The following is a 57,671-nucleotide window of genomic DNA, read 5'->3' as shown; positions in this document are numbered from 1 at the left end:
CGTGGCACGAGCGGGGCTGGCTGCGCAACGTCGTGGCCAACAGCAACTACTCCCCCATGACCCCGCCGTGGAACCTCACCGGCTGGCCCGCGATGTCGGTCCCGTTCGGCACCCTGCCCTCCGGCGCCCCCGGGGCGGTGCAACTGGTGGCGCGGCCGGGGTCGGAGGCGGAACTGCTGGCGCTGGCGGAGCAGTTGGAGAAGGCCCACCCGTGGCAGCGGACGGCACCCCTGGACTGAGCGCGGACCGGGGACTCGGAGGTCCGGTACATGAGGGGGTCCAGCCGCAGGGGCCGGGCCGCCTCCGCGGAGGGGGTCCGGCCCCAGGTGCGGGTCTCGCCGGCGGTGACGATCCGGTGCCGGAAAGGCCGGATCCGAGGCCGGTCGGCGGCCTCGGCTTCTGTGATCGGCACGGGCGTGAGTCCGGCACGCCCATGCGGTCGGCGATCGCGAAGGGTTCTGCCGGTGGGTCAGTCCACGCTGGGCAGGATGTGGGGCTCGGCGAGGTCCTCCTCGTAGCCCGCCAGGCGGATGGGGGCGGACCGGGCCCACACGTCCAGGCTGCCGAGCTCGCCGGGCCGGCGGCCTGCGCGCTCCGTGCGTTCCTTGGGGCGCTGATCGCGATTCGTCTTCTCCGGTGTCACCGCGCACTCCTTATGTGTCGGGTCACCCTCGGGGCACGCCGCCAGTCTGCGATCCGGCTCCCGGCGCCCGCTCGGGTCTCAGTGGAAACAGTTCGGACGCGGTGGCGCCGGTACCTCGTACGAGAGCAGGCCGCTGTGAACCGGCTGTCCCATGACGGACCGTGGGTGTGGGTAGAACCCGTTGCTGCTGTCCGTCGGCTACAGGTTAACCAAATGAGCGGGGGTCCGCTCGATGGGGCTGAAAACAAAGGGTAACCATCGCAAGTCGCCCCGCATACAGCGCTACTGAGTCTGCACCTGTTTGTAACTCGATGTGCGATTTAACTCACTCGTTCGGCCTACATCGCCGACGGCACCTCCGAGCCGGGGACCGGCGGGGCCGCGCAGTTCAGTTCCCGTTGGCCGGATCGCAAGGAGCGAATGGTCTGCTGTCGCACGGCAAGGGCTCGTCCGGCGGGAGGACTGACGCATGGAGCTGCGCAGTGTCGAGGAGCTGATGGATCTGCTGTACGCCTGCCGGGTCCCACCGGCCGGGCCGGCTCCCGGGCGCGACCGGGCCGATCCGCACCAGCACGCGCTGCGGACCGCCGCGCTGCTGCGCCGCGCCCGCCCCGCCGACAAGGAGCTCCAGCTGGCGGGCCTGGTGCGGGCCGTCGGCCCCCTCCTGCACCCCGGCGACGAGCGCGCCCACCGCGACCACGCGGCCGACGCGGTACGCCCCCTGCTCGGCGAACGGGTCGCCGGACTCGTCCGCGGGTACGCCCGCCCGGCCGCGGGCCCGGCCGACGACGATCTGCTGCGTTTGCGCCTGGCCGACGAGGAAGCCCGCACCGCCGCGTTCGACGCCGGCGTCCTGGAGGACTGGCGCACGGTACTGGAACTGGTCGCGGCACGGAAATCGCCCCTGGGGGCTGTCGACTGACGGACCGTCATGAGACGGTACGGCGATGACCGCGACGACCTCGCACCATCCGCTGCAGGGCAGGGCCGCCGTCGTCACCGGCGCCACCCGGGGCATCGGACTGGCCGTGGCGCGGGAGTTGACGGCGGCCGGCGCACTGGTGTGCGTGACCGCGCGGGATGCCGGGGACGTACGGCGCACCGCCGGGGAACTGGGCGGCATCGGGCTCGCGGGCAGCGTCGCCGACCCGGCCCACCTGTCGGCGGTGACCCGGCTGGCGCTGCGCGAGTTCGGCCGGATCGACGTGGTCGTCAACAACGCGGCGACGAACCGGCCCTACGGACCGCTCATGGACGCCGACCCGGACGCCTGGCGCGAGGCGTTCACCGTCAACGTCGAGGCCGCGCTGCGGCTCGTGCAGTGCGCGTGGCGGGCGTGGATGGCCCGGCACGGCGGCACGGTGGTCAACGTCTGCACCGAGGGCGCCGGACACGTCGGGCCGCACGTCGGCGCGTACGGCACCAGCAAGGCGGCGCTGCTGCACCTGACCCGACAGCTCGCGGGCGAGCTCGCGCCCACGGTGCGGGTCAACTCCGTCTCCCCCGGCCTGGTCCGCACCGAGATGGCGCGGTTCGTGTGGGAGCGGGACGAGAAGGGAGTGGCGGCCGGACTGCCGCTCGGGCGGATCGGCGAACCCGAGGACGTGGCCCGTGCCGTGACCTGGCTGGCGTCCGACGCCGCCGGGTGGATCACCGGCGCGGACCTGCTGGTGGACGGCGGCACCCGGGTGCGGGCGGCGAGCACCAGCGGCGCGTACGCGGTGCACGAGCGACTGCGCGCTGCGCGGCCACCGGGCACCGGCACAACAGCACCGGGCGGACCGGGGTGAACGCGGACGGGCGGGCGGCTGGTTCAACCGGCGGCGCGCGGGGTGCCCGAGATCGAGGTGGTCGCGCGACCGCCCTCCCGAAGGGCGACGGGCCCAGGGGTGGACCCGCTTGGAGTCGAACCAGGAAGTAAGCGTGACCGGCGCACCGGGCACCCCGGCGTTCCGGTCCCACCGTAGGCCGCGCGGGCCCGGGCGGGCCACCGGATTTACGCCCGCCCCGGCCCGCGTGCGGCGGCTACCACTTGCCGGGCGCGTAGTCCTTCAGGAAGACGCCGAACAGGTCCTCGCCCTGCTCGCCGCGCACGATCGGGTCGTAGACGCGGGCCGCGCCGTCCACCAGGTCGAGCGGGGCGTGGAAGCCGGCCTCGGCGAGGCGGAGCTTGTCGGGGTGCGGGCGCTCGTCGGTGATCCAGCCGGTGTCGACCGCCGTCATCAGGATGCCGTCCTTCTCGAACATCTCCTGCGCGCTGGTGCGGGTCAGCATGTTCAGGGCGGCCTTGGCCATGTTGGTGTGCGGGTGGCCGGCCCCCTTGTAGCCGCGGTTGAAGACGCCCTCCATCGCGGAGACGTTCACGATGTACGTCCGCCGGGCCTCGGCCGCCGCCATCGACGCCCGCAGCCGGCTGATGAGGATGAAGGGGGCCGTGGAGTTGCAGAGCTGGACCTCCAGCAGTTCGACCGGCGTGACCTCCTCCACCGCCTGGATCCAGCTGTTGGTGTCGTGCAGGTCGGGCACGAGCCCGCCGGCGTCGATCGCCGTACCGGCCGCGATCCGCTCCAGGGAGGCGGACCCCGACACCAGGGCCAGGTCCGTCACGTCCTGCGCGGTGAGCGCCCCGCCGCCCGCCACCGGCAGGGCGGCGACCGCGCCCGAGCCGAAGGTGCCGATCACCTCGGCGGCGGGCAGTTCACCGGCCGGCAGCGGCGCGGACTCGGCGGTCAGGAGCTCGCCGTAGGCCTGCGGGGAGCGCCGTACCGTCTGCGCCGCGTTGTTGACCAGGATGTCCAGCGGGCCCGCGGCGGCGACCGAGTCGGCGAGCGCGACGACCTGCGCCGGGTCCCGCAGGTCGATGCCGACGATCTTCAGGCGGTGGATCCAGTCGGCGCTGTCGGGCTGCGCCTTGAAGCGGCGGATCGCGTCGTTGGGGAAGCGGGTGGTGATGGTGGTGTGGGCGCCGTCGCGCAGCAGCCGCAGCGCGATGTACATGCCGATCTTGGCGCGGCCGCCGGTGAGCAGCGCGCGCTTGCCGGTGAGGTCGGTGCGGGCGTCGCGGCGGGCGCGGTTCTCGGCGGCGCAGTTCTGGCAGAGCTGGTGGTAGAAGTAGTCGACCTCGACGTAGCGGGCCTTGCAGGTGTAGCAGGAGCGGGGGCGCTGGAGTATCCCCGCGATCTGGCCCTGCTCGGTGACCGACGAGGGCAGGATGCCCTCGGTCTCGTCGTCGATGCGCTGCGCGGAGCCGGTCGCGGTGGACTCCGTGACGGCCTTGTCGTGCGCGGTCTTCGCGGCCCTGCGCTCCTGGCGGCGGCGCTGCTTGACGGTGCGGTAGATGCCCGCGGTGGCACGGCGCACGGCGACGGCGTCGGGGTGGTCGACGTCGAGCTCGTCGAGTTCCGCGAGCACGTCGAGGCACAGGGCGAGCCGCTCCGGGTCGATGCCGGGCCCGTAGACGATCTCGTCCGTGGTCGCCGAGCCGTTGTCTGTCACCGTCATGGCCGCTGCCGTTTCCTGGGTCTCCCGCCGCGGTGCTCCGAGCGAGCCCGCTTTCGAACAGGGCATTCTACGGAGCGCCGGGCCCGACCGCCAAAACCGCGACGATCAAGGGCCGCAGGCGGTGATCAGCGCCGCGACCTCCTCGGACACCGCGCGGGCGAACCGGTCGAGATCGGGAACGGCCTCGGCGTCGGCGACCAGCCCGTAGTGGACGCTCCCGCGGTACGTCGAGATCGCGACGGCCAGGGACTGGCCGCGGGCCAGCGGGGCGAAGGGATAGACCTCGGTGACCGGGTTGCCGCCGAGTTTCAGGCCGAGGCTGGGCAGCGGCACGCTGGTGACCAGGATGTCGAACCACAGCCGGGCGGCCTGTCCGACCAGGGGGCCGCCGAGCCGGTGGCCGAGGGCCGGCACGTGGTCGGCGAGCAGCGCGACGGCGCCCGCGCCCCGGTTGGGGCCGGCGTCCTTCTTGCGGTCCATGGCGCTGCGGACCGTACGCAGCCGGCTGAGCGGGTCGGGGTCGTGGACGGGCAGCCTCATCAGGTAGCCGGAGAGCCGGTTGCCCTGCGGGTGCGCGCTGCGCGGGCGGCGCCTGGAGACGGGGATCAGGGCGCGGGGCGCCACGCCCTCGCTGCCGTCGCCGCGTTCGTCGAGCCAGCGGCGCAGCGCGCCCGCGACGACGGCGATCAGCACGTCGTTGACGGTGCCGCCGACGGTCTTGCGGACCAGGTGCACGTCGTCGAGGTCGACGACCACGCCGGCGGTACGGCGGGTGCCCGTGGACTCGGCGGTCAGCGCGGGCGAGGAGCGCACGGCCACCCCGGACAGCGCGACGGAGGCGCCGATGTCGAGGGCGCGGCCCACGTCGGACAGGGCGCCGCGCAGCAGCCCGGGCAGTCTGCGGACGTCGGGCACCACAGCGCGCGGCGGCTCCTGGGGCCGGGGGCGCGGCCCGGGCATGTCGATCGGGTCCATCACGGCGGCGGCGAGGGCCAGCGCCCGCAGTCCGTCGGCCAGCGCGTGGTGGAACTTGAAGAGCACGGCGAAGGAGTCGCCGTCCTCGCCGGGCAGGACATGGGCCTCCCACGGCGGCCGGTCGCGTTCCAGCGGGCGTTCCATGAGCCGGCCGGCGGCCTCGTGGAAGTCGGCGGTGGGCGCGTGCAGCCGGACGTGGTTCAGGGGGTCGAAGCCGGCGTCGGGCTCACGGGTGGCGCTGCCGAAGGACAACGGCTGCCAGACGTCCCGGATGCGCATCCGCAGTCCGGGCACGGCGGCGGCACGGCCGGCGAGCAGGTCGGCCGCGTGGGCACCCGCGGTCGGCGAGTGCGCGGTGAAGACGCCGAGGGCGGCCAGGTGCATCGGGTGCAGGTCGGACTCGATGTTCCAGAACGCCAGGTCGAGGGGAGCGAGCAGGTCGGAAGTCAATGGCGTGCCTCGCGTCGACGACGGGTGGGCAAGCAGTCAAGCGCCCCCAGGCGATTACGGTCAAGTACGATCAGGCTACGCTCAGTTAACAGCAGATTAAGTGGCGGCTTCCGAGCCCCTTCCGCCACACCGGCGTCAGGAGCCTCGGACACCCGTCGGAACGCCGTGATCAGGGCACTCGCTGGCCCTTGCCGAGCGCGATGACCCCGCCCTTGGACACCGTGTACAGCTCGGCGTCCCGGTCCGGATTCACCCCGATCGTCGCACCCGGAGGGACCTCGACGTTCTTGTCGAGGACGGCTCCGCGCACCACCGCGCCCCGCCCGATGTGGACGTTGTCGTGCAGCACCGAGCCCTGGACGACCGCGCCCGGGTCGACCAGGACGCCCGGGGAGAGCACCGAACGGCTGACCTGCCCGCGGATCAGACAGCCCGCGCTGATGATCGACTCGCTGGCGATGCCACCGGCGTTGAAACGGGCCGGGGACAGCTGGCCCGAGTGGGTGTAGATGGGCCACTGGCGGTTGTAGAGGTTGAACGCGGGGCGCTCGGCGATCAGGTCCATGTGGGCGTCGTAGTACGCGTCGAGCGTGCCGACGTCACGCCAGTAGCCCTGGTCCCGGGTGGTCTCACCGGGCACGTGGTTGGCGCTGAAGTCGTAGAGCTGGGCCTCGCCGCGGTCGGTCAGCTGGGGCAGGATCGAGCCGCCCATGTCGTGCACGGAGTCCGGGTCCTCGGCGTCTCGCTGGAGGGCCTCGATCAGGGCCTTGGTGGTGAAGATGTAGTTGCCCATCGAGGCGAACACGCACTCCGGGTCGCCCACGAGGCCGGGCGGGTCGGCCGGCTTCTCCAGGAAGCGTTCGACCGTCTGGCCGTCCGAGCCGGGACTGATCACCCCGAAGGACGACGACTCCGAGCGGGGCACCCGGATGCCCGCCACCGTCACCCCGGCGCCGCTCTCGATGTGCTGGGTGAGCATCTGGCGCGGGTCCATGCGGTAGACGTGGTCGGCACCGAAGACCGCGACGTACTCGGGCCGCTCGTCGTAGATGAGGTTCAGGGACTGCAGGATGGCGTCCGCGCTGCCCAGGTACCAGCGCGGGCCGAGCCGCTGCTGGGCGGGAACGGGGGTGATGTAGTTGCCGAGCAGACTGGACATCCGCCAGGTCGTGGTGATGTGCCGGTCCAGCGAGTGCGACTTGTACTGCGTGAGCACGCACAGCCGCAGGACGTCGGCGTTGACCAGGTTGGACAGGACGAAGTCGACGAGCCGGTACGTGCCGCCGAAGGTGACCGCCGGTTTGGCGCGGTCAGCCGTCAGTGGCATCAGACGTTTGCCCTCTCCACCCGCCAGCACGATTCCGAGCACCGACGGTCCACCGCGACGCATGGCCGCTCCCCTCATCCTCGTTGCTGCATGACTGCCCCTGAGCAGGGGGGTCTACGCCTGTCCGGGGCACACCTCGTCGTACTCACGCCGATTTGAGGGTGTCCTCGTAGAGCCGGACCGTGCGCCGGGCGACCGCGTCCCAGCCGAACTCGCCCACCGCGCGCTCCCGGCCGGCCTCACCCATCCGGCGGGCACCCTCGGGATCACCGATGACGGAGTCCAGCGCCCGCGCCAGCCCGGCCTCGAAGTCCTCGTCCACCGGCACGAGCAGACCGGTCCTGCCGTCGTCGACGACCTCCGGGATGCCGCCGACCCGGGACGCCACGACGGGTGTCCCGCAGGCCATCGCCTCCAGGTTCACGATGCCGAGCGGCTCGTACACCGAGGGGCAGACGAACGCGGCGGCGTGCGTGAGGAGCTGGATCACCTCGGGGCGGGGAAGCATCTGAGGGATCCAGTGCACCCCCGCGCGGTGCCGGCCCAGCTCCTCGAACAGCTCGCGGAACTCCCGGTCGATCTCGGGCGTGTCGGGCGCGCCCGCGCACAGCACCACCTGCGCCGCCGGATCGATGTCCCGCACGGCGCGCAGCAGATGGGGCACGCCCTTCTGGCGGGTGATGCGGCCGACGAACAGGATGTACGGGCGGTCGGTGTCGAGGCCGATCCGGCGCAGCACGTCGGTCCCGTGGTCGGGCTGGTACAGGCTGGTGTCGATGCCGTTGTGCACCACGTGGACCCGGGCCGGATCGAGCACCGGGTAGCAGGTCAGGATGTCCTCGCGCATCGCCCCCGACACGGCCACCACCGCGTCCGCGGTCTCGATCGCGGTGCGCTCGGCCCAGCTCGACAGCGCGTACCCGCCGCCGAGCTGCTCGGCCTTCCAGGGGCGCAGCGGCTCCAGGGAGTGGGCGGTCATCACGTGCGGAATGCCGTACAGGAGTTTGCCGAGGTGGCCGGCGAGGTTGGCGTACCAGGTGTGGGAGTGCACGAGCTCGCGGCCCTCCAGGGCGGCGGTCATCGCGAGGTCCACGGAGAAGGTGCGCAGCGCGTCGTTGGCGGTGTCGAGGGCCGGCCAGGGCCGGTGCCGCCGCACCCCGTCCGCGCGGCCCTCGCCCCAGCAGTGCACGTCCAGGTCGACGAGGGAGCGGAGTTCCCTGGCGAGGAACTCGACATGGACACCCGCGCCGCCGTAGACGTCCGGCGGATACTCCCGGGTCAGCAGGCCCACTCGCACCCAATACCCCCTGTTGCAGCGGCTTGTTCTTCCATGGTCACCCAGATGCGGCGTGCGGGGAAGGGCCCGGGGGCCGTGTGAAGCAACAGTCCCCGCACACGCCATTACCGGGTACCCGGTAATAGAGGCAGCAACTGCGCCGTTGGAAGGACGTGCCGGTGAGGGTACCGGTGCCGGCCAGCAGGGGGTGGGCGAGGAGCCGCGCGGTCACCTCGCGGGTGCGGGCGGCCGTGTCGTCGCGTCCCTCCGTACGCGCCCAGCGCTCCAGCTGCCCGGCGGCGCCCGCCAGCGCGGAGGCCGCGTTGCCCCGCAGCAGACCCGGCGCGATCCGGTACCGGTCCCGCAGCGCGGCCGCCAGCGGCTCCAGGTGGCCGTGCAGGACGGCGTCGGCCACGCCCGCCGCGTCCCCGGGCCGCCAGGTCACCTCCGGCAGCCACAGGTCGTCGGGCGCGGCGGCGTCAGGGTTCCAGCGCAGCGACTCGGGGTCGAGGTCGGGGAGCCGCCCGTACAGAACGGAGCAGCCGAGCGCGACCGACCACAGGCGCGCCGCCAGCCCCAGCTGGGCCACCGAGGCCGCGATCCGCACCTCTGGCGCCCCGAGGGCCACCTCGACCTTCCTGACCCGGAAAATCAGGGAATTTCCGTAACCATCCGGCGAGCGATCCGCGTAGGTCTCCGCGAGGGACGGCAGCGGTGAACGCGGGGCTCCTGCCGTGCGTAGGAGAAAGAAGTCACCGAGCGGCCGCAGCGCCGCGAGTCGGGGGTCGAGGTCCACGAGGGGCAGTAGTACCAGGCCGAGTAGGGGTCTCCCCCAGGGGGTGCCCACCCTGTGTCACCCACCCTGGGGAGGACGACGGCCCCGGCCTACTCCATCGGCAGTAGGACCCATTGCCTGCTCAGGTACGACGACGGGAAGACTTTTAAGCGGCATCGTGTTGGTTATGAAAGCCGACCGTTCGCCGCGCCGGGTCCCGTACCCGCGCCTGACGCAGAGGAGCACCTCATGAATGCCCTCGCGTTGTCCGTGCTGCTGTCGCTCGTGTCCGCGGTCGCCTATGCCGGCGGAGCGATCGTGCAGGAGCAGGTCGCGGTGTCCTCCCCCGGCGAGCAGTACGCGCCGCTGCGCCGACCCGTGTGGTGGGCGGCGGTCGCGCTGAACGGCCTCGGCGGTCTGCTGCACGTCGTGGCGCTGGCCTACGGCCCGCTGAGCCTGGTCCAGCCACTCGGCGCGCTGACCATCGTCTTCGCGCTCCCCATGGCGGCCCTCTTCGTGGGCCGCAGGGCGGGTGCGACCGCCTGGCGCGGCGCGATCATGGCGACGGTCGGTCTGGCCGGTCTGCTCTCCCTCGTCGGCACGTCCGACGCGCAGTCGCTCAGCACCGCCCAGCGGCTGTTCGCCGGTCTGGTCACCGGCGGCGCGGTGGTCGCCCTGATGCTCGCGGGCCGGGCCGCGCACCGGCACCCGGCGGTGCGCAGTGTGCTGCTCGCCACCGCGTCCGGCATAGCGTTCGGCATGTCGTCGGTGTTCACCAAGACGGTCGCCGTCGACTGGACCGGCGGGGTGACGGTGGCCGACGTGCCGTCCCTGGCCGTCATCGGCGTGCTGGCCACGGCCGGCCTGCTGCTGTCGCAGGCGTCCTACCGGGGCGCCGGACTCGCCGCGCCGCTGGCCACGCTCACGGTCGTGAACCCGGTGGTGGCGGCCGCGGTCGGCATCACGATGTTCGGAGAAACCTTCCGCTACGGCACCACGGGTACCGCGTTGGCCCTGAGCTGCGGCGTGGTGGCGGCGGGCGGCCTGATCCTGCTCACCACGGAGCGGCTGGCCCGGACACCCCACGAGGTGTCATCCGAGCCGGTCACCGCTACGGCCGAACCGGTCGCGGCCCCGCGGACCACGCCGACGCCGGTCGCGGTCGCACCGGTGGCATCCGCACCGGTCGCACCGGTCGTGGTCGGTTCCGCCGGGGATCCGTTGGCCGCGCCCGCCGGGGCTCGGCCGCTGCCCGCGCAGTCGTCGGCACCGCTGTCGGGGGCGGCCCGGGAGGTGCCATCCGTCAGGGACGTCCTGGTGCCGGCCCCGGCCGCCGCCGCGGAGTCGGCCTCCGAGGACCTGGAGCCCGCCGGTTCCGGCGAGTCCCCGATCCTGTCGTACGGGCCGCTCTACGGCGCGTTCGTGCCCATGCCGGTGCTCGACCGGCACCGTATGCGTGTCAAATCCTGACGCCGCCGGCCCGGAGGTAGGCGACCGGGTCGATGTCCGAGCCGAAGCCGGGCCCCGTCCGCACCTCGAAGTGCAGATGCGGGCCCGAGCTGTTCCCCGTCGTCCCCGAGCGCCCCAGGCGCTGGCCGCCGCCCACGGACTGGCCGGACTTCACCGATATCGCCGACAGGTGGGCGTACTGGGTGTAGCGGCCGTCGGCGTGCCGGATCACGACCTCGTAGCCGAAGGAACCGGCCCAGCCCGCGCTGACCACCCGGCCGTCGGCCACCGCCCTCACGGAGGTGCCGGTGGGGACGGGGAAGTCGACGCCGGTGTGGTAGCCCTTCGACCAGGAGGAGCCGGTCGCGTGGTAGGGCGTCCCCATCGCGGCGTCGACCGGGGCGACCATGGTGTGGCCGGTCGAGGCCGGCCGGGCGCTGTCCGAGGACTCCTTCCTCCGGGCCTTCCTCGCCGGTTCCCGCTTCGGCGTCTCGTGCCTGGCCGTCTGGTGCCTCGCGGTCTCGTGCCTCGCCGGCGCACCGCCCGCGGCGGCCTTCGCCCGCAGGTCCAGCCGCTGGCCCGGCAGGATCAGGTCGGGGTCCGTCCCGATGGTCCGGCGGTTGGCCGCGTACAGCCCCTGCCAGCCGCCGCGGACCTGTTCCTGCCCGGCGATGCCGGAGAGGGTGTCGCCACGGACCACCGTGTACATCTCGGCCGTGCCCGCCCGGGACTGGGGCGTGCTGTGCGGCCGTACGTCCTCGACGGAGGTGGCGGCCTTCTTGGCGGTCGCCTGCTTCGCGGTCGTCCTCTCGGCGGCATGCTTCCGCGCTCCCGCGGACCGGCCGGTGCCGCCGTCGGGGTGGATGCCGGGGGTGTCGCCGCCCCGGGTCAGTCCGGCCCGTACCGAGCACACCGGCCAGGCGCCGGGGCCCTGGCCGTCGAGCACCTTCTCCGCCACGGCGATCTGCTGGTCCCTGGTGGCCAGGTCGGCGCGGGCGGCGTACCGCGCGCCGCCGTATGCCTCCCAGGTCGATCTGGTGAACTGCAGGCCGCCGTAGTAACCGTTGCCGGTGTTGATGCTCCAGTTGGCGCTGGACTCGCACGCGGCGACCTTGTTCCAGGTGTCCACGTCGGCCGCGTGGGCGGCTCCGGCACCGATGAGCGGGATCGCCATCCCGGCGCCGCCCGCCGTGACGGTGAGTGAGGCGCGGTTGATCCTGTTCGGCTGATACCGGCGGTGCCGGCCGCGTACGGCCATGGGAAGCCCCCTCGACTGCGTCAGGAGGGCCAAAAGTAAACGCCCCGAACAGGCCATGACAAGGCGGCAATCAGCCGCCCCGCGAGTCAACTGACCGGGAATCAACCCCGGTTGTGCGACGGCTGAGGCAGGTGGGGCCTTCCGCGCGTATCTGCGTAGGCAACGTACGCACTCTCGAACACCCCGGACGTGCGGCCGGCCTACCGGCAAGCCAGGATGGTCGCAACGGCGATACCGACCATACTGACGAGACCGACAGCCCGACCGGCAGCACGATCCAGGATCCTTAGGAGCCAAACCGTATGAGCACTTCAGCCCAGATCGGCGTCACGGGACTCGCGGTCATGGGCCGCAACCTCGCCCGCAACTTCGCGCGCAACGGCTACGCGGTCGCTCTGCACAACCGGACAGCGGCGCGTACGCACGCCCTGGTGGAGGAGTTCGGGCACGAGGGCGACTTCGTGGCGGCCGAGACCGCCAAGGAGTTCGTGGCGGCCCTCGAGCGCCCCCGCCGCCTGGTGATCATGGTGAAGGCCGGCGAGCCGACCGACGCGGTGATCCAGGAGTTCGCCCCCCTCCTCGAACCCGGCGACATGATCATCGACGGCGGCAACGCGCACTTCGCGGACACCCGGCGCCGGGAGCGCGAACTGCGGGAGCAGGGCATCCACTTCGTCGGCATGGGCGTCTCCGGCGGCGAGGAGGGCGCGCTGCACGGGCCGAGCATCATGCCGGGCGGCCCCCGCGAGTCGTACGACTCGCTCGGCCCCATGCTGGAGAAGATCTCCGCGAAGGCGGCGGACGGCGCCCCCTGTGTGACGCACGTGGGTCCGGACGGCGCCGGGCACTTCGTGAAGATGGTCCACAACGGCATCGAGTACGCCGACATGCAGCTGATCGGCGAGGCGTACCAGCTGCTGCGTGACGTGGCCGGCTACTCGCCCGCGCAGATCGCGGACATCTTCCGCACCTGGAACACGGGCCGGCTCGACTCGTACCTGATCGAGATCACCGCCGAGGTGCTGTCCCACGTGGACGAGGCCACCGGCAAGCCCTTCGTGGACGTGGTGGTGGACCAGGCGGAGCAGAAGGGCACCGGTCGCTGGACCGTGCAGATCGCCCTCGACCTCGGCGTGCCGGTCTCGGGCATCGCGGAGGCGGTGTTCGCCCGCTCGCTGTCCGGACACGCCTCGCTGCGCGAGGCCTCGCGGGAGCTGGCCGGCCCCAGGGCCACGCCGCTCAGCGAGTCGGAGGCCGGCGCGTTCGCCGACCGGGTCGAGCAGGCGCTGTACGCCTCGAAGATCGTGTCCTACACGCAGGGCTTCCACGAGATCGCGGCGGGCAGCGCGGAGTACGACTGGGACATCGACCTGGGCGCGGTCTCCGCGCTGTGGCGCGGCGGCTGCATCATCCGGGCGGCGTTCCTGGACCGCATCCGCGCCGCCTACGGCACCCGCCCGGACCTGCCGAGCCTGCTGTCGGACGACACGTTCGCCCAGGAGATCGGCGCGGCCCAGGACGACTGGCGCGAGGTCCTCGTCGCCGCCACCCGCCAGGGCGTCGCCACCCCGGGCTTCGCCGCCGCCCTCGCCTACTACGACGCCCTGCGCGCCGACCGCCTGCCCGCCGCGCTCACCCAGGGCCAGCGGGACTTCTTCGGTGCGCACACCTACCGGCGCACGGACCGGGACGGCTCGTTCCACACGCTGTGGGGCGGGGACCGCTCGGAGGTGTCGGCATAGGGATCGTCGGGGCTCGGTGGTCTGAGGTCTGACGTCTGGGGTCTGAGGTCTGAGCAGACGACGAAGCGGGGGGGGGGGGGGGGGGGGGGGGGAGAGGTGGGGGGGGGGGGGGGGGGGGGGGGGGGGGGGGGGGGGGGGGGGGGGGGGGGGAAGGGGGGGGGGGGGGGGGGGGGGGGGCGGCCCCCCCCCCCCCGCTTCGTCGTACGGGGCCGGGTGGGGGTGGGCGCTCGCCGCGTGCGGCCGCGCCGGCTCAGGACAGCGGGGGCCCAGGCTCGGGGGCCGGTACCGGTTCCGGGCCCGGCGGGATCGGCGACGGGGACGGCTCGGGCCCCGGGACCGGGCCGGGAGCGGGCGGCGCCGGGTCCGGGGTGGGGATCGGACCGGGGGCCGGCGGCGCCGGATCCGGAGTCGGCGTGGGTCCGGGGGCCGGGGGTGACGGGGCCGGAGCGGGGTCGGGGTACGGCTGCGGGAGGTCGGGGTCCGGGCCCGGCGTGGGTACCGGCCCGGGTCCCGGGGTCGGGCCGGGATGCACGGGGTCGGAATACGGGTTCGTCATGGCGTCCTCCAGCCAGTCGGTCCACAAACGGCTCTGGACTACTCCCCCGCGTACCCGACGACAGGCCCCGCAGTCACCCTCGGGCGTGAAGGCGGGGGCCCAGGTGGGCCTACCGACGTGCGCTCGGCCTCCGGAACAACCCCTGCCTCGGAACGGTTCGGCCTCGCGCGGCCCCCGCGCCAACGGGCCGGCACCGCGCGCGGCCTCGCCTCAGAACCGGCCCGGGTGATCGGCCAGCCACGCCTTCGCCGCGCGCCGCAGTTCCGGGTCGGCTGCCGGAGCCTCCTCCGGATGGCGCTCGGCCCACTTCACGACGTACGGGCACAGCGGGGCGACGACGATCCCCTCGCGCCGCGCGATGCCGTACAGCTCGCGTGCCAGCGAACCGGCGATGCCCTTGCCCTCGTGGGCCGGCTCGACGATCGTGTGGACGGGGACGAGCGCGCGCTCGGGCGCTTCGAGGACGAAGTACTCGACACGGCCGACCACTTCGCCCCCGGCGACCGCCTCCAGGCGGCCCGCCGCCCGGTCGTCGCGGATCTCGATGTCGCTCATGGGCACGCTCCTGGTCCGAAAGCCGTCCGCCGGTCCGTGGGTCCGGCGGGTGGTGGGCGCGCGGCTCAGGCCGGTACGGCCTGCGGGCTGCGCTCCTGGTCCGAGCCCGGCACCGGCTCGGACGGGTCGGCCCCGAGGGCCACGACACGGTTGTCGCGGTCCACGTGCACGACCCGGGGTTCCAGCGCCCGCGCCTCGGCGTCGGTCACCTGAGCGTAACTGATGATGATCACCAGATCGCCTGGGTGCACGAGGTGGGCGGCGGCACCGTTGATGCCGACGACACCCGAGCCCCGCTCGCCCTCGATGACGTACGTCTCCAGGCGGGCCCCGTTGGTGATGTCGACGATGTGCACGAGCTCGCCCGGCAGCAGATCGGCGGCGTCGAGCAGATCGGCGTCGATGGTGACGGACCCGACGTAGTGCAGGTCGGCCTGGGTGACGGTGGCTCGGTGGATCTTGGACTTGAACATGGTGCGCAGCATGGAACGACTCCTGGACCTCGGCTCCCTGCCCGCGTCCGCGGGTCAAGGGCTGTTTCCCGACTTCTTGCGGCCACGGGCGGGGGGAGCGTCCGTTCCTCCCGGGCCGGTGGCCACGACGACGGCAACCAGCGTACGCACCGGCTGTCTCCGGGCTCAGTGAGCTTCGCCACTGCGGGGAGCCGGATTCCGCGTCCGCGTCATCGGGCGGCGGCGGTCCCGGCCGTACCCCTAGAGCAGGTGCGACGGGTCCGACACCCGGCCGGCACCGTCCGCGGCCGCCATGCGCCGTACCGACGGCAGGGGGATGCGGAGTACGACCGGACGGCCGAGCACGAGGTCGCGCGTCGCGGTGTTGGTGTCCCGGCCGCGCAGGGCCTGGGTGAGCCGGTTGTGGATGTCGGCGACGATGCGGAACTCGGCCGTGAACTGGACCAGGACGGACTCCGTCTTGGGCTTGTGCAGCGGCACCGTGCCCGAGGCGTTGCCGGCCACGGCCGAACCGTCCGCGGTCCACGCGCCGTTGGCGACGGCCTCGCTCATGCGGCCGGGGTCGGTCAGCAGCGGGCCGGCGCCGAAGTGGCCGCGGGCACCTCGTCCGTGGTCGGCGCCGGTGTGGAGATCGGTGGCGCCCGCGCGTCCCTGTTCGGGGTCGCTCTGGGCCACCGTCTCGAAGATCGCGGTGTCGCCGCGTCCCAGTACCCGGCCGTCGCGCAGCCGTGCGTGCAGGGAGCAGTCGAGGTCCTGGCCCTCCAGGCCCGAGTGGTGGTTGACGGGCAGCTCGCTGCCGCCCGACACCAGCAGGGGCAGCGCGGCGATCAGCCATTCCGTGGAGACGGCCTCCGACTGCGCGTAGGCGGCGTGGCTCAGTGCCCTGGGGTCGAACCGTGCGCTGCCGCCCGCGTCCCGGACGGTGGCGGCGATGGCCGTACGCAGCTGCTCGGCGCCCCGGAAGCCGTTCACCTGCACCTGCGGAGGCAGTGCCGTGCCACGGGCGCGCCAGGTGCGCAGGTCGGCGGGTGAGGCCGTACGGCGCCGGAGGCTGCGGCCCGCGCCCAAAGCGGAGACCGGCTGGACGCGGGCCAGGGCGCGCACGTCCTTCTCCAGTGCCCGGTACACCAGGCTTGTGCCGGTGATCTCGGCCTTCGCCACCGGCCCGTTTGAGGACAGCAGTTCCAGTGAGGCCGTGACCGGCACCCGCATCCGCACGGACGGGGAGCTGCCGTCGACGATGGTGCGGATGCCGACCTGGGTGCGCGAGGTCTCGCCCGACTTCGTCGCCGCGGTCGACGTGGCCGCGCTGCCGAAGGTGGCGGCGCTGCTGTCGACCGCGCCGCTCTCGGGCTCGCCCGTGCCCGCGAGGCTCGCGCCCACTCCGGTGGCCGTGCCCCGTTCCGTGCTGCCGGCGCGGTCCGTGACGGCCATGGTGGCGAACTCCATGTCCCGGTCGCCGTCGGCGTGTTCGTAGGGCTGGGCGTCGCCGGTCCGCTCGACGCGCAGGACGGCCCGGTAGCGGCTCAGGCGGTTGCGGAAGAGTTCCACGGGCACGCCGCCGTCCATGGCGCCCGCCAGCAGGCCGACGGCACCGTCTCGGTCGAGGACCCGCAGCAGCCGCTGCACGTTGCGGTAGGGGTCGTCCAACTGGCGTTCCGGCAGCAGGGCCTTGGCGAGACCGGCGTCGCGGACCCGACCGCGGAGGTCCCGCAGCAGCGGTACGAGGTCGGGCATGTCCTCGATCAGTCCGAAGCCCAGCGGCAGGTCCCGGGCCAGGGCGGGCGGCAGCCCGGGCCCCGCGGGGAGGGCCGGTCCCGTCTCGCCGGTGCCGTCCGTATCGGCCTGACGGTCGCCGCCGGCACGCTCCGGTCCGGCCGTCGTACCGTCCGTCCCGGCCTGACGGTCACCACCGGCGCGCTCCGGTCCGGCCGTCCTACCGTCCGTCCCGGCCTGACGGTCACCACCGGCGCGCTCCGGTCCGGCCGTCCTACCGTCCATCCCGGCCTGACGGTCACCACCGGCGCGCTCCGGTCCGGCCGTCCTACCGTCCATCCCGGCCTGACGGTCACCACCGGCACGCTCCGGTCCGGCCGTCCTACCGTTCGTCCCGGCGGCACGCTCCGTGTCCGGTTGGCGGGACGGCGTGTCCGTGGTGGCCTCGGGCCGGGCGGGGGTCTCGGCGCCCGGTGCTCGCAGTCCCGCCGCGGCGAGCTGGTCCTCGCTGAGCCACAGGCCGACCGCGCCCGGTACGGTCTGCTCCGCGGCGGCGACCCCGGTGCCGCCGAGTCCGGACGACACCTCCGCCGCCATGCGCACCAGCAGGTCGCACTGCACGAGATACAGGGCGCGGCCGCGCGGGAGCACGGAGTTGCGTTCCACGGTGCCCGTCGTGGACATGCCCTTGGCGGTACGGCGATGCGTGCCGCGGCTTCCCGACACGCCTTCGCCCAGTTGCCAGTGGTCGCCCTTCTCGCGGCCCGCCAGGCCGTAGCTGAGGGTGTGGGAGGTGGCGCGCGACGTCTGGCCGGCCGCCTGGTGTCCGCCGAGGGCCATGTTCTCCGTGCCGGGCCCCTTGGCGGTGGTGACGATCCGGGGGCGGGTGAGGGCGAAACGGGTGCCGACGGCGCCGGTCAACGCCGTGAGCCTGCGCGGGTGATGGAGGTTGTCGACGACCCAGCCGGTCCCCACGGCCTGCCGCAGCGCGGCCGTGACGGACCGTGGGCTGAGCCGGTCCTCGATGGCCTGCCGGGGGGCGAGGCCCTCCGTCGCGAGGGCGTTGTCCGCCTGGCCGGGCGCGTTGCGCACCGCGGCCTGGGACAGCAGTCTGTACGCCAGGGCACGCACGGCCAGCGCGTCCCCGACGGTCTCCACGAACGACCAGTCCCGCACCTGCGGGCCGCTCGCGGGCGGGGCCTGGCCGGTCAGCGCGCCGATGCCGGCGACGTCGACGGACTTCGGCAGCCGGCGGGTCGCGGCGGCCCTGGCACGCAGTCGCCCGCCCTCCGCGGTGCCCACCGTGAATCCCGTGGGCGTGGTCAGGCGGACGTCCTGGGCTGCCAGGTGCAGCGGGTCGCCCTCAGCCGCCCCGGCCGACGAGGCGATCACCTCGACCTCGGGCTCGTGCCGGCCCGGCCGGCCGGGGGTGAGGGAGCGCATCGCCTTGCGTTCCCGGGTGACCATGGTCACCGCGACCCCGAGGCTCAGCTGCGCACCGAACGAACTGCGTTCCGGCTGACCGCTGTTGAGGGAGTCGCCGCGGACGGCCGGACCGGCCTGGCCGGAGCGCCCGGAGTGCAGGGCACTCTCGGCGCTCAGGCCGCCGGACAGTTTCCCGGGCACGAGTTGCAGCTGCAGGTTGACGCGGGTGCCGATGTCACGCGAACTGGCCTGTCCCGTCTGCGAACCGCTGCCCACGCCGGAGCTGCTGCGCACCAGCCAGTCGTCGGTCTCGCCCAGATGACCGACCGGGCCGAGGCGTCCCGTCACCAGGACCTGGACGTCGTGGGCGTGGCCCACCGTCTTGCGGCGCAGCCTCACCGGGATGCCGGTCGACAACAACTGGTCCTTGTTGGCACGGATGTTGGTCTGGGACAGCAGTGCGACCAGGTTCCGGTAGTTCGTCCGCCGCTGTTCGCCGTCCTCCGGGGACGGCTTGGCCGGTGACCGCCCGTCGGTGGGCGCGGGGCGCTGTCCTGCCGGTGCGGGGCCGGTGAACTCGGCGGGCAGGTAACCGGCGAGCCGCGGGGTGGAGGCGAACAGCCGCTCCACGGCGGCGATCAGCGGCGCGGAGTCGAACCTGCCGAGGGCCACGCTGGAGCCCATACCGCCGAACGGCAGTTCCCGCGCGGGCAGTCGTCCGCCGTCCTTGTCCACGGTCTTGACCAGGTCGCCGGCCGTGACGCCGTCGGGCAGCGGCAGTCCGAGCGATCGCGCCTCCTCAGCCCGCAGGCTCACCATGACGTCGATGTCGTGGACGGCGGTCCGGGCGCGCCGGCCGCCGGGCGCCGTGACCGCGTCGCCTGTGCCCTCGGCCGTCAGCCGGACACTGCTGCGGTACAGGACCTTCTCACCGCGTACCTCGGCACCCTGCCGGGTGGAGGCCGCATGGTCGGCCTTCACCGTGCGGGAGCGGGCCGCCCCGGGCAGGGTCACCTGTGACAGGCGCAGGACCGGGCCGAGTTCGGGGACTCCGAGGGCCAGCGCCGGCCCCGCGCCCAGCCGGAGGCTGCCGCCCTCGCGGGAACTGTCGGACACGGTGTGCGCGGTCTGCTGGTGGGTGCGCAGCTGGGTTCTGCCGATGCTCCAGGCGGGCGCCATGGACAGGATGTCGGCCCGCATCCGGTAGGCGCCCTTGACGGTGCCGTCCAGGGAGGTGAGGTCCTCGCCCATGACCCACCCGGCCAGCAGGCGGGGCAGGTCCTCCGTGACGGTCGCAGCCGAGGTGGCCTCGTACAGGTGCGGGCGGCCGGGCGCGCCGAGGTCGGTGAGCCGGGGGTGGAGCACCGAGGCGACGGTGTCGAACAGGCCGCCGCCCCCGCCGTGCGGGGCGCCCGTGTCGGTGACGGCCAGCGGGGCCAGTGAGTCGGCGAGGGCGACCTCGCGGGCCGTGTCGGGCGTCAGGGGTGCCGCGTGGTCCGGCGTGCCGGTGCCGGCGGGGACGAGGTGTTCGCGTGGGACGCGCTGGGTGAGGGTGCCCGGCGCGCTCGCCGTGTGCGCGACACTGCGGGCGCTCTCGCCGCGGGTGACCCGCACCTGGTACCGCACGTGCCGCAGGACCTCGACCGAGCCGCCGTCACTGCGCAGCGTCCGGGGTTCCGACACGGTCTTCGACGTGTGCGTGTCCGTGGCGGAGGTGAGGCCGGCGTCGCCGGCGAAGGCCGCGCCGGCCCAGACGCCCGGGTGGACGGGCGCGACGACCGCGCCGGAGCCGCGCAGGCCCACACGACTGGTACGGCTGGTGCCGCTGTTGCCGCTGCCCGCGGAGTTGCGCAGGCTGTCGACCTTGATGTCGGCGCCCTCGGTCTCCGCCTCCCGCGCGGCGGTGTCCAGGCCCGCGGCACGCGCGTCGCTCACCGTCTTCGGGGCCGCGGCCGACAGGAAGGTGCCCGGAGCGTCGTCCCGGTCGCGGGTGACCGAGACCGTGACGTCGAAGTGGCCGCGCCCGGTCTTCACGGCGAAGGAGCGGCCCCGCCCGAAGAACGACTCCGGCCGCCGGGTCAGTTCGCCGCGGATCCGGTCGGCCTCCTCGGCGGGCCCGGCGATCCGGGTCACCTCCGCGTGCACGAACTCGTGCCCGGTCAGGGCGTGGGTGAAGGACAGCCCGCCGGCCTGGAGGTTCATCAGGTACGGCGGCAGGACGACGTCGAACTCCGCGGACTCGTCGACCGTGGCGAGGGAGGGGGCCTGCCGCCGGGCACTCGGCGGGGGAAGCCGGCCGGGCAGCGAACCGCGCGGCGCGGGAGGCCGGCCGGGCAGCGGGCCTCGGCTCATCATCCGGGTGGCGGCGGCGTTCCCCGCGGCGTGCTGCAGCGCCAACAGGGTCTGCGGGTCGGGCCGTTCGCCGGCCGGGAGCGGAACCGTGATCGCCGGGGGCCTGGCAGGGGGACTACCGGGGTTGCGGACCGTCTCGCCCGCCTCCTGCTGCTGTGCGCGCACGCCTCTACCCCTGTGGTCGGCATCAGGCCAGGTGGTGGCGTGCGGGCGCCCGGGCGGACCGGCCGCCCGGAGGAAAGCATAGGGCGGACACCGTATGGCTGTTCACTGAATACCAGATGAACTCGATCTCGGGGAAGGGAAGTTGCGCGACATCGGCGGCGCCGGAGCCGGATCGGGTCGGCCGGCGCCGCCCGGCCTCATCCGTTCCGGTCCCCGGCGGGGAAGGAGGGGGCGGGTCCCCCTCCCGTGCGCTCCCCGCCGAGGCGGGACGGGGGCTCTGCCGCGTGCCGGTCCGAGGCCGGTGGACCGTCGGTCTCCAGGGCGGCCCGCATGGTCCGCAGCCTCCGGTTCTGGAGGTTGCCGTTGGCGACGGACCAGCCCAGCAACGCCACGGTGAACAGGCTCATGCCGACGGTCTGCCGTACGCCCGAGGTCAGCGCGACCGACACGGTGACCGAGCAGAAGAGGACGGTGAGCACGACCAGGGCGCCGACACGGTGCCGCGTGCGGTGCAGCCGCTGTTCGACCAGCTCGCGCATCCGCTCCCGCTCCGCCGGCTCCGACGGTACCTCCCCCGCGCGCAGGGCCCGGTCCAGCGTCACGAGCTCGCCCGCCGAACCGCCCGCCGCCCGCTTCTCCCGCCGCCGTACGGCCATCACCACCGCGATGCCCCCGACGGAGGTGAGCGCGGTGCGCACCAGGACGGACAGCGCCGACGGGCCGGGGAAGATCAGCATGATCAGGGCGCAGGCGGCCAGCACGGAGAGCGTGAACTGCGCCCACAGGTGCCGGCCCAGGAAGACGTTGACGCGTTCCAGGCCCCGCCCCCGCCTCACAGGCTCGTCCGGCGCCGGGCGGCCCACAGGCGCACCGCCAGAACCACTGCCAGCAGCACCCAGGCCACGGCGCAGTAGGCCCAGGCCGTCACGCCGCGGACGACGCCGACGGAACTCCAGAGCGCCCAGAGGACCAGCAGCACGCACAGCGCCGTCCACGCGATGTCGAGGATGCGGCCGCGCAACTGGGCTCGTTGCCGGGTGCCGGGCTCGAGATCGCCGAGTTCCGATCCACGCGATGTGTCTCGTATCGACACGGAGGACTCCTTCCGTCACTGGGGCAGGGCCTCCCGCTTACCCCGACGAAGGACGAGGAAGACCCGCATGTCCCGTACGGGAAGCGGACGTTGGCCGTCCGCGGGGCGTCCCCTGCCGCGTCGACGCGTCCGCCCGCGCGGGGCGGCCCGGTCCGGCCGCCGTCCCACGACCGGGACGGCCCGCCGGGTGACGGCTCCGCGCCGACCGTTCACCCCGCCCGATCGTTCGCCCCACCCCGCCCGGCCGTCCGCCCCGCCCCCGCCGGCCGCTCCGTCCGGGCCTCAGCCGGCCGGGGCGGCGGCGTCCGCCGTGCCGCTCGGCACGGAGCCCGGCGCGAGGCCCGGCACGACCGCCTGGGCCGCCTCCACCGCGGCGATCTCCGTCACCTCGTCCCGGCGCTGTTCGAACTGGGTGCGGTACAGCTCGGCGTAGCGGCCGTCCACCGCGAGGAGTTCCCCGTGGGTGCCGCGTTCCACGATCCGGCCGTCCTCCACCACCAGGATCAGGTCGGCCGTGCGGACGGTGGACAGCCGGTGGGCGATGACGACCGCCGTCCGGCCCTCCAGCGCCTCGGCGAGCGCCTCCTGGACGGCGGCCTCGGAGGTGTTGTCGAGGTGGGCGGTGGCCTCGTCGAGGATGACGACGCGCTGGCGGGCCAGCAGCAGCCGGGCGATGGTCATGCGCTGCCGCTCGCCGCCGGAGAGCCGGTATCCGCGCTCGCCGACCACCGTGTCGAGGCCGTCGGGCAGCGACCGTACGAGATCGTCGAGGCGGGAGCGGCGCAGGGCGTCCCACAGCTCGTCCTCGGTGGCCTCGGGGCGGGCCAGCAGGAGGTTGGCGCGGACCGAGTCGTGGAACAGGTGCCCGTCCTGGGTGACCATGCCGAGGGTGCCGCGCAGCGAGGCCGCGGTCAGGTCGCGGACGTCGACGCCGCCCACGCGGACGGCGCCCGCGTCGACGTCGTAGAGGCGCGGCAGGAGTTGCGCGATCGTCGACTTGCCCGCGCCGGAGGAGCCGACCAGGGCGACGGTCCGGCCGGGTTCGGCGCGGAAGGAGACGCCGTGCAGGACCTCGCTGCCGCCGCGGGTGTCGAGGGACGCCACCTCCTCCAGGGAGGCGAGGGAGACCTTGTCGGCGGACGGGTAGGCGAAGCGGACGTCGTCGAACTCGACGGCGACCGGCCCCTCGGGGACCGGGCGCGCGTCCGGCCGGTCCTCGATCAGCGGTTTCAGGTCGAGCACCTCGAAGACCCGCTCGAAGCTGACGAGGGCGCTCATCACCTCGACGCGGGCGCCCGCCAGCGCGGTGAGCGGCGCGTACATGCGGGTCAGCAGCAGCGCGAGGGAGACGACGGCGCCCGGTTCCAGGCTGCCGCGCAGCGCGAACCAGCCGCCGAGGCCGTAGACGAGGGCCAGGGCGAGGGCGGAGACCAGGGTCAGGGAGGTGATGAACACGGACTGGGCGGTCGCCGTACGGACGCCGATGTCCCGGACCCGGCGGGCGCGGGCGGCGAACTCCTCGGACTCCTCCTCGGGTCGGCCGAAGAGCTTGACGAGGGTGGCGCCGGGCGCCGAGAAGCGCTCGGTCATGCGGGTGCCCATCGACGCGTTGAGCGCGGCGGCCTCCCGCTGCATGCGGGCCATCCGGCTGCCCATGCGCCGGGCCGGCACCACGAACACCGGGAGCAGGACGAGCGCGAGCAGGGTGATCTGCCAGGACAGCGTGAGCATCACGGCGACCGTGAGCACCAGCGTGACCAGGTTGCTGACCACTCCGGACAGGGTGTTGCTGAACGCGCGCTGGGCGCCGATGACGTCGTTGTTGAGTCGGGAGACGAGCGCTCCCGTACGGGTACGTGTGAAGAACGCGACCGGCATGCGCTGCACATGATCGAACACAGCTGTGCGCAGATCGACGATGAGTCCCTCGCCGAGCGTCGACGACAGCCGCCGGCCGAGGATGCCCAGCGCCGCCTCCGCGACCGCGATGAGCGCGATGAGCAGGGCGAGGCGTACGACGGTGCTCTCGTCGCCGCCGGACACGATCGCGTCCACGACTCGCCCGGCCAGCACCGGGGTGGCGACAGCCAGGAGCGCGGTCACGACCCCGAGCAGGACGAACTGGACGATGCGGACGCGGTGCGGACGGGCGAACGCGCCGATGCGGCGCAGCGTGGCGCGGGCGAAGGGGCGGCGTTCCTGCTCGGCGTTCATGACACTGTGCAGCTGTGTCCAGGCTGTGGTCTCCATGCTCATGAAAGAGAACCTAAGACCTCAAGCAATGTCGAGGTCAACGTTTCGCGGCATCCGCCCCTCCGGCCCGGCTCCGCGTCCCCCTGTCCGGCCCGCCCTGCGTCCCCAGCGCGAAGGACCCGATGACCGTACGTAATGCTCTGTCTCCGCTTCCGCAACCCGCAGTTGGCGCGGCGCGGAAACCCTCTCCCCCTGTGACCGCGCTTCAGCTCCCCGGGCTTCCCCGGCTGCCGGACAAACGCCTCCCCCGGCGCGTCCCGGTCCGCCAGATCCTGTGTCTGGTCCCGCTCCTGCTCGTCACCGTCGTCGCCGTGCGGCACCGGTCGGTCCTCGCCGAGGGCTTCGGTCATCTGCGCACGGCCCAGTGGCCCTGGCTGCTCGCCGCGGTCGGGGCGACCTGCCTCACCTGGGTCGCCGCCGCCTTCACCCGGCAGGGCGCCGTCGTCGAGCGGCTGCCCCGGCGGCGGCTGCTGGCCACGCAGTTCGCGGCGGGCGCCGCCAACCACCTGCTGCCGACCGGGCTCGGCGCGAGCGCGGTCAACCTGCGGTTCATGACCGTGTGCGGGGTTCCGCTCGCCCGCTCCTCCGCCGCCCTCGCCCTCTACCTGCTGGCGGAGACGGTCACCCGGCTCGGCCTGCTGGCCGGGCTGCTCATCGCGTTCCCCGACGCGCTGCGGCCCGGCTCCCTGCTGCCGCACGGCGCGGCCGGCCCGCTGCTCCTGGGCGCCGTCGCGGTGCTGGTCGTGGCGGCGGGCGTGCTCACCTTCGTACGACGGCTGCGTACCGTCGTGTGCTCCTTCCTGCGCACCGCGCTGGGCGAGGCCCGCTCGGTGCACGCCCGTCCCGCCCGGGCGCTCGCCCTGTGGGGCGGTTCACTGGCCTTCCCCGCGCTCCAGGCGTCGGGCCTGGCCGCGGTGGGGCTGGCGCTGGGACTGCCGGTGCCGCCCGTGCACGTGGCGCTCGCCTATCTCGCGGCGACGGTCGCCGTCGCGCTGGTGCCCACGCCCGGCGGTATCGGCTCGGTCGAGGCGGCGCTGATCATCGCGCTGGTCGCGGCGGGCGGTCCGGTGGCCGTCGCCACGGCCGTGGTGCTGGCCTACCGGATCATCACGGTCTGGCTGCCGCTGCTGCCGGGCGCGCTGACGCTCGGCGCGCTGCTGCGTCTGAAGGTCATCTGAGCGGCCGGCGAGCGCAGCCGTCGCCGGACACGCCGTGGCGGGGGGCCTGGAGCCGACGCTCCGGTGCGATCTGCGGGTGGCCGGGGAGGACGTGGTCTTCGGGGTGTTCTGCCGTCGCCGGGGTGTGCCGCTCATCGACGGCGGTACGGTACGTCCGCCCCGGCTGGTCGGCACGGGCCGCGCGCTGGACATGATCCTCGCCGGGCGCCCGGTGCCGGCCCGTGAGGCGCGGGAGACGGGCCTCGCCCACCGGGTCGTCGCCAACGGCACCGTCCGCGCCGCCGCCGAGGAACCGGCCGCCTCCATCGCCCGCTTCCCGCAGGGCTGTCCGCGCGGCGACCGCGCCTCCGTCCTCGACCCGGAGGGACTGGACGAACCGGCGGCGATGCGCGGTGAACTCCGTCACGGCCTGGGCGTGTCGGCCGAGGGCCTGGAGGGCGCGGCCCGGTTCGCCTCGGGCGCTGGACGGCACGGAACCTCCGGGGATGCCTGAGGCGCGGGACGGCACGGAACCTCCGGGGACGCCTGAGGCGCGGGGCGCGGCCGGCTCCCGGCATCGTGACCGAAACGCGTCGCGGGGCATCGGGCCTGGTAGGAACCCCCGTACGGGATACGGCAGGATGAGCGGTCGCGCCGGGCCCGCGCCCGTGCGGACCGGCGCAGCACGCACATCCCGTGAACGAGCAGGTGGCAACGTGACGAGTCCTCACATCCGGTCGTCGGCGGCAGTGTTCGCCGCAGTCCTTCTCCCCGGAGGTGTCCGGTGAAGCGCGCGCTCACCGTCGACGACCTGGTCATCGCCGGCATCGCGCTCGCGGCGGGCCTGCTCGCGGCGTTCGCTCTGCGACTGCTGCTGCGCTGGCTGGGCAAGCACGCCGACCGTACGCGCTGGGGCGGTGACGACGTCATCGTGGACGCGCTGCGGACCGTGGTGCCGTGGGCCGCGTTCGTGGCCGGCGCGGCCTCCGCCGGGGCGGCCCTGCCGCTGACGAAGACGGTGCAGAACCACGTCAACCAGTCCCTGACCGTGGTGCTGATCTTCGTGGTGACGCTGACGTCGGCCCGGGTGATCGCCGGCCTGGTGCGCTCGGTCACCCAGTCGCGTTCGGGCGTCGCGGCGTCGGCCACGATCTTCGTCAACATCACCCGGGTCCTGGTGCTGGCCATCGGCTTCCTGGTGGTGCTGCAGACGCTGGGCGTGTCCATAGCGCCGATGCTCACCGCCCTCGGCGTGGGTGGTCTGGCGGTCGCCCTCGCCCTCCAGGACACCCTCGCGAACCTCTTCGCGGGCATCCACATCCTCGCCTCCCGGACCGTCCAGCCCGGCGACTACATCCGGCTGAGCAGCGGCGAGGAGGGCTATGTCGAGGACATCAACTGGCGGCAGACGACCGTCCGCGCGCTGTCGAACAACCTGATCGTGATCCCCAACGGGGAGCTCGCCAAGACCAACATGACCAACTTCATGCGCCCCGAGCAGCGGCTGACGATCCTGGTCCAGGCCGGCGTGGCCTACGACAGCGACCTGGAGCACGTGGAACGGGTGACGACCGAGGTGGTCGCCGAGGTGATGACGGAGATCAGCGGGGCCGTTCCGGAGCACGAGCCAGCCGTCCGCTTCCACACCTTCGGCGACTCCCGGATCGGCTTCACGGTGATCCTGGGCGTCGGCGAGTTCAGCGACCAGTACCGGATCAAGCACGAGTTCATCAAGCGCCTGCACCGGCGCTACCGCGAGGAGGGCATCCGTATCCCGGCGCCCACCCGGACGGTGGCCCTCCAGCAGGGCTCGGCCGTCATCCCGCAGCAGCGCGGCACCGAGAACGAACCGGGCGAAGCGGCCTCCGCCCGGCTCGACCGCTAGGCCCCGACCCAGAGCGTCGCCGACGCGTCGTGGTAGTGGCCGCCCGCCCGGTTGTGCGGGGTGGCCAGGGAGGAGACCACCGGGGTGAGCGTCCAGTCCGGGTGTCCGGGCATCCGCGGTGTCGTCGTGCCGTACAGCCACTCGCGCAGGAAGCCCGACTGGTCTTGGCCGGAGACCTCGCAGGCGACGGCGATGTAGTCGTCCGTCGACGCCGCGCCGCCCCGGTGGCGCTCCAGGAAGGCCCGTTCGATCGCGTGGAAGACGTCCTCGCCGACGGCCTCCCGCAGGGCGTAGAGGACCAGGACGCCGCCCAGGTAGCGCTGGTTGTCGAAGAGGTTCTCCGCGTTCGGGGCGGCGACCGGCCCCGAGTCGTGCCGCCACTGGTCGCCGCGGGCGTAGGTGTCCTTCATCCGGGCTTCCATGGTGGTCAGGCCGAGGGAGTCGGCCCAGCCGCGTTCGTAGCGGTACAGCAGCCCGTAGAAGTCGGCGTGGCCCTCGTTGATCCACAGGTCGGCCCAGGTGGCGGGGCTGACGCTGTTGCCGAAGTAGGAGTGGACCAGCTCGTGCATCATGTGCGAGCCGATCTTCCTCTCCTCCTGGAGCAGGAAGTTCGGCTTGTACAGGGTGAGGGTCTGGGTCTCCAGGCCGGTGAAGTCGAAGGCGTTGGGGTCGTCGGAGTTGCAGGGCAGCAGTCCGTACGTCTCGAACGGGTAGGCCCCGAGCCGCGCCTCCAGCCACTCCACCTGTCCGGGGGTCAGGGCCAGGGCCGGCTCCAGGGCCTCGGCGCGCGCGGCCGGCACGACGTCCCGCAGCGGCAGGCCGTGCGGGCCCTGCCGGTCCTTGACCACGTAGTCGCCGACCGTGATCTGCACCAGTTCGGTGGCGAGGGGCGAGCGGGAGCGGTACGTGTACGCGGTCCGGCCGTCGTCGAGGTGCTCGGTGCACACGAGCAGGCCGTTCGCGACGCCGCGCAGCCCGGCCGGGACGGTGACGCGGAAGGTGAAGTCCGCCTTGTCCCGCGGGTGGTCGTTGCACGGGAAGACGGTGTGCGCCGAGTTGGGCTGGCCGGCCACCGCGAAGCCGTCGGGCGTGGGGACCCAGCCGGTGTGCGTGAGCGCGCGGCGCGGGTCGGCGCCGTACGCCACCCGGACGGTGACGCGGGTGCCGTCCGGCAGGGGCCGGCCGGGCGTGATCCGCAGCTTTTCGTCCGCCTGCTCGAACGCGGCGGGCCGGCCGCCGACGGTCACGGAGTGTATGTCCAGGCCGAGGGCGTCGAGGGAGAAGCGGGTGAGGGGCTGCGTGGTGTGCAGGTCCAGGGTCGCGGTGGCCTCGACGAGGCCGGTCGTCGCGTCGTAGGCGACGTCGAGGTGGTAGGCGCGGACGCGGTATCCGTCGTTGCCCAGCGCCGGGAAGACGGGGTCGCCGAGGGTCTCGGACCCGGGCGTCCCCTTCCCGCCTCCCGTCCGCTCCGGCGCCGCCTGGGCGGAGTGTCCCCCGGTCAGGGCCAGGGCGGTGCCGATCAGGGCGGTCGCCGGGGCCGTCACTCTGGTGCGATATCTCATGGTCCGCTTTCGCTCGGACGGCCGGATGGTCGGGCCCGGCCGTCGGTCGGGATGGGCGATCTACCTACTTGACCGCGGGTTGGGGCCGTCCGGTTGCCCCGGCGGGCGCACGGCGTGTCCGGAAGTGGACGCGGACCGCTGTCGAACCCGACCCGGTCACGAGATATCTTGATGTCGAGCAATGTTGCAGACGTGGAGCGGAGCACCCGGTGACTGACTCGACCATCATTTACACGCACACTGACGAGGCCCCGGCCCTGGCGACGTATTCCTTCCTGCCGGTGGTCGAGGCATACGCCTCCCAGGCGGGTGTCGCCGTGGAAACCCGCGACATCTCGCTGGCCGGGCGCATCATCGCCGTGTTCCCGGAGTACCTGACCGAGGACCAGCGGATCCCCGACGCACTGGCGGAGCTGGGCGAACTCGCCAAGACGCCCGAGGCGAACATCATCAAGCTGCCCAACGTCTCGGCGTCGATCCCGCAGCTCAAGGCCGCGGTCGCCGAGCTCAAGGGCCAGGGGTACGCGCTGCCGGACTACCCGGACGACCCCAGGAGCGACGAGGAGCGCGAGATCCGCGCCCGCTACGACAAGATCAAGGGTTCCGCCGTGAACCCGGTCCTGCGTGAGGGCAACTCCGACCGCCGCGCCCCCGCCTCGGTCAAGAACTACGCCAAGACCAACCCGCACCGCATGGGCGCCTGGACCTCCGAGTCCCGGACCAACGTGGCGACCATGGGCGAGAACGACTTCCGCTCCACCGAGAAGTCCGCGGTGATCAGCGAGAACGGCACCCTGCGTATCGAGCTCGTGGGCGACGACGGCACCACCACGGTGCTGCGCGAGTCCGTACCGGTCCTCGCCGACGAGGTCGTCGACGCGTCCGTGCTGCGCGTGGCCGCGCTGCGCGAGTTCCTCACCGAGCAGGTCGCCCGGGCCAAGGCCGAGGGCGTGCTGTTCTCCGTGCACCTCAAGGCCACGATGATGAAGGTCTCCGACCCGATCATCTTCGGTCACGTGCTGCGCGCCTTCTTCCCGCGGACGTTCGCGCGGTACGGCGAGACGCTCGCCGCGGCCGGCCTGACGCCCAACGACGGACTGGGCGGCATCTACAAGGGCCTGGAGGGCCTGCCCGAGGGCGCCGAGATCAAGGCGTCCTTCGACGCCGAGCTCGCCGAGGGCCCGGAGCTGGCGATGGTCGACTCCGACAAGGGCATCACCAACCTGCACGTGCCGTCGGACGTCATCGTCGACGCCTCGATGCCGGCCATGATCCGCACCTCCGGCCACATGTGGGGCCCCGACGGCCAGGAGGCCGACACCCTCGCGGTCCTCCCGGACTCCAGCTACTCGGGCGTCTACCAGGCCGTGATCGACGACTGCCGCGCCCACGGCGCCTACGACCCGTCGACCATGGGCTCGGTTCCCAACGTCGGTCTGATGGCGCAGAAGGCCGAGGAGTACGGCAGCCACGACAAGACCTTCGAGATCCCGACCACCGGCACGGTCCGCCTCGTCGACCAGGCCGGCAACGTCGTGATCGAGCAGACCGTCTCGGCCGGTGACATCTTCCGCGCCTGCCAGACCAAGGACGCCCCGATCCGGGACTGGGTCAAGCTGGCCGTCACCCGCGCCCGCGCCACCGGCAACCCGGCGGTGTTCTGGCTGGACGAGACCCGCGCCCACGACGCCAACCTGATCGCCAAGGTCCACACGTACCTGGCGGAGCACGACACCGAGGGCCTGGACATCCGGATCCTGAACCCGGTCGAGGCCACGAAGCTGTCGGTGGAGCGCATCCGCCGCGGCGAGGACACCATCTCGGTCACCGGCAACGTGCTGCGCGACTACCTCACCGACCTCTTCCCGATCCTGGAGCTGGGCACCAGCGCCAAGATGCTGTCGGTCGTCCCGCTGATGGCGGGCGGCGGCCTGTTCGAGACGGGCGCCGGCGGCTCCGCCCCGAAGCACGTCCAGCAGCTGGTCCGGGAGAACTACCTGCGCTGGGACTCCCTCGGCGAGTTCTTCGCCCTCGTGCCGTCCCTGGAGCAGTACGCGAAGACCACCGGCAACACCCGCGCCCAGGTCCTCGCCGACACCCTGGACCGCGCCACGGCGACCTTCCTCACCGAGGACAAGTCCCCGACCCGGCGCGTCGGCGGCATCGACAACCGCGGCAGCCACTTCTTCCTGTCCCTGTACTGGGCGCAGGAGCTGGCCCGGCAGACCGAGGACGCGGACCTGGCGAAGGTCTTCGCCCCGTTCGCCGAGACGCTCGCCGCGAACGAGGAGAAGATCGTCGGCGAGCTGAACGCCGTCCAGGGCGAGCCGGCCGACATCGGCGGCTACTACCGGCCCGACCCGGCCAAGGCCGCCGCGGTGATGCGTCCGTCGGCCACCTGGAACGAGACGCTGGCGTCGCTGAGCTGACCCACCCCCGACGGGCCACCGCCCGTCGGCACTCCGCCCCGGCCCGGGTCATCTCCCGGCCGGGGCGGCCGTGTTCACGGATCCGGGCGGGCCCGACCGTTCGGCGAGGTGGCACCCTGATCCCGCCGCACACCACCCACCAACGCACCCGGAGCAGCCGTGTCCTTCGCCGCATCGCCGTTCGCGTTCCTGCCGGGCGCGGACACCTCCCCGGTGATCCTCCATGTGCCGCACTCCGCGCGGGAGATACCGCCGGCCGTGCGCGCGGGCATCACGTTGGACGACACGGCGCTGGAGCGGGAACTCGACCACATCACCGACGCGCACACCGCGCGGCTCGCCGAGGAGGCGGCGCGGCTGTCCGCCGTCACGCCGTGGCGGTTCGTCAACCGGCTGTCCCGGCTGGTCGTCGACCCCGAGCGCTTCCCCGACGAGCGGGAGGAGATGCTGTCGGTGGGCATGGGCGCGGTGTACACCCGGACCACCCACCGGGAGGTGCTGCGGCCCGCGGACACCGACCCCGAGCCGCTCGTCGCGCGCTACTTCCGGCCGTACGCCCGGGCGATGACCGACGCCGTGGCGGACCGGCTGGCCGCCACGGGCCGGGCCGTGATCGTGGACGTGCACTCCTACCCCACCGACCCGCTGCCGTACGAACTGCACGGCACGGGCCCGCGGCCGCCCGTCTGCCTGGGCACCGACCCGTCCCACACCCCGCCCGAGCTGCTCGACGCCGCCCGGCGGGCGTTCGCGGGGCTCGGCGGGACCGGGACCGACAGCCCGTTCGGCGGCGCCTACGTACCCCTCCGGTTCCACGGCACCGAGCCGCGCGTCACGGCCCTGATGGTGGAGATCCGCCGGGACACCTACATGACGGAGCCGGGCGGTCCCGCCGGACCCGGGCTGTCCCGGCTCGCGGCGGCGCTGGCGGACCTGGTGGACGCGGTGACGGGGTGACCCGCCGACGGGCTCAGGCCCGCAGCCACTCGGTGACCACCACCTGGCCGTCGGTCCGCAGCCGCAGGGCGAACGGGCCGGCGGGGGTCACCCCGGACACGAAGCGGCCCAGGTCGTCCGCGTCCAGCGGTGCGGCCGACCGCAAGCCGGTGAGCACCTCGATCCGGGCCGGCCGCGGGGGCATCACCTGCCCCATCAGGCCCTGCGCGCTCACCTCCACGTCCACGGTCACGTCCCCCGAGTGGAAGGTCAGCATCCGCGGCGCGTCCGTGGCCCCCCGCACGGGGATGCCGTCGACGATCGAGTCGAAGGTCAGCTCCGCGATCCGCGCGTCGAGGTCGTGCAGCGCGTAGGCGTCCACCGCGACCCGGCGCAGCTCGGCCGGCACCGGATCGATGACGGCGGCGGCCCGGCGCAGCTCCTCCTCCAACAGGTCGGCGTCGAACTCCGCGTCGTCGTAGCCTTGTTCGCCGAGGTTCTCGTCGTCCGGGTCGTCCATGCCGTTCACGTCGTCCGTTCCGTTCGAGCCGTTCATGACCTCACATCGCCTCCCGTGCGTCGAGCCGGGCCCGCAGGCGGCGCAGACAGCGCTGGCGCAGCGGACCGATGCTGCCGACGGCGATGCCCAGAGCCGCGGACACCTCCTGGTAGCTGGGCGGCGGGGAGGCCATCAGGATGCGCAGCAACTGGCGGCAGCGCTCGCCGAGTTCCCCGAACTCCTGCCAGAGGTGCCGGATCCGCTCGGTCTCGACGGCGGCCTCCTCGGAGTCGATGAGGAACTCCTCGGGCGTACGGTCCTCGCTGACCCGGTCGAGCAGGTGGGGATCGTCCGTAGGGGTCAGCCGCCGCAGGCTCTTGAGCACCTTCAGGCACTCGTGGCGGGCGGTGCTCGCCAGCCACGACCCGGCCTTCTGCGGTTCGCGGATGCGCCCCAGGTGCTGGGCGAAGCGGAACCACACGGTCTGGTAGACCTCGTGGCCGTCGGCGTCGGAGAGCCGGTGTGCGCGCACCACCGACCACACCAGCGGGCTGAGCCCCTCCACCAGCGCTTTCCAGGCCGCCGCGTCGCCGTCGACGGCGGACTGGACGAGCACGCCGACATCTGCACGGTCCACGGCCCCACCCCTCGTGTACGGCCAGTCATCGTACGCCGCGGAGGGGGCGGCTTTGACCCTCATGATCCGGGAGCCAGCGTCACGACGGGGACCGGGCGCCAGGTGGGCGGACGCAGTGCCGGGACGTGCGCCCCGCGCACCTCGGCGAACTCGGTGGTGGACGCGAGCAGTTCACGTCGTGCGGCGCGCGCGTCGGGCTCCTTGTGCGCGGTCATGTGGGCGGCGACCATGCCGGCGGCCACGGGGGTGGCGAAGGAGGTGCCGCTCCAGTACGCGAAGCCGTCGAACAGCACCCGGTCCGGCGTGGCCGCGGTGCCGTCCTCGCTCAACAGGCCGGTGTGCGGCGGGTACTGGCAGGTGCAGTGGTAGGCGAACCCGAACCGGCAGGCGTCGTAGGTGGAGTGATGGTAGACGTACGGCACGGGCGCCTCGAAGCCGGTGAGGGAGCTGATCAGGCGCTCGCCGGGTGCGTAGGCCTTGACCCAGCCGCCGTGGTTGCTGAAGCAGGCGCCGAACTCGCCGTCGCTGCGCAGCGCCCCGACGGACAGCACGACGTCGCGGTGGTCGGGCAGGTCGGCGTAGGCGGCGGGCCAGAAGGGGGTGGCGCTGGCGTTGTTGCCGGCGGCCGCGACCAACAGGGTGCGCTGACCGCGCAGTTCCTCCATGAAGGCGTCCATGCCGAGCAGGCCGTCGGTGCGGCCGTTGGAGGTGCCGGCGGACAGACTGAGGATCTCGGGCCAGCCGTGCCGGTCGACGGCCTCGAAGAGCTTGGCGCCGAACTCCGACTCCAGGACGGCGCCCGCGTCGTTGAGCGTGTTGCGCACCGTGATGTCCGTGTTGGGCGCGACGGCCGCGACGATCCCGGCGATGAACGTGCCGTGGCCGACGTACTGCTGGAGGACGCCCTGGTCGTCCGTCTCCTTGATCTGGGCGTCGCCCTGGGTGTGCGCGAGCAGCGGGTAGGAGCGGTAGTCGTGCATCAGGCCGTTGTCGATGACGAGGACGCCGACCGCGGTGTCGGGGTCGTGCGCGCCTTCCACGACCGCCGGGTTGGGGCCGCCGGTGAGCGGGGCGGGCAGCGGTTCGTCACCCGGGCAGGCGTTGACCGGGGCGATGGACACGACGTGGTTGCGGCTGACCAGGCGGCGCCCCGCGCGTCCCTCCGCCTCCCGCAGGGCGCGCAGGGCACCGGCCACCGCACGGTCGCCGCGCCGGTCGCCGTGGCCCGGATCACCGACCTGGATACGGGTGACACCCGTGCGGTTGGCCTCCGGTCCCGCCCGGCGCACATGGTCGGCGACCAGCCCGGTGGCCGCGCCGAAGTGGGTGCGCACGGTGTCCTCGACGAGGCGGGCCTCCTCGCCGTCGCGGGCGAGGACGACACCCTTCTCGTAGAAGAACTCGGCGGCGTCGTCGGGTCCCATCGCGAGGGGGACGTCGGGCATCGAGCGCTGGATCTGGTCGAACTGCTCGTGGAATCGCTGAGGTGCCATGGCGTGTCCCTCCCACTGGTGCGGTGGTCGTCAATCAGAGCGACCGCCCCTTCGGTTGATACAGCGTCAAACACCTGTGGGGGGCAACGGCGAGCACTAGCATGCCTGGAGTGACAGCGGGAAGCGACTCTGTTCTCGAACTCCTGCCGATGGTGTTCGCCGCCCCGGGCGAGGCGCTGGCAAGGGCGCAAAGCCTCCTCGACGACGACGCTCCACCGCTGCACGCCTCCGTCGCCCACCAGGTGATCGGCATCTGGCAGCGCGACTTCGGGGATCTGCGGCTCGCGCTGACCCATCTGCGGCGCGCCCGTGATCTCGCGGCGCGCGCGGAGTCGGCCGACCGGGAGGCCGACGTCCTCGGCACGCTCGGCGTGGCGCTGGTCCACGCCGGCCGTACCCGGCAGGGGCTCGCCGCCTTCGAGCGGGGCGTCGCGCGCGGCACCGGCCTCACCCGCGCGCGGGTGCTGTACCGGCGGGCCTACGTGTGGTGGGTGCTGGGCCGCCACCGCGAGGCGCTGGACGACGTACGCCGGGCGATCTCCGTGCTGCGGCAGGCCGGCGACGTGATCTGGACGGCGCGGGCGCTGACCCTGCGCGCGACGGTGCATCTGGCGCTGGGCGCGGTGGAGCGCGCCGACGCCGACTTCTCCGCCGCCGAGGCCCTGTGGGACACCACGGGCCAGGAGCACGACAAGGCCGACGCCGTGGAGAGCCGGGGTCTGGCCGCGTTCCGCTCCGGTGACGTCCCGGTCGCGCTGCGGCTGCTGGACGAGGCGGAGGAGCGGTACGCCAGACTCGGCACGCCGACGTTCATGCTCTCCATCCGGCGCGCCGAGGTCCTGATGGCCGCCGGGCTCGCGCCGGAGGCACTCACCGAGGCCGACACGGCGATCGGGGTCCTCGACGGCATCGGCGGGCAGTCCACCCGCAAGGCGGAGCTGCTGCTCGTCGCCGCCCGGGCCGCCCGTCTCGCGGGTGACCCGCACACCGCGATCGCGCGCGCCGCCCTCGCGGTACGGCTGTTCGCGGGGCAGCGGCGCACCTGGTGGGAGACGCATGCCCGGCTGGTGCTGATCGAGGCGCGGCTGGCCGCCGGGCGCGGTTCGGGCCGGCTCGTCGCGGACGCGGCCGCGGTGGCCGACCGGCTGGCCGGCTTCGGCGCGCCCACCGCGCCCGAGGCGTCCCTGCTCGCGGGCCGGATAGCGCTGGGCCTCGGCTGGACGGCGGACGCCGAACGGCACCTCGCGGTCGCCGCCCGCAGCCGGCACAGCGGGCCGCCGCTCGCCCGGCTGACGGGCTGGGCCGCGCAGGCGCTGCGGGCCCGGGCCGCCGGCTCAGGGCGGGGTGTCCTGGAGGCCTGCCGACGCGGTCTCGACGTACTGGACGACCACCGGATGACGCTCGGCGCCTCGGAGTTGCGGGCCCGCGCCACCGAGCAGGGCGCGGAGCTGGCCGCGCTCGGCCAGCGGGCCAGTCTCGACTCGGGCGGCCCCCGGCGGCTGCTGGTGTGGAGCGAGCGCTGGCGGGCCACCGCGCTGTCCGCGCCGCCGACCCGGCCGCCCGCCGACCCCGCGCTGCTCAGCGGTCTCACCGCGTTCCGGGAGATCGCCTCGCGCGCGGAGGCCGCCCGCCTGGACGGCCATCCGGTGCCGGCGCTGGAGCGTGAACAGCGGCGCCTGGAGCGGGAGATCCGCTCCCGCACCCTGCACATCCGCGGCGAGTCGCCCGGCGACGGCCACCGGTTCGACCCGGGCAGACTGCTGGAACGCCTCGGTGACGACGTCCTGCTGGTGGAGCTGGCCGTGCTCGACGGGCGGGTGCACGTGCTGCTGTGCGGGCAGGGCCGGGTGCGGCGGTTCGAGGCGGGGCTGCTGGCGCATGCGGAGCGGGAGGCCGAGCATGTTCAGGCCGGGCTGCGGCGGCTGGCCCACCCCGGTGCCGAGGCGCGGCTGCCGCTGGTGGAGGCGGCGGGCCGCCGGCTGGAGGAGCTGCTGCTCGGGCCGGCGGTGGCGCACCTGGGCGGCGGCCCCGTCGTGGTGGTGCCGCCGGGCCGGCTGCACCGCGTGCCGTGGGCGCTGCTGCCCTCGCTGCGCGAGCGGGTGTTCAGCGTGTCGCCGTCCGCGTCCAGCTGGCTGCGCGCCCGGGAGACCGAGCCGCCGCCGGGCGGACGCCAGGTGCTGGTGCGCGGTCCGGGTCTGGCGACCGGCGGCGCGGAGGTGCCCGAACTGGCCGCCCGGTACGGCAGTCCCGTCGTGCCGGTGGTGCTGGAGGAGGACGACGCGCGCGTCCCCCGCGTCCTGGCGGAACTCGACGGCGCGGCCCTCGCCCACATCGCCGCGCACGGCACCTTCCGCGCGGACAGCCCCCTGTTCTCGGCGCTGCGGATGGCCGACGGCCCGCTGATCGTCCACGACTTCGAACGTCTGGACCGCAGCCCCTACCGGATCATCCTGTCCTGCTGCGACACCGCCCGCTTCGCGTCGGTCGGCGCCGACGAGCTGCTCGGGCTGGTCACCGCCCTGCTGCCGCTGGGCACGGCGGGTGTCGTGGCGTGCAGCGCCCCCGTCAACGACGCGGCCGTGGTGCCGCTGATGCTGACGCTGCACAAGGGGCTCAGCGCCGGTCTGTCGCTGGCCGAGGCGCTGCGCGACGCCCGGACCGCGCTGCCGGGTGACGCGGTGCACCAGGCCACGGGGTGGGCGTTCTCCGCGTTCGGGGCGGCCTGACCCCTCCCCCGATCACGGGGGTCAGACCGCCGGTCCGGGCGCGGTTCAGGCCGGCTGTGCCTCCGGCCTCTCCACGAGCCAGGACAGCGCGCCACGGTCGCCGGTGCCGAGGCGGGCGTACGCGCTGTACAGGTGGTTGCCGACGGTGCGGATCGACAGGGTGAGCTGTTCCGCGATCTGCCGGTTGCTCAGGCCCGCGGCGGCCAGGGTGACGATCTGCCGCTGCCGGGCGGTGAGTTCGCCCAGGGCGAGCCCCGACAGGGCCGGGGTGCGGGCGCCCTGGCAGCGCCGGGCCAGGGCGGCGGCGCGGGTGCGTGAGGTGCGCGCGGCGCGCGGGTCGCGGTGTGCCCTGACGGCCTGGGCGTGCGCCTCGGCGGCGAACAGCAGGAAGCCGCGCTCCTCCAGCACCTCGGCGGCCCGGTCCAGGGCGGGTCCGTCGCCGCGGGCGAGCGCGCTGGCGTGCGCCGCGAAGACCTCGGGCAGCCGTCCGGCGGCCTTCTCGGGTGCGCCGAGGCGTACGGCGTCGTAGGGTTCGCCGGCGAACGCCGGCGCCCCGGGCCGCAGGACTGTGACCTCGCCGGACTGGGCGGCGGCCAGGGCGAGTTCGGTCTGGCAGGACGGGTCGTCGCCGCCGCGCAGCCCCTCCCGTGCCCAGGCCGCCGCCTCCCGCAGTTCTCCCCGCAGCCGCGAGAACCGCGCGCGTACGGCGGCGTACCCGGCCGGTACCGGCGCGTCCCCGGCCACCAGCCACTCCCCCACGGGCGCCGGCGTGGTCCGGACGTCGGCCGCCTCGATGCGCCGGGTCAGCTCGGCCTGCTCCGCCCGCAGCGCGTCCGCGCACTGTTCCGGCCTGCGGGCCAGCCGCCGCGACCGCAGGCGTCCGGCCGCCGCTCGCAGCACCGGGCCGTGCAGGGGGTGGGTGAGCCGGACGGCGCCCTGGTCGTCGGCCTGGACCAGGCCGTCGGCCTCCAGGCGTTCGAGGCGGCCCAGGTCGAGGTCGTCCACACCGAGGGGCAACGGCTCGGCGAAGGCGAGGCGTTCGAGCGTGTCGCGCTCGTCGGGGTCGGTGCGGTCGAGGACCCGGGCCGCCCGTTCCCGGACGGTCGGCGTCAGCGGAACGGGCCCCCGCCAGGCCCATCCGTCCGAGCCCGGCACCCGGACGCGCCGCTCGCGCACCGCGCCCACCAGCTCGCGCAGGAGCCGCAGGTCACCCTGGCAGAGGTGGTGCAGCCGGTGGAAGGTGAGGGGTTCGGGGCCCTCGGCGAGCAGCCGCGCGGTCTCCTCGCGGGGCAGCGGCTCCAGGACGAGCCGCGGCAGGAGCTCCCCCGTCCACAGCCGGGACACCGCGCCGGGCACCGGAGCGCCGTCGGTGGCGACGACCACCAGCCGGGTCCGTCCGTGCACGGCGAGCTGGTGCACCAGCGCGGCGGAGGCGTCGTCCAGCAGGTGCGCGTCGTCCACCGTCAACAAACGTGTTCCGGCGAGAAGTTGGACGGCGCGGTGCAGAGAGACCGTCTCCGGCAGCAGGTGGGCGAACGCGGCGAAGGGCAGAGTGCGGGTCTCGGGCGTTCCGGCGACCCGGACGCCCTCGCCGCCGCGCAGCGCCTCGGTGACGAGCCGGGTCTTGCCGCAGCCCGCGGGACCCGTGATCACGATGCCCGGACGGCCGGCTCCCACCGACCGGCGCACCAGCTCCAGTTCGTCCGTCCGCCCGGTGAAGGGCCAGGGCAGTTCCAGGGTCTTCGCGTCCCGCTCGAAAGTCGTCACGAGAACTAGAGGCGCCCTACCCATGCTTGATACAGGGTGACTTGAGTAGGTCCCGACTCAGGCGCCCGCGGCCGGCCGGCGGCAGTCTGATCGTCATGACCGCACGCCACTGCTCCCTCGCGCGGCAGTCGGCCCCCGGCTTCGCACCGGGGCTGACCGCCGAGCGGCGCGGTGCGCTCGTCGGGGGACGCGCGACGTGGGTCGACGGCACGGTCCCGCACCACTGGTTCTTCGACGGCGACGCCCCCGCCACCTCGCCGGTGCGGACGACGGGGGTACTCCGCACGACGCCGCCGTCAGGGCCCGTCTCGTCTGGGGCCGCCGCTGCTTCGTCCGTGTGCGCCTGTACTCCACGTGGGGTTCGGGGGAAACCGCGGTGATGTGCTGGTGACAGCACGGGTCAGCCGCACACGGGCGGACGGACCACCGTCCGGCACCGGGGGAGCGGTCGAGGACGTCGCCTTCGGGGGAGGGTGACGTCCTCGGCCACGCCACTCGCGCAGCCGGGACGGTCGCGCAGGGCAGGCCGATGGGAGCGCCCCCGGTGTCAGCCCTACGGGGAGACGTGACCCCGGCGGCTCCACTCCGCCGCGAGGAGTTCGTACGAGCGGACGCGGGCCGCGTGCTCGTGGGTGATCGTCGTGATGAGCAACTCGTCGGCCGAGGTGGCCTCCTGGAGCTGTTCCAGCTGGTCGGCGACCCGGGCCGGGGAGCCGACGAACTGGGTGTCCAGGCGGTCCTGGACCAGCGCGCGGTCCTGTTCGGTCCACACGTGGGCGCGGGCCTCGTCCGGTGTCGGGAACTCGATGGCGCCCTCGGCGGTGCGGATGCTGCGCACCCAGGGACCGTAGCCGGTGGCCAGCTCGCGGGCGGTGTCGTCGTCCTCGGCGACGACGACGTCCGCCGACACGCTGACGTACGGCTTGTCGAGGAACTCGGAGGGCTGGAAGAACGCCCGGTAGCCGTCCACCGCCTCCAGGACCGTGGCCGGGCTGACGTGGTAGTTCGCCGCGAAGCGCAGGCCGCGGGCACCGGCCGTCTCGGCGCTCTCGCCGCCGCTGCTGCCGAGGATCCACACCTCGACGTCGGCTCCCTCGCCCGGCACGACGTGCGCCTCCACGCCTTCCGGGGAGCGGTAGGTGCCGGCCAGCAGGGCGAGGATGTCGTCGATCTGCTCGGCGTAGTCCTGGGACCGGGCGCCCGGCAGCAGGAGCAGCCCGCGCTGGAGCGCGATCCGGGGCGAGCCGAGCAGGTGCTCGAAGGAGAAGCGGGGCGGGATGCGCAGCCCGTTGGGGGCGCGGCCGTCCACCACGGGGGTCGCCGTGGGCGGCGGGGTGGTGGTGGCGGTCGCGCCCGGCGGGCGGCCGCCGGAGCGGCCGAGGCCGAGGTCGAGCCGGCCCGGGTGCAGCGCGTCGACGAGCCCGAACTCCTCCACCGTGGACAGCGCGGTGCGGTGACCGAGCTGTACGGCGCCGGCGCCGAGCCGGATGGTGGAGGTGGCGGCGGCGGTGAGCGCCAGGACGACCGCCGGCGAGGTGCCCGCGACGCCGGGGTTGAGGTGGTGTTCGGCGAACCAGTGGCGGGCGTAGCCGAACTCCTCGGCCCGCCGCGCCAGGTCGATGGAGTTGCGCAGCGCCTCGGCGGCGGTGGACCCGGACGCGATCGGGACCAGGTCGAGGACGCCGAGCGGGATGTCAGACATGGGCGGGCTCCTCGTCCGGTGCGGGCGCCGGGAGCACCGGCGCCCACGGGAAGGGCGGGTCGGGTATCTCGCGGCGCAGGACGGGGGCGACCGCGGACTGGAAGAGTTCCAGCGAGTCGCGGTGCCGGGTGTCCGTCAGGCCGCTCGCGTCGGCGTGCACATGCAGCACGGTGTGGCCGAACTGCTCGTGGTAGCGGTGCACCTTGTCGATGATCTGCTGTGGGCTGCCGATGAGCGCGGAGCTGCGTTCGGCGAAGTCCTCCAGGGTGGGGAAGACGGGCTCCAGGCCCATCCGTCTCTGCAGGGCGAGGTTCCCCTCGAACACCGGCCGGTAGGCGGCCAGTGCCTGCTGTGACGTCGGGGCCACGCAGAGGCCTGCGGTGCCCGCGCCTACGGCAATGTCCGCCGGGTCGTGGCCGTGGTGCTCCCAGCGCTCGCGGTAGTGGCGGATCAACTCGGCGTACGGCTCGATCGGATTGGTGACGTTCGCCGAGAACAGCGGGTCGCCGTAGCGGGCGGCGAGGTCGACCGACTCCCTGCTGGTGGCGCTGCCGTGCCAGACCCGGACGGGCCGCTGCAACGGCCGCGGCCACACCTCCGCCTCGGTGAGCTCGGGGCGGAACCGGGTGCGGGCGGTGACCTTGTCCTGCCGCCAGATCTGCCGGAACACCTCGTAGCTCTCGGCGTTGCGCTCCCACTGGTCCTCGGGCGTGACGTGGAACAGGTCGCGCTGGGCGGCACCGTTGCCCTTGCCGATGATCAGCTCCAGGCGGCCGCCGGAGAGTTGGTCGAGGGTGGCGTAGTCCTCGTAGGCGCGGACCGGGTCGAGGAGGCTCAGCGTGGTGACGGCGGTGAACAGGCGGATCCGGCGGGTGAGCGCGGCGATGTGGCTGAGGACGACCGGCGGCGAGGAGGAGATGAACGGCCGCTCGTGCCGCTCCCCCACCCCGAAGCCGTCGAAGCCCAGTTCCTCGGCGAGCACGGCGTTGTTCAGGACCTCCCGGAAACGCTCGCCGGTCGGCTTGCGCACACCGGTCACGGGGTCGGGGGCGTGCACGATGAGGGTGATGGCGAGGAACCTCACGACGCGGCCCGCTCCTCGCGGGCGGCGTCCGGGTGCGCGAGGCCGAGGTGGTCGCGCAGGGTGGGGCCCTCGTACTCCGTGCGGAAGACGCCCCGCTCCTGGAGCAGCGGGACGACCCGGTCGGCGAAACCGTCGAGGCCGGTGGGGGTGATGTGCGGCACGAGGATGAAGCCGTCGCTCGCGTCGGCCTGCACGTAGTCGTTGATCGTCTTCGCGACGGTGGCCGGGGAGCCGACGAAGTTCTGCCGGTTGCCGGTCTCGATGACCAGGTCGCGGATCGACCAGTTGTTGGCCGCGGCGCGCTCGCGCCACTCCCGCGCCGTGGCCAGCGGGTCGCGGTACATCCGCACCTGGGCGCGGCCGCGGGCGATGTGGTGCTCGCCGGGGTCCGGGTCGATGTCGGGCAGCGGCCCGTCCGGGTCGTACGACGACAGGTCCCGGTTCCAGACGAACTCGAGGTGCTTGATGGCGGTGGCACCGCTGACCTGCTGGCGCCGGACCTGCCTGGCCAGTTCCTCCGCCTCGGCGTCGGTGTCGCCGAGCACGAAGCTGGCCGCGGGAAGGATCTTGAGCTCGTCGTGGCCGCGGCCGTACTTGGCGAGCCGGCTCTTCACGTCGGTGTAGAACTCCTGGCCCTCCTTGAGGGTGGCGTACCGGCTGAAGATCGCGTCGGCGTCGGAGGCGGCGAACTCGCGGCCCTCGTCGGAGTCGCCGGCCTGGAAGATGACCGGGCGCCCCTGCGGGGAGCGGGGGACGTCGAACCGGCCCTCGATGTCGAAGTGTTGCCCCTGGTGCACGAAGGCGCCGGCCTTAGCGTCGCTCAGGAAGGTGCCGGACGCCTGGTCGGCGAGGAGCTCGTCGCCCCGCCAGGAGTCGAAGAGTTCGTGCGTGGTGGCGAGGAACTCCTTGGCCCGGGAGTACCGCTCCTCCTGCGGCAGGAAGCCGCCCCGGCGGAAGTTCTCGCCGGTGAAGGCGTCCCAGGAGGTGACGACGTTCCACGCGGCGCGGCCGCCGGAGAGGTGGTCGAGGCTGGCGAACTGGCGGGCGACCTCGTAGGGCTCGTTGAAGGTGGAGTTGATGGTGCCGGTCAGGCCGAGGTGGTCGGTGACGGCGGCGAGTGCGGCGAGGACGGTGAAGGTGTCGGGGCGGCCGACGACGTCCAGGTCGTAGATCTTCCCGCCCTGTTCGCGCAGCCGGAGGCCCTCGGCGAGGAACAGGAAGTCGAACCTGGCGCGTTCCGCGGTCCGCGCGAAGTGCGCGAAGGAGCTGAACTCGATGTGGCTGCCGGCCTCGGGGTCGCTCCACACGGTGGTGTTGTTGACGCCCGGGAAGTGGGCGGCCAGATGGATCTGCTTCAGCGGCTTGCTCATGGGTCTGCGGTCCTTCCGGCTCAGGCGGTGGCGTAGCGGTTGGCGGGGCGGGACAGACCCAGCAGTCCGCGCAGGGTGTCGGCCTCGTAGGCGCGGCGGAAGGCGTCGCGGCGCTGGAGTTCGGGGACCAGGGCCCGGGTGATGGCCGGCAGGTCGTGGCCGTGGACGGCGGGGCGCAGCCGGAACCCGGTGAGACCGGCGGACTGCAACTCCTGTAGAAGGTCGGCGAGTTGCGCGGGGGTGCCGGTGAAGATCCGTGCGTCGGAGCGGTATTCCGCGCCGGCCAGGGTGTCGAGGCGGTCGCGGCGGGCGGCGGCCTCGGCCGGGTCGTCGTCGAGGAAGACCACCAGGTCGCCGAAGACGTGCACCGGCTCGCCGGCCCGCCCGGCGGCCTGCTGTTCGGCGCGGATCTCCGCGACGATCGCGCGCGCCTGGCCGGCGTCGTGCGGGGTGACGTAGCCGATGTCCGCCTGGCGGGCGACCAGGCGGTAGGGCACGGTCTGGTGGGCGAGGGCGCTGACGATCGGCTGGCCCTGCGGCGGACGCGGGGTGATCGAGGGGCCCTTGACGCTGAAGTGGCCGCCCTCGAAGTCGATGTAGTGCAGTTTGTCGCGGTCGATGAAGCGGCCGGTGGTGACGTCGCGGATCTCCGCGTCGTCCTCCCAGCTGTCCCAGAGCCTGCGCACGGCCTCCACGTGGTCGGCGGCCTCGTCGAAGAGGTCGGTGATCAAATCCTGGGCGGCGGGGCTGTCGAAGGTCTCGACGCGGGGGATCGTGCGTCGGCCGAAGTGGGCGGCCTCGTTCGGGCGGGCGCTGATCTGCACCCGCAGGCCCGCCCGGCCGGTGCTCACATAGTCCAGGGTGGCGATCGCCTTGGAGATGTGGAACGGCTCCGTGTGTGTGGCCACCACCGTCGGCACCAGACCTATGTGCCGGGTCAGCGGCGCGATACGGGCCGCGGTCAGGACGGCGTCGAGGCGGCCGCGGACCTGGTCGGTGCGCGCGTCCGGCTCCAGCAGATGCGAGGACTGGAGGCCGAGGCCGTCCTCGAAGGTGACGAAGTCGATCAGGCCGTGCTCGGCCTCGGCTACCAGTTCGGCCCAGTGGCCGGCGGTGAACAGGTCCCGGGGCCTGGACACCGGCTCCCGCCAGGAGGCGGGGTGCCAGCCGGTGCCGTCGAGGGCGACGGCGAGGTGCAGCGGGGAAGAAGGAGAAGCGGAGGGAGAAGGGGACACGGGTGGGTGCCTTCCTGGAGGTCCGTACGGGAGCACCGGCCCTCACGGGGAAGGGCCGGGCGGGGGCAACGGCGTCAGGAGCAACAGAGCGCGCCGGCCACGCGCTGGAGGTCGATGTGCGGCCGGGAGTGGAGGTGGGCGGAGCGCAGTACGCGTGTCACGTCCGCCACCTCCGTCCGTCGGGCCCGGGGGGCCGTGCGGGCCCGCGCCGAGCGCGTCTGCTCCCCCGTCCCAACGGTCCGGTCGAGCCGTCTGTTCCGGGGGTGCGGACCTGCACGACCGGCGAGCGGCGGCGCAGGGTGAAGCCGAGCGACTCGTACAGCCGGATCGCCGGGGTGTTGGCCGCGGCGGCGTGCAGCAGCGGGGTGTCGCCGCGGTCGCGGATGCCGGCGGCTACCGCCCGCACCAGCCGGGTGGCCAGGCCCCGGCCGCGGTGACCGGGGTCGGTGCAGACGGCGCTGATCTCCGTCCAGCCGGGCAGCCGGATCCTCTCCCCCGCCATGGCGATCAGCCGCCCCCGGTGCCGGATGCCCAGGTAGGTGCCGAGGGCGACGGTCCGCTCCAGGAACGGCCCCGGCCTGGTCCGGGCGACGAGGTCGAGGATCTCCGGCACGTCGGCGGGCCCGAGCCGGACCGCTTCGGGCGCGGGCTCGGCCCGCAGGGCGGTGTCGACGAGCTGGACGCCCGCTCCGGCGCCGACCACCTCCCAGCCCTCGGGCACGGCGTCGACGGGCTTGAGCCGTACGACCGTTCCCGGGCCGGCGAGGGTGTGCAGGTCGGCCCAGGCGGCGGGGTCCGAGGGGTCGGCGAGGGCGGCGAAGGCGTAGACGTCGGCCGGGTAGCGTGCGGCCCGGCCGATCCGCTCGGCGAAGTGGGCGTGCGGGCCGGTGAGCGCGGCCCAGACGGCGTTGTCGAGCAGGGGGTGCGGGTCGAGCACGGTCCGGGCTCCGCCTCCGTGGAGGTGGGTCTGACGGGTCACGGAGGCGGAGTCCTTTCCTCGCTTGCTGGTCAAACCGGTTCCGCCGGACTGGGCCGGGCGTTTTCCGGGGGCGGTCAGGAGTCGGTCAGGGGCAGTCCGGGCGGGTTGACCTCGGACTTGGCGACGGCCTCGTTGGAGAGGTTCCAGGCGGCCAGCCACTTGGCGTACTGGCCGTTGTCGATCAGGTGGTTGATGGCGTCGGCGAGGGGCTTGGCGAGCCCGCTGCCCTTCTTGGCGGTCGCCGCGATCAGGCCCTGGAGGGACGCGCCGGCGCCGGAGTACGTGCCGGCGTTGACCGTCGGCGCGTTCGTCTTCGCCGTCTGGGTGACGTGGTAGGCGACGCTCGGGTTGGGGGCGAAGTAGGCGTCGATCTTGCCGCTGCTGAGCGCCAGATAGGTGCTGTTGTTGTCCTGGAAGTACTTGATGGTGAGCTTCTTGCCCTCGCTCTCCAGCTTCTTCTTCCAGGCGATCAGGATGCGCTCCTGGTTGGTGCCCGCGCCGACCGAGACGGTCTTGCCCGCGAGGTTCTCGTAGTCGCCGTCGAACTTCCAGCCGGCGGACTTCAGCGCCTCGAAGCCGAGGTTGTCCTGCCGGTAGGAGGCGAACTCGTACTTCGCCTTCCGCTCCTCGGTGTCGGTGACGTTGGTGAAGGCGACGTCGACCTTCCCGCTGTCGATGCCGACGAAGAGGTTCTCCCAGGTGAACCGCCTGGTCTCCGGCTTCAGACCGAGCACCGCGGCGACCAGCCGGCCGAGGTCGGGCTCGGAACCGGTGAGGGTCTTCTGGTCGCTGCCCACGTATCCCAGCGGCGGGGAGCCGGACGGCAGGGTGCCGCTGCCGATCACGAGCTTGCCGCTCTTCCTGACGGCTGCCGGCAGTTCGGCGCTGATGGACTTGACCTCGGACACCTTGAGGGTGGTCTCCTTGGCGGCGCCGTTGGAGAACCGGCCGACGGTCACGGCTCCGGAGTCGGCGCTGTCGGTCCTGGTGGCCGCGTCGCTGTCACCACCGCAGGCGGCGAGCCCGGTGGCGAGAGTGGCGACCGCGGTGGCCGCGGTGATGCCGCGAAGCAGGCTCCGTCGGGTGAAGTGGGTAGGCATGGCCGTCCTTTGTCACTGATGAGAGAGGGTGAAGGGGGGCGTGGGGGGAAGTCGTGGCGCACGGTGTCCCGGTGGGTCAGAGCACCTTGCTGAGGAAGTCCCGCGTCCGCTCGTGCCGGGGCCGGTCCAACACCTCGCCGGGCGGCCCCTGTTCGACGATCCGGCCGGCGTCGATGAACACGATCCGGTCGGCGACCTCGCGGGCGAAGCCGATCTCGTGGGTGACGATGACCAGGGTCGTGCCGCTGGTCGCCAGGTCCTTGATGACGGCGAGGACCTCGCCGACGAGTTCGGGGTCGAGGGCCGAGGTCGGCTCGTCGAAGAGGATGACGCCGGGCCGCAGGGCGAGGGCGCGGGCGATCGCCACGCGCTGCTGCTGGCCGCCGGACAGCTGCCGGGGGTAGGCGCCGGCCTTGTCCCCGAGGCCGACCCGGTCCAGCAGTGCGCGGGCCAGCTCCCGCCCCGCGGCCCTGGAGAGTTTCCCGGTGGCCACGGGGGCGGCGGCGACGTTGTCGAGGACGGTCAGGTGCGGGAAGAGGTTGAAGTTCTGGAAGACGAAACCGATCCGGCTGCGCTGGGCGAGGATCTCCCGCTCGCTGAGTTCCTTGAGCCTCCCCCAGCCTTCGGCCGGGGGGACCCCCCTCTCCTTTCGGTCGCGCTGCCGCCGTACGCCGATCAGCTCGCCGCCCACGCTGACATGGCCGATCTCCGGCTTCTCCAGGTGGTTGACGACCCTCAGCAGGGTGGACTTGCCGGAGCCGGACGGGCCGAGGACGACGGTGACCTCGCCGGGTCGCACGGTCAGATCGATGCCGTCCAGCACCCGGTGGGCGCCGTACCACTTGTGCACGTTGTGGACCTCGACCGCGGCGGGCGCGGCCTCGATGACGTCGGCGCTCATACGGCGGCCTCCCTGCGTATGCGGGCCCTGAGGTCGGTGAGACCGGTGCGCAGCTTCTGCAGCGGCGTCGGCGGCAGGGAGCGCGTGGCACCCCGGGCGTAGTACCGCTCGACGTAGAACTGGACGACGGAGACGAGGGTCGTGAGGATCAGGTACCAGACGGTGACGACCAGGAGCAGCGGCACGATGTCACCGGGGTAGGTGGAGCCCATCGTCTGCGCCGAGCCGAACAGGTCGAGCAGGGACACGTAGAACACCAGCGAGGTGCTCTTGACCAGGCCGATCAGCTGGTTGACGTAGTTCGGGACGATGGACCTGAGGGCCTGCGGGAAGACGATCTTCGTGAACTGGTAGCCCTTCGGCAGCCCGAGGGCGGCGGCCGCCTCGTGCTGGCCCTGGTCGACGGAGAGGATGCCGCCGCGGACCACCTCGGCCGCGTAGGCCGCCTCGTTGAGGCTGAGGCCGACGACGGCGACGACCATGTCGGTGGCGAGCCGCGACTCGTCGAAGCGGAAGAAGGCGGGGCCGAAGGGCACTCCGACGCTGAGTGTCTGGTACAGCGCGCTGAAGTTGTACAGGAAGATCAGGACCACGATGAGGGGCACCGAGCGCAGCACCCAGACGTAGGTCCAGCTGACCGCGCGCAGGACGGGGCTCCGGGAGAGCCGCGCCAGCGCGAGCAGGACGCCGCCGAGCAGACCCAGCACGGCGCTGTAGGCAGCGACTTCGAGGGTGATGAGCAGTCCGTCGACGATGGTCGGCCGCAGGAACCAGTAGCCGAAACGGTCCCACTGGTAGAAGGGGTTGGTGACCAGTCCGTGCACGAACTGCGCGGCCAGGACCAGGACCACCGCGGTGGCGATCCACCGCCCGGGGCGGCGCAGCGGCTGAACGCGCTGTGCGGTGAGGGGTCTTGACGGGGTGTCGGCGGGTGGTGGCGCCTCGGCGAGGGACAGGGTGGCGCCAGGGGGTTCACTCATGGAGGGGCTCCGGCGGAGTCGGACTCCCGGGACCGCGACGAGCGCGAGCGGCCGCGGCGCGACGGCAGGGCGGGGATCGGCCTGCGGCGCGGCGGGACGCACGGAACGTACGGAGGGGTGCTGGGTGGACAACGGCGCACCGTGCGGGCGGTGTTCGTCAGGGGGACGAGCGGCGTGCCGGGCAGCGGTGCGGTGAGGGCTGGGGGGAGTTCGTCAGCCCCGACAGCGGGCACGGCCCGGTGCGGTACACAGTGCGCTGTTGACGCGGAGCAGATCGACGGCACGATCGGCGACCAGGATGTTCGCGTACGGCGGTACGCAGCCCGCGGAGCGGCGTGCGGCCGTCCTGGGAGCTGCGTACATGTCGTCACCGTCACTGTTCCGGCCCTGTGGGCCTCGCGCTTACCGAAGAGTCGTCGGTCCGGTCGTCACCTGGGGCACCCCACCGCGTGCGAGGGTTGCCGGTCAGCCAGCCAGGGCCTGTCGCTGACGCTCATGACCTTCTGGGCGTAAGTCAAGACAATCGACCGATCCGATGTCAACACCCGTCCACCTGCTGGAACAGCGGGTCGGTGGCGTGGGACCGGCCGGGGGCGCCGCTACGGCCGGAGGGCGGCGTGGGCGGCCCAGTCGAGGATCTGGACGGCCGCTCCGGCCGCCTCCAGGCCCCGGCAACGGGCGTGATGGCGGCGGGCGATGCCGTCGAGGTCGAGGTGGGCGGCGAAGGCCGGATGGGCGGCGAGGTGGCGGGCGTGGGCCCACAGCGCGGGGTGGCCGGCGATGCGGTGCACCGCGGCGGCGTCCAAATGGTGGCGGTGCACGGTGTCGAGTTGCACCAGCGTCACGAACAACTCGACGTCGGCGGCGGTGAGTTGGTCACCGATCAGGTAGTCGTGCCTGGTGAGACGCCGCTCCAGCGCGTCCAGCGTGCCGAACAGGGTGTCGAGCGCCGCCGTCCGCTGCTCGGCGTGGGCGCCGGCCTGGCCGGCGCTCTGCGCGGCCGCGTCGACGCCCTGGGCGCACAGCCGTTCCACGGTCTGGATCTCCGCCTCCGTGCCGCACGGGTACAGCGGAGGCCGCCCTCCGCCGAAGTGGCGGGCCAGGTCCCGTGTCACGTCCGGGGCGTGGGTGCTGACGATACGGCCCGACCAGTCGTCGCTGAGCACCGGCCCGACGGCCGCTCCCGCGTACCGGTGCGCGCTCGCGTCGTAGAGCGGGCGCAGCGCGGAGTACCCCCCGTCGGGACAGTCGGGGACGGCGTCCAGGACGGTCACCGGACACACGTCGGCGAGGCCGAGCAGGCTGTGCACCACGGCGATGCGCAGTCCGCCGGCGCAGGCGGTCGACAGGTGGAGGTGGTAGCGGCCGGGCACGGCGTAGTGCCCGCTGCGGGCGTCCCGGCCGATGCGGCCGCGGAAGGGCGGGGTGGGCGACGTGGAGGGGACGGGGGCGAGCGGCGTGATGGACATGGATCTCCCCGGGGTGGGTGCGCAGACGTACGCGCGGCGGAAGCGACGTCGGGCGAGCGGCGGACGGCGGGCACGCGCGCGCCGGTCAGGGCGGTGCCGCGAGGGACACCGAGGGGCGCGGGGGTGCGGCCGGGTTCAGCCGAGGGGCGGCCTGATCGCGCTGCAGACACGCTGCAGATCGATGTGCCGGCGGGAGGTGAGAAGGGGCGACGGCGGGGTCGTGCGGCTCACACGACTCCTGACCGGTCCGACGCGCCCCATGTTTCCCTACCTGTTCACTAGGATTCCCTTCAGGAGTGTGAATCCGCATCCAGGCCGCGTCAAGGGGACGTCCACCGACTGGTTACGGCGGTAGCGGGGCGCAACGCAAAAAGGGCCCCGCGGGCTCTCGCCCGCGAAGACCCTTCGCACCGTCGGGACGACAGGATTTGAACCTGCGACCCCTTGACCCCCAGTCAAGTGCGCTACCAAGCTGCGCCACGTCCCGGTGCCGTCCCACGGTGGTCCGTGTGAACGCGCAGCCAAACCCTACCCCATGCTCGTGGCCGCCCCGGCGCGCGACGGCCCGGGACGGCCACGGGGGCGTCAGCCCCGAGGGGTGGGCGCCGGGTGCGCGACGGACGCCGGGTTCGCGACGGACGCCGCGGACCCGGCGCCGCCCAGCCGCCCGGTGTCCGCCCGCCCGGTGTCGGCTGGACCGGTGTCCGCCCGCCCGGTGTCCGCCGGCCCGGAGACGGCTCCGACCGTGCCCGGCAGGCGTGCCGCCCGGTGCACCGGCACCAGGAGCGCCGCCGGCGTGGAGGGCAGGCACAGCACCGCGAGCAGGGTGAAGCCGTGGGTGTGGCCGGAGCCGTAGGGCAGGCCCGAGGGCTGGAGAGGCGGCCGGTGACCAGTACGCCGGTCACCGCGCCCCCGATCGAGCCGCCGACGGTGCGGGTGTTGGCGTTCATGCCGGTCGCCGCGCCGGTCTGGTCGGCGGGCATGCTGCCCACCATCAGGCTGGCCATGGAGGCGAGGCCGATACCGAGACCGAACACCCCGGCGACGACGGCGATCTGCCACTGCTCGTCGCGCCACAGGGCGAGGAAGCCGCAGGCGAGCGCGCCGAGCGCGGGGCTGGGCGAACGGGCTGAGCGAACGAGCCCGGCTTCGGGCTCGGTCGCGGGCAGCACGCCGGACGTCGGCCACCGCATCCGCCGCGGTGGCCGGCTTCCGTTCGCGTGCGCCCGTTCGCGTGCGCCCGTTCGCGTGCGCCCGTTCGCGTGCGGCCATCCTCGCGCGCCCGTTCGCCTGCGGCCGTCCTCGCGGGCCCGTCCGCGCGGGCCCGTCCGCGCGGGCCCGTCCGCGCGCGACCGTCCGCGTACGCCCATCCCTGCGCACCCTTTCGCTTGCGGCCGTCCGCGCGGGCCCGTCCGCGCGCGACCGTCCGCGTACGCCCATCCCTGCGCACCCTTTCGCGTGCGCCCGTTCGCGTGGGCCCGTTCGCGTGCGGCCGTCCTCGCGCGCCCGTTCGCCTGCGGCCGTCCTCGCGCGCCCGTCCGCGTGCGACCGTCCGCGCGGGCCCGTCCGCGTGCGACCGTCCGCGTACGCCCGTCCGCGCGCCCTGGTGCACGTGGCGCCTCCCCCGGTGGGCGCCGCTCAGTGGGCGCTGAGCAGTTCCTGTTCCGCGGCGCTGCTGGGCGCCTGCCGGGAGCCGCGCAGCGCGGCGATGCCGATGAACACCATGGACGACAGTCCCGCGAGGGCGAAGGCGGTGAAGCCCCAGTCGCCGTTGCCGGCGGAGAGCAGTTGGCCGCCGAGCCACGGGCCGAAGACGGCGCCGAAGCGGCCCATGCCGGAGGTCCAGCCGACCGTGGTGGCCCGGTTGCCGGGGGTCGAGCGGATGGAGACCGTCGCGTAGACCATCGTCTGGGCGCTGTTGAGGAAGACGCCGGTGAAGAACACCACGACGGTGGTCACGCCCATCGGCATGTGGGTGCTGAGCAGGTAGACACCGGCCGCGGTCAGCGCGAACCAGACCGCCGAGATGCGCGGGGCGCCGAAGCGGTCGGCGGCGCGCCCGGCGGCCAGCATGCCGACGATGCCGCCGAGGTTGAAGACCACGACGAAGGTCAGGGCGCTGGCGAGCGCGTAGCCCTCGGCCCGCATCAGGGTGGGCAGCCAGGTGGCGACGCCGTAGACGAGGAGCAGGCCGCCGAAGGAGGCGAGCCAGTACAGCAGGGTCTGGGCCCACTCGCCGCCGCGGAACAGGTTGCGCAGGGCGCCCCAGCGGTCGGCGGCCGTCTGCCGGCCGGCCGCGGCGGGCAGGTCGGCCTCGAAGCGGGCGGCGAGTGCCCGGGCCTCGTCGGCACGGCCCTTGGCGACCAGGAAGCTCAGCGATTCGGGCAGGAACCTCGCCAGTACGGGGACGAAGAGCAGCGGGACGACGCAGACCCAGAAGGCGGCGCGCCAGCCGACCGGGTCGACGAGCCACCTGGCCACGTAGGCGGAGAGGATGCCGCCCGCGTGGTGGGCGGTCATCAGCAGGCCGATGGCGAGGGCGGTACGGCCGCGCGGGGCGTAGTCGGAGACCATGCTGATCGCGGTGGGCAGCAGGCCGCCGAGGCCGACGCCGGCCAGGGTCCGGCCGAGGCCGAAGACCTCGACGCTGCCGGAGACCGCGCACAGGCCCGAGGCCAGGGAGAAGAGCGTCACACAGGCGATCATGAGCTTCTTGCGGCCGACGCGGTCCGCGACCGTTCCCGCGGTCAGGGCGCCGACCAGCATGCCCAAGGTGGCGTAACTGCCCAGGTCGCCGGCCTGCTCGGGGGTGAGGCCGAAGGTCCTCGTCTCCAGCAGGTGCGGCAGCACCGAGCCGTAGATGAACATGTCGAGGCCGTCGAAAAGGACGGCCAGCCAGCACAGACCGACGGCCAGAAGGGCCAGTCTGCTGCCGCGAGCGGACAGCGTCGGGGAGGAGGACATCGTTGTTTCCTCTCGTCCAGGGGGCGGTTTCCTGGAGGGGATCGAAGCGGGACGGGGTCGACGCGGCGCGTGCGGCCGACCCGGTGTGCGCTAGACGCTAAGGACCCGCCTCGAATGAGTCAACGCTTTTGTCAACAATCTCAGCAACAATATGGTTGACGACAAAAGGGGGGACGAACCGCGCACGCCGGAGCGCGGTTCGTCCCCCTGCGAACTGCCTGTCCCGGCGCCCGTCTCAGGCGACCGGCGGGGTGCCGTGGGTGTGGAAGGACGCGATGGTCTGCAGCCCCCAGGCCTGCCCCTTCTTCCGCTCCTCCTCGGTCCAGGTGATCAGCGGCCAGTCGGGCGCCAGGACCAGGCGGGTGAGCGGGTTGCACAGCTCGACGCGGTTGCCGCCCGGCTCGTAGACGTACAGGAAGAACGTCTGCTGGATGGCGTGCTTGTGCGGGCCCGTCTCGATGAACACCCCGGCGTCGATGGCCAGATCGGCCGCGCGCAGCACGTCCTCACGGGTGTCCGTCGCGAACGCGATGTGGTGCAGCCGGCCGGCGCTGCCGGTCCAGTCGGACGTGTACACGACGTCGTACGACTTGTCGGTGAAGGTCAGCCAGCGGGCCGCGACCGTCCCGCTGTCGAGCAGGATCTGCTCGGTGGGCCGCGCACCGAGCACATCCTGCTGGAACTCCGCGTTGGCGAGCACGTCGGCGGCGAGGAAGTTGACGTGGTCCAGGCGCCGCACGCCCACCCCCCGGTTGGGTTTGGCCTGCGGCTGGTTCTTCAGCGCGGGCCTGAGCTCCTCGGGCGCGCGGTAGTGCTCGCTCTCCCAGTACAGGGCGTGCTCGTGGCCGTCCGGGTCGGTGGTCACGTAGAGCCTGCCGAGGCCCGGTTCGTCCTCGGCCCAGTGGCCCGTGCCGCCCGCCCGCTCGACCGCCCGGACCCGGCGCCGGAGGGCCTCCTCGCTGGAGGCGCGCAGCGCCAGCCGGCCGAGGCCGGGCTGTTCGCGGGCGGTGAGCACCAGGCTGTGGTGCTCGTAGTCGTCGAAGGTCCGCAGGTAGACGGTGCCGCCGTCCTGCCCGTTGACGGTGAGCCCCAGGTAGTCGGTGAAGAAGGCGACGCTGGCGTCCAGGTCCGGGGTGAACAGCTGGGCGTGGCCGATGTGGGCGATGTCGCCGAGCGGCGGAGTCATCGTTGACCTCCTCGGGGTCGCGGGGGAATCGGTGCCGTCCCGGCGGACCGGGGGAAGACGGCGCCGTCGAAGATCTTGCGCGCGGTGCGTACGACGGCGGTACGGCGCACCGCGGGAGCTGTCGTCGCGGCTCCGGCGTCCACGCTGATGTCCAGGTCGAGGAAGCCGCTGGGATGTTCGACCCGAACGCGGTCACCGCGCTCCGGGAGTTCCCCGATCCCCTCCCCCACGCCGCCGGGCAGGAGCAGCCCCGCCGCGACGCTCGCGGCGCCCAGGACGCCGATCGAGGTGTGGCAGCGCACCGGGATGAAGGTGCGGGTGGTGACCGCGCCGCCGTTTCTCGGCGGAGCGAGCAGGGTGAGCTTGGGAACGGTGGCGCCCTCGACGTCACCGAGGCCCATCAGGCGCCCGGCCTCCCGCCGGATCTCGCGCAGGCGGCCGGCGAGCGCCGGGTCCTCCTCCAGGTCCCTCGGCGACTCGTAGCCGGTGACCTTCAGCGCGGTCGCCGGGATCAGCACGGTCGGCATCCCGTTGTCGACACAGGTCACCTCGGTGCCGGCGACGACGTCCCGGACCTGCCCGGTGGGCAGCAGCGAAGTACCGCCGCGCGGGAACTCGATCACCACCGGCGCCGCGCTCCCCGGCACCCCGGAGATCTCGGCGCCGCCGGCGTAGTCGACGCGCCCGCCGGGGGTGGGGAAGCTCGCCACGGCCAGTTCCCCGGTGTTGAGCATGCGGATGCGTACGGCCGTCTCGTCGTCGCGGGCGGCGACCAGACCGCGTTCGACGGCGAAGGGGCCTATGCCCGCGAGGATGTTGCCGCAGTTCTGCCGGTCGGTGACCTCGGGACGGTCCACGGCGATCTGGAGGAACAGGTAGTCGACGTCGGCCGACGGGTCGGCCGAGCGGGAGACCACGGCCACCTTGCTGGTCAGCGGGTGGGCCCCGCCCAGACCGTCGATCTGGCTCGGGTCGGGGCTGCCCATGACCCGCAGCAGCAGGTCGTCGCGGGCGGCGGTGTCCGCGGGCAGGTCCCCGGCCAGGAAGTAGGCGCCCTTGGAGGTGCCGCCGCGCATCAGCATGCAGCGCACCCCCGCGGGCCCCGTCATGCCCCGGCTCCGTCCCGCGCGTACGCCTCGTACGACGTGTAGGTGACTCCCAGACGGACCAGCGTCTCGCGCAACCCGTAGCGGTCCAGGCCCAGTTGGCCGTCGAGGAAGGCGGCGCGGGCGCCGGCCTCCTTGGCCTCGCGGGCCTCGGACGCCTCAGCCGTCCGCCGGGCCCGCTCCCTCGGGACGACCACGACACCGTCGTCGTCGGCGAGGATCACGTCGCCGGGGCGGATCACCTGGCCGTCGATCGCGACGGGTACGTTGACCGAGCCGCCGGTGGCCTTGACCGTGCCCTGTGCGGAGACGGCCCGCGACCAGGCCGCGAACCCCATCTCCCGCAGCTCCTGGGTGTCACGGATGCCCGCGTTGATCACGATGCCGCGCACGCCCCGCCGCCGCAGCGCGGTCGCGAACAGCTCGCCGAACATGCCGTCCGTGGACGGGGACGTGGTGGTGACGACCAGGATGTCGCCCTCGCCGCACTGCTCCACGGCGGCATGGATCATGAGGTTGTCGCCGGGCCAGCTCAGCACCGTGACCGCGGTGCCGGCCACCCGGACGCCCTGCTGGACCGGACGGATCCCCGGCCCCAGCAGACCGGTACGGCCCATCGCCTCGCTGACGGTGGCCACGCCGTACCCGGCCAGCGCCTCGACGTCCTGGGCGTCCGCCTTCGGCGGGCCGGTGACGATCACGCCGCTCACGCCAGCTCCTTCGCGATCTGCGGGTAGGGGCGCATGTACGCCTCCGCCAGGGTCTTGTGGGCCAGCCCCAGGTTGGGTCCGGCGTTGCGCTTGAGCTGGACCCCGCGGCGGACGGCGAGGTCGGTGTAGTAGTCCCACAGGTGCCGCTGGGCGCCGAGGCACTCCATCGCCTTGCGCTTGGTCTCCCACACCTCGGTGATGTCGAGCAGCACCTCGGGCCGGAAGCCGCTCATCTCGGGCTGGTGGGGCTCGAAGTAGAAGACCGGCGGGGCGCCGATGATCTCGCCCGGCCCGGGGTAGCCGATGGCCTGGGCGAGCACCCGGGCCTCCAGCGCCATGCGGTTGGCGGCCGGGTGGTCGCCGTTGTACGGGTCCTCGGTCGGGTGCGTGAGCACGACGTCGGGCTGGGTGTCGCGGTACACGGCGACGAGCCGGTCGGTCAGTTCGGGGGTGGCCACCAGCGGATAGTCACCCGCGTCGAAGAAGCGGACCTCGGCGCCGAGGGTGTCGGCGGCACGCTCCGCCTCGTCCCTGCGGATCTCCTTGACCTCCGCCAGCTCCCTGCCCTCGCGCCAGGCCCTGGCGGACTCGCCGCGCTCACCGAAGGTCAGACAGGCGATGGTGACCTTCTCCCCGCGGGCGGCGGCCAGGGCGATGGCGCCGCCCGCCCGCCAGACGAAGTCGCCGGCGTGCGCGGTGACGACGAGTGTCGATCGTGGGGGGGCGGGCGCGTTGGCCTGGGTCATTGCTCGGTTCCCTCTTCGTTCAGGCGGTTCGCCTGGGTGGACAGGTGTGCGCCCGCCTCGCACGTGTCAGTCGCGCAACGCCTCGATGACGCTGGTGAGGTGGGCGCGGACGGCCTCCTCGGACGCCTGCGGGTCCCTGGCCGTGATCGCCTCGATCATCGCCAGGTGCTCGTTCAGGGAGTGCTGGGGGCGCCCCGGCCTGAGCGCCAACTGGAAGCGGTGGCGGACCAGTTGTGCGTTGAGCCGCTCCAGCAGTTCCACGGCCGTCCGCTGGCCCGAGAACTCCAGGATCCTGGCGTGCAGTTCCTGGTTGAGTTCGGAGTACGTCACCGGCTCGCCGTCGGCCACGGCCTTCGTCATCGCCCTGCCCAGGTCCGCCAGTTCGGCCACCTGGTCGTCACTCGCCGCGACGGCGGCCTTCGCCGCGCACAGCCCTTCCAGGACCATGCGGCACTCGGTGATGGCGACCGCTTCCTCCACGGTCACCACCCGCACCCGCGAACCGCGGTTGCGGATCCGCTCCACGAGGCCCTGGGCCTCCAGATCGATGAGTGCCGCGCGAATGCTCGCCCGTGTCACGTCGAACTGCTCGGCGAGTTCGTTCTCGACCAATCGCTGCGCCGGTGCCATGTCGCCGTGCAGGATCGCCTGCCGCAGCTGCGTGAACGCGTGCTGCTTGGCCTGCTCTCCGGTGCTCGGACGGGCTTCTTTCGGCATCGTGCCCTCCCTGAGTGAGTGCGTGTCGAACCTAAATCTAGCCAGACAACATTGTCAACAATTTTGTCCGCCACATTGCAGGCATGATGCGACGCGAGACTCAGGGAACTTGCTTGACTTAATTAAGTCCGCCATGCTTGCCTAAGTCAAGCACCTGGCATCCTGGATCCGGGCCGCGTCGAGCGGAGGCGGCCCTGCGTGCCGGCCCCGTGGGGACGGGGACCGGCACGGTCGTCCGGGTCCGGGGGGGGGGGGGGGGGGCCGCGGGGGGGCGGAGGGGGAGGGAGAACCGCCCCCCAAGGAGACCCCCCCCCCCTCCTATGGTGGGGACGTTCCCAAAAAAGGGG

At 73.4% G+C, this 57,671-nt stretch carries 45 protein-coding genes, 1 tRNA gene, 2 pseudogenes and 1 riboswitch (1 of these 49 cut by a window edge); of the genes and pseudogenes, 11 read left to right on the top strand and 37 right to left on the bottom strand.

Features of this window, described 5'->3' with window-relative positions; genetic code table 11:
- On the top strand, positions 1–239 hold the 3' portion of the coding sequence (locus tag AC07AZ_RS15900) for an amidase (RefSeq protein ID WP_478847926.1). Its footprint begins 1,105 nt before the window's first position; 239 of the gene's 1,344 nt are visible here — the last part of the coding sequence; its start codon lies off the left edge, out of view; its stop codon occupies positions 237–239.
- 230 nt (positions 240–469) lie between these two features.
- Here the strand turns inward: AC07AZ_RS15900 and AC07AZ_RS15895 are convergent, their stop codons facing one another.
- On the bottom strand, positions 470–643 hold the full coding sequence (locus AC07AZ_RS15895) for a hypothetical protein (protein WP_356037185.1): 174 nt from the start codon (positions 641–643) through the stop codon (positions 470–472).
- A 469-nt stretch (positions 644–1,112) separates the two neighbouring features.
- Between AC07AZ_RS15895 and AC07AZ_RS15890 the strand changes: the two genes are divergently transcribed.
- Positions 1,113–1,565: a hypothetical protein gene (locus tag AC07AZ_RS15890; RefSeq protein ID WP_478847924.1), complete on the top strand. Its 453-nt coding sequence runs from the start codon at positions 1,113–1,115 to the stop codon at positions 1,563–1,565.
- 25 nt (positions 1,566–1,590) lie between these two features.
- Positions 1,591–2,433: an SDR family oxidoreductase gene (locus AC07AZ_RS15885; protein ID WP_478847922.1), complete on the top strand. Its 843-nt coding sequence runs from the start codon at positions 1,591–1,593 to the stop codon at positions 2,431–2,433.
- A gap of 235 nt (positions 2,434–2,668) precedes the next feature.
- On the opposite strand, the gene AC07AZ_RS15880 is transcribed toward AC07AZ_RS15885, so the two are convergent.
- The 5 genes from AC07AZ_RS15880 to AC07AZ_RS15860 all read right to left on the bottom strand — a co-directional run bounded on the left by AC07AZ_RS15880 (position 2,669) and on the right by AC07AZ_RS15860 (position 8,986).
- Positions 2,669–4,144, bottom strand: coding sequence for an SDR family NAD(P)-dependent oxidoreductase (locus AC07AZ_RS15880; protein WP_478847920.1), 1,476 nt, complete (start codon positions 4,142–4,144; stop codon positions 2,669–2,671).
- A 105-nt stretch (positions 4,145–4,249) separates the two neighbouring features.
- The gene (locus AC07AZ_RS15875; RefSeq protein WP_478847918.1) at positions 4,250–5,569 is read right to left on the bottom strand and encodes a wax ester/triacylglycerol synthase family O-acyltransferase; all 1,320 of its coding nucleotides are present in this window, start codon (positions 5,567–5,569) and stop codon (positions 4,250–4,252) included.
- Between the two features lie 169 nt (positions 5,570–5,738).
- The gene (gene glgC, locus AC07AZ_RS15870; RefSeq protein WP_478847916.1) at positions 5,739–6,959 is read right to left on the bottom strand and encodes a glucose-1-phosphate adenylyltransferase; all 1,221 of its coding nucleotides are present in this window, start codon (positions 6,957–6,959) and stop codon (positions 5,739–5,741) included.
- An 82-nt stretch (positions 6,960–7,041) separates the two neighbouring features.
- Positions 7,042–8,193 (bottom strand): glycogen synthase, encoded by a 1,152-nt coding sequence (gene glgA, locus AC07AZ_RS15865; RefSeq protein ID WP_478847914.1) that lies wholly within the window; start codon positions 8,191–8,193, stop codon positions 7,042–7,044.
- 37 nt (positions 8,194–8,230) lie between these two features.
- Positions 8,231–8,986 carry a (2Fe-2S)-binding protein gene (locus AC07AZ_RS15860; protein ID WP_478848268.1) on the bottom strand — a complete coding sequence of 252 codons (756 nt, stop codon included), beginning with the start codon at positions 8,984–8,986 and terminating at the stop codon, positions 8,231–8,233.
- 210 nt (positions 8,987–9,196) lie between these two features.
- On the opposite strand from AC07AZ_RS15860, the gene AC07AZ_RS15855 reads away from it, so the two are divergent.
- Positions 9,197–10,417 carry a DMT family transporter gene (locus AC07AZ_RS15855; RefSeq protein WP_478847912.1) on the top strand — a complete coding sequence of 407 codons (1,221 nt, stop codon included), beginning with the start codon at positions 9,197–9,199 and terminating at the stop codon, positions 10,415–10,417.
- On the opposite strand, the gene AC07AZ_RS15850 is transcribed toward AC07AZ_RS15855, so the two are convergent.
- Positions 10,407–11,654, bottom strand: coding sequence for a transglycosylase family protein (locus AC07AZ_RS15850; protein WP_478847910.1), 1,248 nt, complete (start codon positions 11,652–11,654; stop codon positions 10,407–10,409). The two genes, AC07AZ_RS15855 and AC07AZ_RS15850, sit on opposite strands and share 11 nt — an antisense overlap.
- Before the next feature lie 302 nt (positions 11,655–11,956).
- On the opposite strand from AC07AZ_RS15850, the gene gndA reads away from it, so the two are divergent.
- Complete coding sequence (gene gndA, locus AC07AZ_RS15845) at positions 11,957–13,396, top strand: NADP-dependent phosphogluconate dehydrogenase (RefSeq protein WP_478847908.1); 1,440 nt, start codon at positions 11,957–11,959, stop codon at positions 13,394–13,396.
- A 766-nt stretch (positions 13,397–14,162) separates the two neighbouring features.
- On the opposite strand, the gene AC07AZ_RS15840 is transcribed toward gndA, so the two are convergent.
- The 6 genes from AC07AZ_RS15840 to AC07AZ_RS15815 all read right to left on the bottom strand — a co-directional run bounded on the left by AC07AZ_RS15840 (position 14,163) and on the right by AC07AZ_RS15815 (position 23,981).
- Positions 14,163–14,507 carry a GNAT family N-acetyltransferase gene (locus AC07AZ_RS15840; RefSeq protein ID WP_478847906.1) on the bottom strand — a complete coding sequence of 115 codons (345 nt, stop codon included), beginning with the start codon at positions 14,505–14,507 and terminating at the stop codon, positions 14,163–14,165.
- A gap of 65 nt (positions 14,508–14,572) precedes the next feature.
- Complete coding sequence (gene panD, locus AC07AZ_RS15835; RefSeq protein WP_478847904.1) at positions 14,573–14,992, bottom strand: aspartate 1-decarboxylase; 420 nt, start codon at positions 14,990–14,992, stop codon at positions 14,573–14,575.
- Between the two features lie 228 nt (positions 14,993–15,220).
- Complete coding sequence (locus AC07AZ_RS15830; RefSeq protein ID WP_478847902.1) at positions 15,221–20,638, bottom strand: hypothetical protein; 5,418 nt, start codon at positions 20,636–20,638, stop codon at positions 15,221–15,223.
- A gap of 197 nt (positions 20,639–20,835) precedes the next feature.
- Positions 20,836–21,474 carry a hypothetical protein gene (locus AC07AZ_RS15825; RefSeq protein ID WP_478847900.1) on the bottom strand — a complete coding sequence of 213 codons (639 nt, stop codon included), beginning with the start codon at positions 21,472–21,474 and terminating at the stop codon, positions 20,836–20,838.
- Entirely contained in the window at positions 21,471–21,731 is a 261-nt protein-coding gene (locus tag AC07AZ_RS15820; protein WP_478847898.1) for a hypothetical protein, read from the bottom strand. The genes AC07AZ_RS15825 and AC07AZ_RS15820 overlap by 4 nt, the downstream gene beginning before the upstream one ends.
- Before the next feature lie 282 nt (positions 21,732–22,013).
- A complete protein-coding gene (locus AC07AZ_RS15815; protein WP_478848265.1) occupies positions 22,014–23,981 on the bottom strand; it encodes an ABC transporter ATP-binding protein in 1,968 nt (655 codons plus the stop codon).
- 197 nt (positions 23,982–24,178) lie between these two features.
- Between AC07AZ_RS15815 and AC07AZ_RS15810 the strand changes: the two genes are divergently transcribed.
- The 3 genes and pseudogenes from AC07AZ_RS15810 (at position 24,179) to AC07AZ_RS15800 (ending at position 27,026) form a co-directional block, all read left to right on the top strand.
- Entirely contained in the window at positions 24,179–25,162 is a 984-nt protein-coding gene (locus AC07AZ_RS15810; protein ID WP_478847896.1) for a lysylphosphatidylglycerol synthase transmembrane domain-containing protein, read from the top strand.
- 1 nt (position 25,163) lies between these two features.
- Positions 25,164–25,655 (top strand): annotated as a pseudogene (locus AC07AZ_RS15805) (enoyl-CoA hydratase-related protein); the annotation flags it as partial.
- A 270-nt stretch (positions 25,656–25,925) separates the two neighbouring features.
- A complete protein-coding gene (locus AC07AZ_RS15800; RefSeq protein ID WP_478847894.1) occupies positions 25,926–27,026 on the top strand; it encodes a mechanosensitive ion channel family protein in 1,101 nt (366 codons plus the stop codon).
- Here AC07AZ_RS15800 and AC07AZ_RS15795 read toward each other — a convergent pair.
- A complete protein-coding gene (locus tag AC07AZ_RS15795; protein WP_478847892.1) occupies positions 27,023–28,588 on the bottom strand; it encodes a M1 family metallopeptidase in 1,566 nt (521 codons plus the stop codon). The two genes, AC07AZ_RS15800 and AC07AZ_RS15795, sit on opposite strands and share 4 nt — an antisense overlap.
- Before the next feature lie 209 nt (positions 28,589–28,797).
- Here AC07AZ_RS15795 and AC07AZ_RS15790 point away from each other — a divergent pair, with 209 nt between their 5' ends.
- Together AC07AZ_RS15790 and AC07AZ_RS15785 are read left to right on the top strand one after the other, a co-directional pair.
- Positions 28,798–31,017, top strand: coding sequence for an NADP-dependent isocitrate dehydrogenase (locus AC07AZ_RS15790; RefSeq protein ID WP_478847890.1), 2,220 nt, complete (start codon positions 28,798–28,800; stop codon positions 31,015–31,017).
- Positions 31,018–31,176: 159 nt separating this feature from the next.
- Entirely contained in the window at positions 31,177–31,974 is a 798-nt protein-coding gene (locus AC07AZ_RS15785; protein ID WP_478847888.1) for an N-formylglutamate amidohydrolase, read from the top strand.
- Positions 31,975–31,987: 13 nt separating this feature from the next.
- Here AC07AZ_RS15785 and AC07AZ_RS15780 read toward each other — a convergent pair whose 3' ends face one another.
- Genes AC07AZ_RS15780 through AC07AZ_RS15770 form a run of 3 tightly spaced genes read right to left on the bottom strand, consistent with a single transcriptional unit; the run spans position 31,988 to position 34,582 of the window.
- The gene (locus tag AC07AZ_RS15780) at positions 31,988–32,509 is read right to left on the bottom strand and encodes a hypothetical protein (RefSeq protein ID WP_478847886.1); all 522 of its coding nucleotides are present in this window, start codon (positions 32,507–32,509) and stop codon (positions 31,988–31,990) included.
- A gap of 4 nt (positions 32,510–32,513) precedes the next feature.
- A complete protein-coding gene (locus AC07AZ_RS15775) occupies positions 32,514–33,089 on the bottom strand; it encodes an RNA polymerase sigma factor (RefSeq protein WP_478847884.1) in 576 nt (191 codons plus the stop codon).
- Positions 33,090–33,148: 59 nt separating this feature from the next.
- Positions 33,149–34,582, bottom strand: a complete 1,434-nt coding sequence (locus AC07AZ_RS15770) for a S8/S53 family peptidase (protein WP_478847882.1) — start codon at positions 34,580–34,582, stop codon at positions 33,149–33,151.
- 149 nt (positions 34,583–34,731) lie between these two features.
- On the opposite strand from AC07AZ_RS15770, the gene AC07AZ_RS15765 reads away from it, so the two are divergent.
- On the top strand, positions 34,732–37,308 hold the full coding sequence (locus AC07AZ_RS15765) for a CHAT domain-containing protein (RefSeq protein ID WP_478848263.1): 2,577 nt from the start codon (positions 34,732–34,734) through the stop codon (positions 37,306–37,308).
- Between the two features lie 45 nt (positions 37,309–37,353).
- Here AC07AZ_RS15765 and AC07AZ_RS15760 read toward each other — a convergent pair whose 3' ends face one another.
- From AC07AZ_RS15760 to AC07AZ_RS15665, 20 genes and pseudogenes are all read right to left on the bottom strand, one after another.
- Complete coding sequence (locus tag AC07AZ_RS15760; RefSeq protein ID WP_478847880.1) at positions 37,354–39,099, bottom strand: LuxR family transcriptional regulator AbsR2; 1,746 nt, start codon at positions 39,097–39,099, stop codon at positions 37,354–37,356.
- A 529-nt stretch (positions 39,100–39,628) separates the two neighbouring features.
- Positions 39,629–40,777, bottom strand: a complete 1,149-nt coding sequence (locus AC07AZ_RS15755) for an LLM class flavin-dependent oxidoreductase (protein ID WP_478847878.1) — start codon at positions 40,775–40,777, stop codon at positions 39,629–39,631.
- A complete protein-coding gene (locus AC07AZ_RS15750) occupies positions 40,770–41,861 on the bottom strand; it encodes an LLM class flavin-dependent oxidoreductase (RefSeq protein ID WP_478847876.1) in 1,092 nt (363 codons plus the stop codon). The genes AC07AZ_RS15755 and AC07AZ_RS15750 overlap by 8 nt, the downstream gene beginning before the upstream one ends.
- Positions 41,858–43,231, bottom strand: coding sequence for an NtaA/DmoA family FMN-dependent monooxygenase (locus tag AC07AZ_RS15745; protein WP_478847874.1), 1,374 nt, complete (start codon positions 43,229–43,231; stop codon positions 41,858–41,860). Before AC07AZ_RS15745 ends, AC07AZ_RS15750 begins: the two co-directional genes overlap by 4 nt.
- Before the next feature lie 20 nt (positions 43,232–43,251).
- On the bottom strand, positions 43,252–44,466 hold the full coding sequence (locus tag AC07AZ_RS15740; protein WP_478847872.1) for an LLM class flavin-dependent oxidoreductase: 1,215 nt from the start codon (positions 44,464–44,466) through the stop codon (positions 43,252–43,254).
- Between the two features lie 74 nt (positions 44,467–44,540).
- Positions 44,541–44,627, bottom strand: coding sequence for a putative leader peptide (locus AC07AZ_RS15735; RefSeq protein WP_387535003.1), 87 nt, complete (start codon positions 44,625–44,627; stop codon positions 44,541–44,543).
- Positions 44,624–45,445, bottom strand: a complete 822-nt coding sequence (locus tag AC07AZ_RS15730) for a GNAT family N-acetyltransferase (protein WP_478847870.1) — start codon at positions 45,443–45,445, stop codon at positions 44,624–44,626. Before AC07AZ_RS15730 ends, AC07AZ_RS15735 begins: the two co-directional genes overlap by 4 nt.
- Before the next feature lie 74 nt (positions 45,446–45,519).
- Positions 45,520–46,545, bottom strand: a complete 1,026-nt coding sequence (locus AC07AZ_RS15725) for an ABC transporter substrate-binding protein (RefSeq protein WP_478847868.1) — start codon at positions 46,543–46,545, stop codon at positions 45,520–45,522.
- Positions 46,546–46,621: 76 nt separating this feature from the next.
- The gene (locus AC07AZ_RS15720) at positions 46,622–47,446 is read right to left on the bottom strand and encodes an amino acid ABC transporter ATP-binding protein (RefSeq protein ID WP_478847866.1); all 825 of its coding nucleotides are present in this window, start codon (positions 47,444–47,446) and stop codon (positions 46,622–46,624) included.
- A complete protein-coding gene (locus tag AC07AZ_RS15715) occupies positions 47,443–48,426 on the bottom strand; it encodes an amino acid ABC transporter permease (RefSeq protein ID WP_478847864.1) in 984 nt (327 codons plus the stop codon). The genes AC07AZ_RS15720 and AC07AZ_RS15715 overlap by 4 nt, the downstream gene beginning before the upstream one ends.
- Positions 48,427–48,819: 393 nt before the next feature.
- A riboswitch (SAM riboswitch) is annotated at positions 48,820–48,927 on the bottom strand.
- Positions 48,928–49,025: 98 nt separating this feature from the next.
- Positions 49,026–49,895, bottom strand: a complete 870-nt coding sequence (locus AC07AZ_RS15710; RefSeq protein WP_478847862.1) for a glutathione S-transferase C-terminal domain-containing protein — start codon at positions 49,893–49,895, stop codon at positions 49,026–49,028.
- A 135-nt stretch (positions 49,896–50,030) separates the two neighbouring features.
- Positions 50,031–50,156 (bottom strand): putative leader peptide, encoded by a 126-nt coding sequence (locus AC07AZ_RS15705; protein WP_402161820.1) that lies wholly within the window; start codon positions 50,154–50,156, stop codon positions 50,031–50,033.
- Between the two features lie 152 nt (positions 50,157–50,308).
- A tRNA-Pro gene (locus tag AC07AZ_RS15700) sits at positions 50,309–50,382 on the bottom strand.
- 269 nt (positions 50,383–50,651) lie between these two features.
- A pseudogene (locus AC07AZ_RS15695) lies at positions 50,652–51,073 on the bottom strand (MFS transporter); the annotation flags it as partial.
- Between the two features lie 460 nt (positions 51,074–51,533).
- Positions 51,534–52,859: an MFS transporter gene (locus AC07AZ_RS15690; protein ID WP_478847859.1), complete on the bottom strand. Its 1,326-nt coding sequence runs from the start codon at positions 52,857–52,859 to the stop codon at positions 51,534–51,536.
- Positions 52,860–53,094: 235 nt separating this feature from the next.
- The gene (locus tag AC07AZ_RS15685; RefSeq protein ID WP_478847857.1) at positions 53,095–54,045 is read right to left on the bottom strand and encodes a catechol 2,3-dioxygenase; all 951 of its coding nucleotides are present in this window, start codon (positions 54,043–54,045) and stop codon (positions 53,095–53,097) included.
- Complete coding sequence (locus AC07AZ_RS15680; RefSeq protein WP_478847855.1) at positions 54,042–55,154, bottom strand: 4-oxalomesaconate tautomerase; 1,113 nt, start codon at positions 55,152–55,154, stop codon at positions 54,042–54,044. The genes AC07AZ_RS15685 and AC07AZ_RS15680 overlap by 4 nt, the downstream gene beginning before the upstream one ends.
- A complete protein-coding gene (locus AC07AZ_RS15675) occupies positions 55,151–55,861 on the bottom strand; it encodes a 4-carboxy-4-hydroxy-2-oxoadipate aldolase/oxaloacetate decarboxylase (RefSeq protein WP_478847853.1) in 711 nt (236 codons plus the stop codon). Before AC07AZ_RS15675 ends, AC07AZ_RS15680 begins: the two co-directional genes overlap by 4 nt.
- Positions 55,858–56,607: a PIG-L deacetylase family protein gene (locus tag AC07AZ_RS15670; protein ID WP_478847851.1), complete on the bottom strand. Its 750-nt coding sequence runs from the start codon at positions 56,605–56,607 to the stop codon at positions 55,858–55,860. The genes AC07AZ_RS15675 and AC07AZ_RS15670 overlap by 4 nt, the downstream gene beginning before the upstream one ends.
- 66 nt (positions 56,608–56,673) lie before the next feature.
- Positions 56,674–57,324, bottom strand: coding sequence for a GntR family transcriptional regulator (locus AC07AZ_RS15665; protein WP_478847849.1), 651 nt, complete (start codon positions 57,322–57,324; stop codon positions 56,674–56,676).
- Between the last annotated feature and the right edge of the window lie 347 nt (positions 57,325–57,671).

The organism is Streptomyces sp. NPDC043878, from assembly GCF_056435735.1.
Note: the sequence above shows the minus strand (reverse complement) of the source record. Positions and strands in the feature narration are given on the sequence as shown.

Coding starts and splice junctions, on each gene's coding strand:
- AC07AZ_RS15890 (WP_478847924.1), top strand. CDS start 1,113: ATGGAGCTGCGCAGTGTCGAGGAGCTGATGGATCTGCTGTACGCCTGC.
- AC07AZ_RS15885 (WP_478847922.1), top strand. CDS start 1,591: ATGACCGCGACGACCTCGCACCATCCGCTGCAGGGCAGGGCCGCCGTC.
- AC07AZ_RS15880 (WP_478847920.1), bottom strand. CDS start 4,144: ATGACGGTGACAGACAACGGCTCGGCGACCACGGACGAGATCGTCTAC.
- glgC (WP_478847916.1), bottom strand. CDS start 6,959: ATGCGTCGCGGTGGACCGTCGGTGCTCGGAATCGTGCTGGCGGGTGGA.
- AC07AZ_RS15855 (WP_478847912.1), top strand. CDS start 9,197: ATGAATGCCCTCGCGTTGTCCGTGCTGCTGTCGCTCGTGTCCGCGGTC.
- AC07AZ_RS15850 (WP_478847910.1), bottom strand. CDS start 11,654: ATGGCCGTACGCGGCCGGCACCGCCGGTATCAGCCGAACAGGATCAAC.
- gndA (WP_478847908.1), top strand. CDS start 11,957: ATGAGCACTTCAGCCCAGATCGGCGTCACGGGACTCGCGGTCATGGGC.
- AC07AZ_RS15840 (WP_478847906.1), bottom strand. CDS start 14,507: ATGAGCGACATCGAGATCCGCGACGACCGGGCGGCGGGCCGCCTGGAG.
- panD (WP_478847904.1), bottom strand. CDS start 14,992: ATGCTGCGCACCATGTTCAAGTCCAAGATCCACCGAGCCACCGTCACC.
- AC07AZ_RS15815 (WP_478848265.1), bottom strand. CDS start 23,981: ATGGAGACCACAGCCTGGACACAGCTGCACAGTGTCATGAACGCCGAG.
- AC07AZ_RS15795 (WP_478847892.1), bottom strand. CDS start 28,588: ATGAGATATCGCACCAGAGTGACGGCCCCGGCGACCGCCCTGATCGGC.
- AC07AZ_RS15780 (WP_478847886.1), bottom strand. CDS start 32,509: ATGAACGGCTCGAACGGAACGGACGACGTGAACGGCATGGACGACCCG.
- AC07AZ_RS15770 (WP_478847882.1), bottom strand. CDS start 34,582: ATGGCACCTCAGCGATTCCACGAGCAGTTCGACCAGATCCAGCGCTCG.
- AC07AZ_RS15765 (WP_478848263.1), top strand. CDS start 34,732: ATGGTGTTCGCCGCCCCGGGCGAGGCGCTGGCAAGGGCGCAAAGCCTC.
- AC07AZ_RS15760 (WP_478847880.1), bottom strand. CDS start 39,099: ATGGGTAGGGCGCCTCTAGTTCTCGTGACGACTTTCGAGCGGGACGCG.
- AC07AZ_RS15755 (WP_478847878.1), bottom strand. CDS start 40,777: ATGTCTGACATCCCGCTCGGCGTCCTCGACCTGGTCCCGATCGCGTCC.
- AC07AZ_RS15745 (WP_478847874.1), bottom strand. CDS start 43,231: ATGAGCAAGCCGCTGAAGCAGATCCATCTGGCCGCCCACTTCCCGGGC.
- AC07AZ_RS15725 (WP_478847868.1), bottom strand. CDS start 46,545: ATGCCTACCCACTTCACCCGACGGAGCCTGCTTCGCGGCATCACCGCG.
- AC07AZ_RS15720 (WP_478847866.1), bottom strand. CDS start 47,446: ATGAGCGCCGACGTCATCGAGGCCGCGCCCGCCGCGGTCGAGGTCCAC.
- AC07AZ_RS15715 (WP_478847864.1), bottom strand. CDS start 48,426: ATGAGTGAACCCCCTGGCGCCACCCTGTCCCTCGCCGAGGCGCCACCA.
- AC07AZ_RS15710 (WP_478847862.1), bottom strand. CDS start 49,895: ATGTCCATCACGCCGCTCGCCCCCGTCCCCTCCACGTCGCCCACCCCG.
- AC07AZ_RS15705 (WP_402161820.1), bottom strand. CDS start 50,156: ATGGGGCGCGTCGGACCGGTCAGGAGTCGTGTGAGCCGCACGACCCCG.
- AC07AZ_RS15690 (WP_478847859.1), bottom strand. CDS start 52,859: ATGTCCTCCTCCCCGACGCTGTCCGCTCGCGGCAGCAGACTGGCCCTT.
- AC07AZ_RS15685 (WP_478847857.1), bottom strand. CDS start 54,045: ATGACTCCGCCGCTCGGCGACATCGCCCACATCGGCCACGCCCAGCTG.
- AC07AZ_RS15680 (WP_478847855.1), bottom strand. CDS start 55,154: ATGACGGGGCCCGCGGGGGTGCGCTGCATGCTGATGCGCGGCGGCACC.
- AC07AZ_RS15670 (WP_478847851.1), bottom strand. CDS start 56,607: ATGACCCAGGCCAACGCGCCCGCCCCCCCACGATCGACACTCGTCGTC.
- AC07AZ_RS15665 (WP_478847849.1), bottom strand. CDS start 57,324: ATGCCGAAAGAAGCCCGTCCGAGCACCGGAGAGCAGGCCAAGCAGCAC.